The sequence below is a fragment of the Acidovorax sp. BL-A-41-H1 genome, from assembly GCF_051942715.1.
This window is the reverse complement of the sequence record NZ_JBPVJQ010000010.1, coordinates 54,752-112,422: the sequence shown is the minus strand read 5'-3', so window position 1 is coordinate 112,422 and position 57,671 is coordinate 54,752. Positions and strand designations below refer to the sequence as shown.

Genomic DNA, 57,671 nt, shown 5'->3' with positions numbered 1-57,671 from the left:
CGGTGCGCGGGTGGCGGTGGATGCGCTCTGGACCGATGTGGCTATGGACGTGATCCTGCGCACGCTGTTCAGCACCTCGGCGCAGGCCGATGCGCGCGAAGCCGCCTGGGCCACACAGACACTGGGGGCCACGGCCTACCAGGAGATGTTCATGCCCTTCACGCTGCCCGACTGGCTGCCCCTGCCGGGCAAGGCGGCCAAGCGGCGCGCCATCCGGTCGTTGAAGGGGCTGGTGTGGCGCCACATCCATGCCCGCCAGGCCGAGGTGGCCGCGCCCGGCGCCCCGGAGTGCTCAGACCTGCTGCACATGCTGCTGGCCCTGCGTGACGAGCAAACCGGCGAGGCCTTGTCGGCACAAGAAGTGTTTGACCAGTGCATCGTCAGCTTTCAGGCCGGGCACGAAACCAGCGCCACCACGCTGCTGTGGTGGACCCTGCTCATGGCCCAGCACCCCGAGGCCGCGCGGCGCGCCCAGGCCGAGGTCGATGCCGTGTTGCAGGGCGGCCCCCCCGGCCCCGAGCACCTGGCCCAGCTGCCCTGGCTGGGCGCCACGCTGAAAGAGGCGCTGCGCCTGTACCCCCCCATCGCCGCGCTGATGAGCCGCCGCACCACTGCGCCCGTCACACTGGGCGGCGTGCCGGTGCCCCGGGGCGCCATGCTGCGCATCACCCCTTGGGTGCTGCATCGCGATGCGCGCTGGTTTGCCGAGCCGGACCGTTTTGTGCCTGAGCGGTTTCTGGACGGCGCGCCGTCCATCCCCCGGGGCGCGTGGATTCCGTTCGGCCTGGGGCCGCGCGTGTGCATTGGCCAGCACTTTGCGATGCTGGAGATGACGCTGCTGGCGGCCATGCTGCTGCAGCGCTACACGGTGCGGCTGCCGGAGGGGGGCGCTGTGGGGGCACCCCGGTTGCAAGTGACGCTGCGGCCGGACGGAGCGTCTGCCCTATGGCTGCAGCGGCGTGAGGCGCCGCAGGGGCGATAAGGCGCGCTGGCTACTGGTGGGTGGAGTTCAGGGCAGCTCCGCGCCGCCCATGCGCCCCAGGATCGTGCGTGTCCGTCCCGCCAGATACGCTGACCCAGGCGTTTTCTCAAACCGCTTGGGCGCAGGCAGCATCACGGCCAGGCGTGCGGCTTCGGCGGTGCTCAGGCGGCTGGCGCTTTTGCGAAAGTAGTGCTGCGCGGCGGCCTCGGCGCCGAACACGCCTTCGCCCCATTCCACGTTGTTGAGGTAGATCTCCAGGATGCGCTGCTTGGAGAGCAGCTGCTCCAACGCCAGTGTCAGCACAAACTCCTGCCCCTTGCGCAGCAGCGTGCGTTCGCCCGACAGCAGCAGGTTCTTGGCCAACTGCTGGGTGATGGTGGAGCCACCGCGGATCTTGGGCGCACGCGTCGGGCGGTCGGGGGCGCGGGCCTGGGCCTTGCTGGCCTGGGCTTCAGCCTTGGCGTTGCGTTCCCAGGCTTTTTCAATGGCGTTCCAGTCCACGCCGTCGTGGTTTACAAAACCATCGTCTTCCGACGCGATCACGGCGCGCTTCAGGTGGTCGGAAATGTCAGCGTACGGCACCCATTGCTGGCGCCAGGGCACATGGCCTTTGGTGGCGAGCAGGGTCCAAGCTTCGGAGCGCTGGAAGGTGGTGGACTCGGGGTTGATGGCCACCATGGCGGCAATGCGCAGCACAAAGAACAGCTGCAGCGCCACGAAGGCGATCACCAGCAGGCCCAGCCAGCGCAACACGGCTTTCATCGAGGCGTCCTCGGGGTTCAGGCGGCGGCGGATTGCTGCATCTCGCGCAGCACCTGGGCCGAAGGCGGGCGCACGCCGCGCCACAGCAAGAAGGCCTCGGCGGCCTGTTCCACCAGCATGCCCAGGCCGTCGCGGGGCACTGCGCCGTGGCTGCGGGCCCAGTCCAGAAAACCTTGCGCTGCGGGGCCGTACATCATGTCGTAGGCCAGGGCCCCCGGGCGCAGCACGGTGGCGGGCACGGGCACTCCGGCACCGGCCAGGCTGCTGGCCGTGGCGTTGATGATCACATCAAAATTGGCCGTTACCGCGCTTGGTTCCAGCGCCTCTAGCTCTGCTTTTTGTAGCAAGGCGAGTGCGCTGTGCGACTGCACCAGTGCCAGGGCCTTGGCCAGCGTGCGGTTGGCCACGGTGATGTGGCGCGCCCCCGCCAGCAGCAGCGGGCCCAGCACGCCCGCAGCGGCGCCGCCTGCCCCCACCAGCAGCACATCGCGCCCGGCGAGTGGCACGCCCGCGTTGTGGGTGATGTCGGCCACCAGGCCCAGGCCGTCGGTGTTGTCGGCGTAGATGCTGCCGTCGGCACGGAAGGTGAGGGTGTTGGCCGCGCCTGCCAGTTGCACGCGCTCGCTGCACACGGTGGCCAGGCCCGGCGCCTCGGTCTTGAAGGGCACGGTGACGTTGCAGCCGCGCCCGCCTTCGGCAGCGAACGCGCGCACGCCCTGGGCAAAGCCGTCCAGGGGCACCAGGCGGCGCTCGTAGGCAATCGGCTCGCCCGTGAGTTCGGCAAAGCGCGCGTGGATGGCGGGCGAGCGGCTGTGCGCCACGGGGTTGCCCATCACGCAGTACAGGTCGGGGGCGAGAGGCGAAGAGGTCATGGGAACAACAAGGGCTGCATCAGGGGGCGGGGTTCGGCCAGGGCCGCCGCGGAACTGGCTTTGCCAGGCCGCTGGCGGCGTCCCCTTGGGGGGAAGGCGCCGCAGGCGACTCAGGGGGGGTTACCGAACACTGGTTTCGAGGGTCTGGTCGCGGGTGAACTTGAAGCGCGCCACCATGGCGATCTGGTCTGCCTTCTTGCGCATGTCGGCGCCGAAGGCACCAAAGGGCCCGGCGGCACGCGCAATGGCCTCGGCGCGGCGGTCCAGGGTGCTGTTGCCCGAGCCTTGCACCACCTCGGTGCCCAGCACGCGGCCGTCGTGGTTGACGGTGACGATCATGGTCAGCTCGCCATACAGCTTGCGCCCGGCCTGCTCGGGGAAGTTCTCGGTGCCCTTGTCCTCGACCTTGCGGCGCAGCGCGTCGTAATAGATGGCGTAGGCCTCTTCGCGCGTCGCGGGGCTGATGTAGCGCTTCTTGGGGCGCGAGTTTTCTTCGTTGATGCGCTTCTCGATCTCGGCCAGCAGCTTGACGAGCTGGCGGCGCTTTTCCTGTTCATTCGCCTGGTCGGCGCTCTGGCTGGGCTTGCGCGGGTCGGGCTCGGGCATGGTGGCGAGCTGCTTGCGCAGCTGGGCCAGCAGTTGCGCCTGCTGCTCCTGCATCGCATCCATCTTGCGCTGCGCTTCCTCGAAGTCGTCGCCCACGGTTGTCAGCGCGGTGTAGGGCAGGGGGCTGGTGGCGCGGCCTTTTTCGGCATCGCCGCCGCCCGCCAGGCTGGCCTGGGCAATCGCCTGGGCCTTGTCGGGGCGCTCGTTGGACTTGGCGTTGACCAGGATGACTTCGAGCGGCGTGTCCTGGAACACGCGGTTGAAGCCTTCGGGGTCGATGAAGCGCACGGAAATGAGCGCAGCGTGCACGGCCACCGAGAAACCCAGCGCGAGCTGCAGCGTGCTGACGGTGCGGAGGAAGGCAGGGAGTTTCATCGCCGGCAATTATCAGGGGCGTGGTCAGGGGGTGGGAGCGGCCGCTACGGCTTCAGCGGGTGCTTCGTTCACATCCACCGCGATGGCAATCGGGCCGGCCACGGTGTCGTCGTCTTCGTCCGCATCTTCCACCGGGCCGTCGTCGCTGCTGTCCGCCGGGTCGTCCAGGCGCTCAATCACGGTGCCGTGGATGTCGAGGGTGATCTCGTCCACTTCGCCCAGCTTCACCTTCAGGCGCGCGCCGCGCGGCAGGTTCTGCGCGCCCAGCACGGGGAAGACCAGCGGGATGTCGTCCGCCCGTACCAGGAAGCTGCCGCCCGGGCCTTCCTTGAAGACGGTGGCGTTCAGCTCAGTGATGCCGTTCTGCTCCACATATTTGAGCGTCCAGAAGCGCTCCATGCCGGCCTGGTAGCCGTTGTAGGCGCTGTAGGCGGCGTCAAAGCTGCTGATGATGGAGAACAGGTCGGCGTCCTTGGGCTTGAAGGGCGCGGCCAGCGCGGCGGTCTTGCCGTGGCGGGCGCAGGCAATGATCTGCCACTGGTTGACCAGGTCGGTGTAGCGGCGCAGGGGCGAGGTGGCCCACGAGTACGCCTTCACGCCGATGCCCGCATGCGGCAGCGCCTTGGTGCCCATGCGCACCTTCACGCCCGGCGCCATGCTGGCCTGGCTGCGGTAAATGCCGGGCACGCCCAGCTCCGCCATCCAGCTGCCCCAGGTGCTGTTGGCCACGATCATGGCCTCGGCCACGATCAGGTCGAGCGGCGCACCGCGCTGGCGCACGCTGATCTGCACTTGTTCATCGCCCGTGGGCTCGGCACCGTTGTTGCCGACCAGGCGGAAGTTGTAGTCCGGCCGGTTGAAGTTCTCGGGCTTGCCGCGAACGACTTCGCGGCGGGCCTTGAGGTCCTTGGCCAAACGGTGCAAAAACGATAGCTGTGGACGCAGGTCAGACAAGCGCTGGGGGTCGTTTTGGTGCTCAAACGCGGGGCTGGTGAGCCATTCTTCCGTCACCACGCTGTCGAGCTGGTCGTGGCGCAGGTTGGCGGCCACGTGCACGCGCTCGAGTTTGGTCTCGGAGCTCTTGAATTCCAGCGTGGCCTCGTCGATGGTGACGTACAGCGACACAGCCGGGTTGGCTCGGCCCTCGTCCAGCGTGTAGGTCTGCACCACATCGTCGGGCAGCATGGTGATCTTGTAGCCCGGCATGTAGACCGTGGACAGGCGCGCACGGCCGAGCTGGTCGATGGCGCTGCCGGGCTGGATGGCCAGGCCGGGTGCGGCGATGTGGATGCCCAGCACCACGGTGCCGGTGCCCAGGCCCTGGACCGAGAGCGCATCGTCGATTTCGGTGGTCTGCGAGTCGTCGATGGAGTAGGCCTGCGCGGGCGACAGCGGCAGCTCGTCGGCGATAGCGGGCGCCGTGACGGCCGGAAAGCCCGTGCCCTTGGGGAAGTTCTCGAACAGGAAGCGCTTCCAGTGGAACTGGTAGGCGGAGTCGATGGCACCCGCCTTTTGCAGCAGATCGAGCGGTGCGGTGTGCGTGGCACGGCTGGCCTCGACCACGGCCTTGTACTCGGGCGCATTCTTGTCGGGCTTGAACAGAATTTTGTAGAGCTGGTCGCGAATGGGCTGCGGGCATTCGCTCCGGCCCAGCTGGGCTGCCCATTCGTCGATCTGCGCCAGGATCGCCTTCTTCTTCTCGATGGCGGCCAGCGCCTGCTGCAGGATTTCGGCCGAGGCCTTCTTGAAACGGCCTTTGCCTGCGCGGCGGAAGTAGTGCGGCGCGTCGTACAGGCGGAACAGCGCACCGGCCTGCTGAGCCAGGGTGGCGTTCTCGGAGAAATAGTCGCGCGCCAGGTCGGCAAAGCCGAATTCGTCTTCCGGCGCGAATTCCCAGGCCAGGTCCAGCTCGATGGTCTCTGCCACAGCCTGGGCCTGGGCGATAAGCTCCGCCGGGGCGGGTTTTTCGAACTTCAGGAGGATGTGGGCGGCCTTGACCTTGACCCGTTTGCCCGAGTCCAGCTCCACTTGGGCGGAGGTATCGGCTTCGGACAGGATACGGCCGGCGAGAAATTTGCCGGCTTCTTCAAACAGTGCATGCATGGCAGGGATTGTCCCATGGGCGGCGCAGGGCGCCCGGATGCTGGGCGCGCAAGCCACCCCCTATGATGCGCACCACCTCGCCGGCATCGCACCAGCGCTGAACCCCTTCTGAGTGAGCCCCATGTTTTTTGACGCTGTTGCCGCACCGCTGTTTCTGGTGGCTTTGACGCTGCCATTTGTTTTTGGCTATACCCAGCCTCCCAGCTCCAACTTCTGGCCTGTGATGGCGTCCTGGTCCTGTGGCCTAGTCATGCTGTTGCTATGGTGGTGGCGAAGCAGGCGCGCCAGGGCGGGCGCTGAAGGTGGGGTGGAAGGGCGTGTATTCATTGCGACCCAACTCGCAGCAGGGCTGTTGCTGGCGGCGTTGCTGGGTAGCGTCATCGGGCTGGTGCAGTACTTTGCCGGGGACGTCGGGTTATCCCCCTGGGTGCAGGCCTCCACACCTGGTCAGGCGATTGGTAACTTGCGGCAGCGCAACCAGCAGGCGTCCTTGCTGAGCCTGGGGGTCTGGGCGCTGTTGTGGATATTGGCCCAGATCCAGGCGCGGTTGGACGCCGGTGGCAAGGCTGCTCAGGTGCAAGAGGTCTTGCTGGGCGGGGGAAGGCCTTGGCCTGCCTGGCTGGTGGGAATCCTCCTGGCTTGGGGGATGGCGTTGCTAGCCACGGGAAGTGCCGCGACAGCCTCGCGGACCGGTGCCTTGCAGTGGCTTGTTGTGCTAGGTTTGTTGATACTGTGGCGTGCCAGTTGTGGTCGCGTGGCCTTGGGGCTTTCGCTGGCCGGTGTCCTCCTGTATGTCGCTGCGGCCTGGTTGTTGCCCCGTCTGCTGCTGGAATGGACGGGCTTCACCATGGACGGCCTTTTCACACGAATTCTGGACGAAGAACAGGCTTGCACCAGCCGCCGAGCCCTGTGGGCAAATGTTCTGCATTTGATTGCCGAAAAACCATGGCTGGGCTGGGGATGGGGTGAACTAGACTACGCGCACTATGTCACCCTGTTCCCTGGCGTGCGGTTTTGTGTGTTGCTGGACAACGCCCACAACCTGCCTTTGCAACTGGCGGTAGAACTGGGGTTGCCGGTAGCTGTACTGGTGTGTGCCACGGTAGGCGTCTGGATGGTGCGTGCGAAGCCCTGGCGCGAGTCGGACCCGGTGCGCCAGCTCGCCTGGGGGGTTTTGGCCATCATTGGTGTGCACAGCTTGCTGGAGTTTCCCTTGTGGTACGGCCCCTTCCAGGTGGTCACCCTGCTGGCTGTGGCTTTGTTGTGGCAGGGCGCTCTGCCGCGCTGGTTAGTCGGGCCGGCCGCGCGGGTTGCTGTGGGCATGGCGGTGGCAGGTGCTGTGATGCTGGGCGGGATGGCGGCCAGGGACTACTATCGCGTCAGTCTGCTGTACCGGCCCGTGCCGCTGCGGCCCGCTGCCTATCAGGACGACACGGCGGCCAAGGTGTCCGACACCCTGTTTTTCTCGGATCAAGTGGATTTCGCGCTGCTGACCAATACCTCGCTCACCCGCGAGACAGCCCCGCAGATCAACCTGCTGGCGCGGGAGTTGTTGCATTTCTCGCCCGAACCCCGCGTCATCCAGGCGCTGATCGAGAGCGCCGTGCTGCTGGGCAAAGACGATGAGGCCGCGTTCCATATGAAGCGCTACCGCATTGCCTACCCGGCGGAGTACGAGCGCTGGAAAAGGCCGGGGGCGGCCAAGGCGTCGTCGGGGGTGTCAACAGCGCCCTGACGCGGTTCCACTGTGCCGCGGAGTTGGCTCAGGTCGGGGCTCAGGCCAGGTCCAGAAACTCCACCACCTGCGGCAGGTAGTCGGCAAAGTTGCCCAGCGCATGGTCCCCGCCCTCTTGCACAATCTGCCGCGCCTCGGGGTACCTCCCCGCCATCTCCCGCCAGTCGAGCACTTCGTCGCCTTTTGCAATGATGGCCAGCTCCGGACCCGCCGGGGGGCGGCCGCGCATGTCCAGGGCCTGTAGTTCGGCGATGTACTCGGGCAGAAAGTAGAAACGCTCTTCGGGGTTTTGCCAGGTGGTCTGTTCGCCGATGTAGCGGGCCAGGTCGCGGGCAGGGTCCACGGCGGGGTTCAGCATCACGCTGGGGCAGCCCGTGTGCTGGGCGACCCAGCTGGCATAGAACCCGCCCAGTGACGACCCCACCACCGCCATGGCCGCGTGCGGCCAGGTGGCAATGCCCTCTGCCACCAGCGCCATGGCCGCCTGTGGCGAGGGTGGCAACTGCGGGCACCAGAAGGTGACTGCCGGGTGGTGCTGGGCCACATACGAAGCCATCTGGCGGGCCTTGGCCGACAGGGGCGAGGAGCGGAAACCGTGCAGGTACAAAAGGTGCGTGGTGGCCATCAGGAGACAAAAAAAGCGAGAAAAACGCGGGGCAGGGGAATCACTGCTCCAGACCGGGCGGCGCAGGCATAAGATGGGGGTATCAAATCGTAACCACTGGGCGCCATGCAGCGCGGCGCCTTGATTCGCTCTCCGCACCATGCCCGATTTTGCCCCGCTCTCCACCACCCGACGTTGGGCGCTCGGATCAGGCGACAAGCCTCCCGCCACGCTGGGCCGGTTTGAGCTGAAAAAGCAGCTGGGCCGGGGTGCGCAGGCCACGGTGTGGCTGGCGGTGGACCCGCGCCTGCAGCGCGAGGTGGCCATCAAGCTCATGCGGCCCTTGCAGGACCAGGACCCTTCGGTGCTGGAGCAGTGGCTGCGTGAGGCGCGCCATGTGGGGCGCCTCGCCCATCCGAACATTGTGCCCGTGTTCGAGGCCGATGTGCAGGGCCTGCAGCCCTACATCGTGTTCGAATACGTGCCCGGCCGCACATTGGCGGAGCATCTGGCCCAGCAGGGGCGGTGCACGCCGCACGATGCGGTGGCGCTGATGGTGGATGTGCTCGACGGCCTGCAGGCCGCGCACCAGGCGGGCATCGTGCACCGCGACCTCAAGCCCTCCAACATCATGGTCGATGCCCAGCGCCATGCGCGGGTGATGGACTTTGGCATGGCGGCCCCCGTGCAGGCCGCGCCCGATGCGCAACTGGCCAGCGGCACACCGGCCTACATGGCCCCGGAGGCTGCCGCAGGCGCTGCCCCCACCCCGGCGATGGATGTGTACTCCGCCGCCCTGGTGCTGGTCGAGCTGCTCTCGGGCAAGCCGCTGATCCACCAGAAGGACACCTGGCAGGCGCTGTACCGCCTGGCGAACGAAGACCTGGCCCTGCCCGAAGACCTGGGGCCGGGCGTGGACGACGGCCTGCGCGCCATCCTGCAGCGTGGCATGGCGCGCGACCCGGGCCAGCGCTACGCCTCGGCGGCAGAGTTTCGTGACGCGCTGCGCGCCTGGGCCGCCCCGGCCAGTGCCCCCACAGCCGCGAGCAATGCCACGCTGGACTTCTTGCTGCGGCGCATGCGCCACAAAAGTGATTTCCCGGCGCTGTCGGATTCGGTGGCGCGCATCCAGCGCGTGGCCAACTCGGAAGACGACAGCATCAGCGACCTCACGCACGAGATCCTCAAGGACGTGGCGCTGACCAACAAGCTGCTGCGCCTGGTCAACAGCGTGCACTACGCCCATGCCAGCCGGGGCACCATCAGCACCGTGTCGCGTGCGGTGAGCCTGGTGGGTTTCAACGCGGTGCGCAACATGGCGCTGAGCCTGGTGCTGCTGGACCATATGCAGGACAAGCAGCATGCCAGCCAGATGCGCGAGGAGTTCCTGCGCGCGATGATGGCGGGCTCGGTGGCCGCCGAGCTGTGCGGGGCCAGCCAGGCGGCCGAGGAAGCCTTCATCGGCGCCATGTTCCAGAACCTGGGGCGCATGCTGTGCGAGTTCTACTTTCCGGAAGAGGCGCGCCAGGTGCGCAGCCTGGTGGCCTCGGGGCGCATGGAAGGGGGCGAGGAATCGGCCTCCCTGCAGGTGCTGGGGCTGGGGTTCGAGGACCTGGGCGTGGGGGTGGCGCGCGTCTGGGGTCTGCCAGAGAGCCTGCAGCGCTGCATGCGCAAGCCGCTGGGCTCACCCACACAGCGCGCGCCCGAACAGGGCGCGGAGCGCATGCGCTGGGCGGCCATGGCGGCCAACGAGGTGGCCAGCACGCTGCTGTTTGGCGATCCTGCCCAGATGGAGGCCCAACTGGGCCAGGTCGGTACCCGGTACGCCCGCCCCCTCGCCCTGTCGGCCGAGTCGATTGCCGAGGCCACTTTGCGTGCGCGCCACAAGCTGGTGGCACTGGCCGAGGCGCTGGATCTGCGGGTGGCGCCCGACACCCCTGCTGCCCGGCTGCTGCGGCTGCCGCAGCCTGCTGGTGCCCAGCCAGTGGTTGAGGATGCCCTGGGCTCCCACGAGTTGCGACCCAGCGAAACCCCGCCCCTGCCGGCCGTGCTCGAATCCCAGGCGGGCGGTGCGGTGTCGGTGGCGCAGGTCAACGAAGTGCTGGCGGCAGGCATCCAGGACATCACCAACGCCATGGTCGAGAGCTTCCAGCTCAACGATGTGCTGCGCATGATCCTGGAGACCATGTTCCGGGCGCTGGGGTTTCGGCGCATGGTGTTTTGCCTGCGCGACCCGAAGACGGAGGTGCTGACCGGCCGGTTTGGCCTGGGCGAGGGCAGCGAGGCCGCCGTGCGCGCCATGAAGGTGCCGCTGAAGGCACAGGGTGACCTGTTTGCTGCCGTGTGCCTGCGCGGCGCCGACACGCTGATCAACGACGCCACCGAGCCGCGCATGCAGGCGCGTTTGCCGCAGTGGTACCGCACGGGGCTCAATGCCCCCTCATTCCTGCTGCTGCCGCTGCAGATCAAAGGCCAGACCTTTGCCCTGATCTATGCCGACCAGACGGTGGCGGGCGGTATTGTGGTGGACGACAAGGCCCTGGGCCTGCTGCGCACCCTGCGCAACCAGGCGGTGATGGCCTTCCGGCAGGCGGGGTGACGGCGCAGGGGGCAGGTGCCACGTTGTCCTGGCCATCCGATAATCGGGGGATGGCCGTCGTATTTGAAAAGCCCACGCTGTCCCAGCGCCTTGTTCCCCTTTTCCGTGGGTTCGACCTTCCCCTCATTCTGGTGGTGGCCCTGCTGACCTGCGCGGGCCTGACAGCCATGTACTCCTCGGGCTTCGACCACGGCACCCGTTTTGCCGACCACGGGCGCAACATGCTGATTGCGGGCGCTATTCTTTTTGTAGTGTCTCAGGTACCGCCGCAAAAGATCATGGCCTGCGCCGTGCCGCTGTACGCAGCGGGCGTGGCGCTGCTGGTGGCGGTGGCGCTGTTCGGCATCACCAAGAAGGGGGCTACACGTTGGATCAACGTGGGCATCGTCATCCAGCCCAGTGAAATCCTCAAGATTGCGATGCCGCTGATGCTGGCCTGGTGGTTCCAGAAGCGCGAGGGCACCTTGCGCCCGCTGGATTTTGTGGCGGCGGGGCTGCTGCTGGTGGTGCCGGTGGGTCTGATCATGAAGCAGCCCGACCTGGGCACCTCGCTGCTGGTGCTGGCGGCGGGCCTGTCGGTGATCTTCTTTGCCGGCCTGTCCTGGAAGCTGGTGCTGCCGCCGGTACTCATTGGCGGCCTGGGCATTGCTGTCCTTGTGATCATGGGCGATGCGTGGTGCGCGGACGGGGTGCGCTGGCCCGTGCTGCACGATTATCAGCAGCAGCGCATCTGCACGCTGCTGGACCCCACCCGCGACCCGCTGGGCAAGGGCTTCCACATCATCCAGGGCATGATCGCCATCGGCTCGGGGGGCGTGTGGGGCAAGGGCTTCATGGCTGGCACGCAGACCCACCTGGAGTTCATCCCCGAGCGCACCACCGACTTCATCTTCGCCGCCTATTCCGAGGAGTTTGGCCTCGCAGGCAACCTGTTCCTGATCGTCTGTTTCCTGCTGCTCGTCTGGCGCGGCCTGGCGATTGCCGTGGGAGCCACCAGCCTGTTCGGGCGCCTGATGGCAGGGGCCGTGTCGATGATCTTCTTCACCTATGCCTTCGTGAACATGGGCATGGTCAGTGGCATTCTGCCCGTGGTGGGGGTGCCGCTGCCCTTCATCAGCTATGGCGGCACGGCCATGGTCACGCTGGGGCTGGCGCTGGGCATCCTGATGTCGGTGGCACGGGCGCAGAAGCAGGACACCAAGGACCCTCGGGCGGCGCTTTAGGGGCTGATTGCTATCCCCTGCGAGACTGCGGGCTTGCTCATGGCCGGGTCTGGCACAGGGGTTTGTGTGGCGTTGCGTGCGCCGGGCCTTCCGGTTACAAAGCGGCTGCCAACTGTGTTTTGGCAACCTCTGGAGGTACTCCCATGGCGTCGAAGTTCGAGCTGAAGAAGTCCAAGAACGACAAGTTTGTGTTCAACCTCCTGGCGGGCAACGGGCAGGTCATCCTGACCAGCGAGATGTACGACTCCAAGGCCAGCGCGCTCAACGGCATCGAGTCCGTCAAGAAGAATGCGCCCAACGACGGTCGCTATGGACGGCTCTGTGCCAAGGACGGCTCCCCCTACTTCACGCTCAAGGCGGCCAACGGCCAGGTGATCGGCCAAAGCCAGATGTACTCCGGCGAAAAGGCGCGCGACGCGGGCATCGAGTCCGTCCAGCAGAACGCCCCTGGCGCGCCAACCAGCGACCTGACAGCGGCAGGCTGAGGGGCTGAAGCCTGGGTGCGGGCGCTGCCGCCCGTGCCCTTGCGCCCGTGCGGGCATGGCCGGGCGCCTAAAATGCCCCGATGACTTTCCGCACCCCCACTGCCGCCCCCCAGCGCGCGGCAACCAGCCAGCGCATCGATGTTGCCCGTGAACTGCTGCTGACCCCCTTCGGCCTCGACGAAAGCCACCTGGCCCGAGCTCTGGCCGAGATCCGTGCCCACCAGGTGGACGATGCCGACCTGTACTTCCAGTACACGCGCAGCGAAGGCTGGAGCCTGGAGGAAGGCATCGTCAAGACGGGCTCCTTCAGCATCGACCAGGGCGTGGGTGTGCGTGCCGTGAGCGGCGAGAAGACGGCCTTTGCGTATTCCGACGACATCTCCGAGGCATCGCTGCTGGACGCGGCCCGCACTGTGCGATCTATTTCGGCCTCTGCGCGCGCAGGTAAAGCAAAGGTTGCTACTAAAAAAGTAGCGTTGAGCCGCAGCCTGTACCCGGGTGTGGACCCGATCGCTTCGCTGGACAGCACGGCCAAGGTCGCGCTGCTGGAGCGGCTGGAGCAACGCGCCCGCGCCAAGGACCCGCGCGTGGCCCAGGTCATGGCGGGCCTGGCCAGCGAGTACGACGTGGTGCTGGTGGCCCGTGCCGATGGCACCCTGGCAGCCGATGTGCGTCCGCTGGTGCGCCTGTCGGTCACGGTGATCGCCGAGCAGAACGGCCGCCGCGAGATGGGCTCGGCCGGCGGCGGCGGGCGTTTTGGCCTGGCCTATTTCGACGACGAGCAGATGGGCAAGTACGTGGATGAAGCCGTGAATGCCGCCCTGGTCAACCTCGAATCGCGCCCCGCGCCAGCGGGCGAGATGACGGTGGTGCTGGGTTCGGGCTGGCCCGGCATCCTGCTGCACGAGGCCGTGGGCCACGGGCTGGAGGGCGACTTCAACCGCAAGGGCTCCAGCGCCTTCAGCGGCCGCATCGGCCAGCGGGTGGCGGCCAAGGGTGTCACGGTGCTGGACGATGGCACCATCGCCGACCGCCGGGGCTCGCTCAATGTGGACGACGAGGGCCACGCCAGCCAGCGCAATGTGCTGATCGAGGACGGCATCCTCAAAGGTTACATTCAGGACAGCCTCAACGCGCGCCTGATGGGCGTGGCGCCCACCGGCAACGGCCGCCGCGAGAGCTATGCCCACATCCCCATGCCCCGCATGACCAACACCTACATGCTGGGTGGCGACAAGGACCCACAGGAAATCATCGCCAGCATCAAGAAGGGCCTGTACGCCAGCAACTTTGGTGGCGGCCAGGTGGACATCACCTCGGGCAAGTTTGTGTTCTCGGCCAGTGAGGCCTACTGGGTCGAGAACGGCAAGATCCAGTACCCCGTGAAGGGCGCCACCATCGTGGGCAGCGGCCCCGAGTCGCTCAAGAAGGTCACCATGATCGGCAACGACATGCGCCTGGACAGCGGCGTGGGCACCTGTGGCAAGGAAGGCCAGAGCGTGCCCGTGGGCGTGGGCCAACCCACGCTGCGCATCGAGGGGTTGACGGTGGGCGGGACGGCCTGAGATCTGGCGCGGGTGCGCCCATGTGTTGCGCGCTCCCACCACCTGCGTTTCGCAGAAGGTGCAAAGCGCTGCGCAGCTCTGCAGGCAGCGCAAAATGGGGATCACCATGCCTGCCACGCGTCCCAGCCAACTGCTGACACTCCAGTCGTTTGGGGACATCAGCCGTTTTTTGCGGGAAGGTGTAGCCGACGAAGACTCGCGCCAATTGCGCGACAGCCTGGGTGCGCTGTCCATGCAGATCGACGAAGCAGTTCGCGCCCGCCGCACCAGTACGGACACGACCGAGATCACGCGGCGCGTTGTGGCGCTGTCGCACTGCGCAAGAGAGCACCAGCTGTTCTTGACGGGCCTGGGCTCCGCCTGGCATGCGCTGTACGAGTTTGGTGCCTACCAGCGCGCGTTGCGCGACTTGCGCAATGCCATTGCCGACTGGCAGCAGATGCTGGAGCGCCGCAGCACCCGCGAAAGCGCGAGTTTTGACCACTTCGAGCTGCTGGCATGGCGCACGCTGGGCGAGGCGCTGTTGCTGGTGGATATGTACGAGCACCAGAGCGATCCTCTCAGCGACCTTCAGGAGGCGCCGCCGCGCAAGGTGTCAGCGCTGCAGCGCATGCAGGCTTGGTTGCGCCGCTTGCGAAGCTGAGGCACAAGCCTGGGCATTCGGTTTTAAATGGTGCAGGTTGTCGTGCAATCGCAACAGTCTGGGGTTGCTGCACTGCCGCACTCCTGTGCTACATTGGCTGCCATGCAAGTTCGCAGCGCGTTTTATTTTTGGTTTTTTATCTCGGTCCCCGGCGGATGAGAGGAAAACGCGCAAGCAAACACAACCTCCCCATACCAACCGCCGACGCTGCAAAGCCCGGCGGTTTTTGTTTTTCAGCCCTCCCGTTTTTCCATCCACTCCAACCGACTCCACGAGGAAGCAACCATGACGGTCTCCAACACCCCCACCAGCGATGCCTGGTACCGCAGCGTCGAGAAAACCAGCCAGACCGACGACGAACGTATCAAGGACATCACCGTGTTGCCTCCTCCCGAGCATCTGATCCGCTTCTTCCCCATCGGCGGTACGCCGGTGGAGACGCTGATCACCCAGACCCGCAAGAACATCCACAACATCATGGCTGGCAAGGACGACCGCCTGCTGGTCATCATCGGCCCCTGTTCCATTCATGATCCCGCTGCTGCGGTGGACTACGCACGCCGCCTGATGGCCGTGCGCACGCAGTACGCCGACACCCTTGAAATTGTGATGCGTGTGTATTTCGAGAAGCCACGCACCACCGTCGGCTGGAAGGGCCTCATCAACGACCCCTACCTGGACGAGAGCTACCGCATCGACGAGGGCCTGCGCATTGCGCGCCAGTTGCTGATCGAGATCAACCGCCTGGGCATGCCTGCAGGCAGCGAGTTCCTCGACGTGATCTCGCCCCAGTACATCGGCGACCTCATCAGCTGGGGCGCGATTGGTGCGCGCACCACCGAAAGCCAGGTGCACCGCGAGCTGGCCTCGGGCATCTCCGCGCCCATCGGCTTCAAGAATGGCACGGACGGCAACATCCGCATCGCCACCGACGCCATCCAGTCGGCCAGCCGGGGCCACCATTTCCTGTCGGTGCACAAGAACGGCCAGGTTGCCATCGTCAACACCAAGGGCAACAAGGACTGCCACGTGATCTTGCGCGGCGGCAAGACGCCCAACTACGACGCCGCCAGCGTGGCCGCTGCCTGCAAGGACCTCGAAGCCGCCAAGCTGCCCGCCACGCTGATGGTGGATTGCAGCCACGCCAACAGCAGCAAGCAGCACGAAAAGCAGCTTGAAGTGGCGCGTGACGTTGCGGCGCAATTGGCGGGTGGCTCGCGCAGCGTGTTTGGTCTCATGATCGAAAGCCACCTCACCGCCGGGGCCCAGAAGTTCACCCCAGGCAAGGACGATGCGAGCAAGCTGGAATACGGCAAAAGCATCACTGACGCCTGCCTGGGCTGGGATGATTCGCTGCAGGCGTTGGCAGAACTGTCTGACGCTGTGAAAGCGCGCCGCGCGCGTTGAGTGCCTGCGCAGCGACTGGCTCTAAACTGAGACCCCAGAAGACTGCATATCCCGTGCAGTTCCGGGCTTCCATGGGCCTCTTGGATGGGCCCTTGGAGCAAGTCCGCAGTTCAGAAGAAAGGTGAGTCACCATGCATAGCGAAGTGTCGGTCAAGCTGACCGGAGATCAAGAGTTCCGTTTTGACCTGGAGGGCGCAGAGCCCATGGGCCACGAGGCAGGGCGGCGCTGGCTCGATGAGCAATTCATCTCGCTGGACTGCGAACCACTGCGCGCCAGCGGCAAGGTGCTGCTGGCCGACAAGGTGCTTACCGTGGCCCGCGCCGCAGGGGCGCCGCTGATGCAAGACGCCGCCTGGTCGCGCGACTTTGCGCGCGCTGCCAGCGCTGCGCTGGCCAAGCCCATCGTGCGGGTGGATGTGCCAGGCATGGCAGTGACTTTCTGATTTTTTTGCCTGATGGGCAGTCTGCGGATGCATCGATGGCGTTCTCCCTGACGGTGCAGAAACTTGCATAGCCATTTGCTAACGAATTTTTTGGGCCATCGGATTTTTTACTGCAGGTACGGGTTTTCCCGTGCGCTGCACATTTACCGTTCGACGATTTCGTTTCCATGTGTTTCACTTTCAAAACAGTGAAATTCCAAGGGAATGAGCTATGTACTCGGAGGCGGTTCAGTCGAGCCATCGGGCCTCGCAGCAGGCGGCCTGTAGAGACTATCTGCTCGACTGTTTACTCATTACAGCTCGCTGCCACGGCGAAACGCTGACCCGTGATGCAATCATGGCGGGGTTGCCTGCCAACAAGGCACGGCTTACCCCTGGGCTGTTCGCCCGTGCGGCCCGCAGGGCGCGGTTCAGTTCCCAACTGGTGCGAAGCCCGCTTGTGCGGCTCAACCCGGCGTTGTTGCCAGCAATTTTGTTGCTGCGCGATGGAAGCGCGTGTGTACTGACTGGGTGGGATGCCCAGCAAACTGTAGCGCACGTGATCTATGCCGATTTGCCCGACAGCCAAGTCGTGGTGGACCGCGTCGCCCTGGAGGCGCTCTACAGTGGTTCGTCCATCTACTTGCGGCCGACCATGCGTTTTGACGCTCGGGCTCCGCAAGTTCATGCAGGCCGCCAAGGGCACTGGTTCTGGAGTGTCATAGCGGAGAACAGAGGGCTGTATCGGGACGTGCTGCTGGCGGCGTTCATTGCCAACTTGCTTGCCCTGGGGTTGCCTATTTTTGTTCGAGTGGTGTATGACCGGGTGGTTCCCAACAACGCACTGGACACACTGTGGGTGCTGGCGGTGGGACTAATGGTTGTGCTGGTGGGAGATTTGGTGCTGCGCATCCTGCGCAGTCGTTTTGTGGATCTGGCCAGCAGTCGTGCTGACATTCGTTTGTCCGCGTTGATCATGGAGCGTGTGCTGGGCATGAGGATGGAGCTGCGCACCACGTCGGCTGGCTCCTTTGCCGCAAACCTGCGCGCTTTTGAGGCCGTTCGGGACTTCATCGGATCGGCCACGGTGATCGCCTTTATTGACCTGCCTTTCGCGCTGATTTTCATGGCGGTCATCGCATGGATAGCTCCGCCCATGTTGATCCCCCTGGTTGTTGGATGCGCCTTCATGCTGCTCTTCTCCCTTGGTGTTCAAAGGCAGATGCGTCGCCTTTCCGAAACTGCCCATAGAGCGGGTGCGCAGCGCAACGCCACGTTGATAGAAGGGCTCGTGGGTATGGAGACGCTTAAGACCTTGGGGGCAGAGGCTGTCGTGCAACGCAAATGGGAGCAGAGCGTCGCCTTGCTATCACGGGTGGGGGTCCAGTTGCGATTCCTGTCCACATCGGTCATGCAAAGCTCCTCCTTCGTACAGCAGTTAATCAGTTTGGTAATCGTGATCATTGGCGTTTACATGATCGCGGACAAGCAACTCACCATCGGTGGCCTGATCGCGTGCACCATGCTCGCGTCCCGGGCTATGGTTCCAGTGGGGCAAGTGGCCGGCTTGCTGGTTCAGTACCATGCGGCGTCTACTGCGCTCAGCTCCCTTGACGAGGTGATGCAGCGCGAGGTGGAGCGTCCGGAAGGGGCGGGTTTCATCAGCCGTGGCGCTCTGCTCGGTGCCATAGAGTTCCGTGATGTCAGCTTCACCTATCCGGGGCAGCAAGTGCCCGCTTTGCGCAAGCTGTCTTTTTCCATCCAGCCCGGGGAGCGGGTTGCGATTCTTGGACGCATTGGCTCCGGGAAGACCACCTTGGAAAAGCTGATTCTGGGGTTGTACCGCCCGTCAGAAGGGGCTGTTCTCATCGATGGCATTGACCACCGTCAACTGGACCCGGCAGAACTGCGTCGGCAGATTGGTTGTGTGCAGCAGGATGTCATGCTGTTTTATGGCACTTTGCGCGAGAACATCACCATGGGAGCCCCGCTGGCCGATGACGCAGAGGTGATCAAAGCGGCAGAAGTGGCGGGTATCCTGGACTTGGTCAATGGGCATCCGCAAGGTTTTGACATGGTGGTGGGAGAGCGTGGCGAGTCCCTCTCCGGTGGTCAGCGCCAGGGGGTTGCCATTGCGCGTGCCGTCATCAATGACCCTGCGATCCTGCTGCTCGACGAACCAACGTCTGCCATGGATCACTCCAGCGAAGAGGGGATCAAAAAGCGCTTGAGCGCTTTTAGCCAGGGCAAGACCTTGATTCTTGTCAGTCACCGGGTGTCGTTGCTTGACATGGTGGATCGCATCATAGTGATGGACGCCGGGCGCATAGTGGCGGACGGACCCAAGGACCAGGTTGTCACTGCCCTGCGGCAGGGCCGCATTGGAAAGGCGGCATGACCATGACCGCCAGTGCAGAACACGGTGCTTATGAAGCACGGCACCATGCAAGCCAAAGCGCCACAGTTGCAGGCGAAGGGTTGTTTGGGCGATTTCTGCAACGCGTGGCAAGGTCAAGCCATGGGCCGATTGATGCGGAGGGCGATGCTGATTGGGCCCGGCTGCAGCAAGAGCCACTTCGGGCCCGCCTTCTCTTGAGGTTTGCTGCACTGATCGTTTTGGTGCTGCTGGGTTGGGCGGCGGTATCCCCGATTGACGAGGTAACTCGTGGAGATGCGAAAGTGGTCCCATCCAGTCAAGTACAGATAGTGCAGAGCGTGGACGGCGGGGTGGTGGAGTCGTTGCTGGTGCGTGAAGGTCAAGTGGTAGAGGCGGGTCAGCTTTTGATGAGTGTGGATCCCACACGGTTTGTGTCCAACATGCTGGAGAGTCGCGCCAGCCAGTTGGCGTTGCAGGCAAAAGCCTTGCGGCTGCAAGCTTTGACGCGGGGCTTGGCTTTTAACCCTTCACCTGAGTTGCAGCGTGATGCGCCAGAGATTGTGGCGCAGGAGCGGCGACTTTATGAGTCTCGTCGCGAGGAGATCAGTGCGCAGATATCGATCTCGCAAAATCAATTGATGCAGCGCCGCCAGGAATTGAATGAGGTACGGGCGCGTTTGGCACAGGCCAATCAGGGTATGGCATACCTGCAGCAGGAGTTGAGCGCCACCCGCCCCATGGTCAAAACCGGGGCGGTGTCAGAGGTCGAAGTTTTGCGGTTGGAGCGGGATGTATCCCGACTCAAAGGCGACCAGGAGCAGGCCACCGCCCAGATGTCCCGCGTGCAAGCCGCAATCCAGGAGGCAGAACGCCGCATTGAAGAGGTTCAACTGACTGCGCGCAATCAGATGAGTGCTGAGTTGTCAGAAACCATGAGCAAGCTTTCAAGCCTGTCAGAGGGCGGGCGGGCGCTTGCCGACAAAGTCAAACACGCTGAAATCAGGTCCCCCGTACGAGGTACCGTGAAGCGTGTGCTGGTGAACACCGTGGGCGGGGTGGTGCAGCCTGGCAAAGAGGTTCTGGAAATTGTGCCGCTGGATGACACCCTGATCCTTGAGGCCAAAATTTCGCCCAAGGACATTGCCTTCCTTGGCCCGGGGCAGAAGGCACTGGTGAAGTTCACGGCCTACGACTTTTCTATTTACGGTGGGCTCGATGCCGACGTGATCGGCATTGGCGCTGATTCACTCGTGGATGACAAAGGCAACGCTTTTTATCTGGTGCGGGTGCGTACCCACAAACCCAGCCTGGGGGACAGCCAGCCCATCATCCCTGGAATGGTGGCGCAGGTTGACATTCTCACTGGCAAGAAGACGATCCTGTCTTATCTGCTGAAGCCCGTCCTTCGAGCCAAGGCCAATGCACTGTCCGAACGATGAAAACCAGACATTGTTTTCTCACCGGGGCTCTGGTGAATGTGCCAGCCCGTTGGTACCAGGCGTTCCCTGAGGGCATTGCTTTGCCTGGCCCGCCGTTGCCTCCGCACGAACCGCCGAGCCCGGACAGCCCAGCCTCGGCAGGCGTAACTGTGGTGTGGGTGCCCGTCGCCCACACGAACTGGATGGAATGGCTGTTGCAGCTGTCAAGAGAAGCGCCCGCATGCCACCCTGTGGTTCTATCGGCGATGCCTGAGGATCAGGAGGCACTGCTTGCGTTGCAAGCGGGTGCAAAAGGATATGTCCATTTGCACTCCGCGCCCTCCTTGTTTAGGGAGGTGGCTGTTGTTGTAGAGCACGGCGGTCTATGGCCAGGGGCGGGTTTGGTGGCCCGGTTTCTTGCAGCCACGACCAACTTGCTGCAACGCAGCGAAACCGCGGGACGTGGTGACATTTCGATGCTATCGGCCCGCGAAAGCCAAGTGGCCAAGGCCGTAGCTGCGGGGCTCTCCAACAAAGAAGTGGCATCACGCTTGAACATTTCAGAGCGGACCGTCAAAGCACATCTGGGCGCTGTGTTTGAGAAGCTGGAGGTGCGTGACAGGCTTCAACTGGCGCTCTTCCTGTCTGCTGGTGCTCGCACACCTCGCAAGGCTGGCGCGGAGGGCGGTGATGCCTGATAAGCACCCCAATCCCAACCCCCTCAGTGAGACCGATGCCAGCCTTGCCCGGGTGACGGAAGATTTGATCAATCTCCTTGTTGAGCGAGGGGTGATCCGATTTACAGATTTGCCGCAGGCCGCCCAGGACAAACTGCTAGCCAGGCAACAAACCCGGTCTCATCTGGCCAATAGTTTGCGTCTGCTGAGTGATGAGGGTGAGGACGGCCTCTTGTGAGCAACGGGGTTTCTGCCAGCGTGTTCTGTCTCTGCTCGATCAGTCTGGTTGTTGCCGGTGCGCTGTCCTTTTTATCGCTCGCGCATGCGGGGTAAGCCGAAGTTGTACTTCAGTCCAATAGCCAGCCTTGCGTTACAGGGCTAACCTGCGTCCCATCTGCTGGAACGGATGCATTGAGCATTCCAAGCCATGCGGTTGTGGAGACGATCATGACTCAAATCGCTACCGTTGTTGCTGTCGTCGGGACCGCTTTTGCTACTGACACAGCGGGGATTCGCCACCAAGTGCAAGTTGGCGAGTCTCTGCAACTTGGGGATGTCATTGTTACCCTGGGAGACTCTCGCATTGAGTTGCAAATGAGCGACGGCGATGTTTTTCAGATGGCTGCGAATGAGAACGTGAAGCTCGATGACAGCATGGTGGAAGCGCCTGGAGGTACCCCTGCCGCAGAGAACAGCGTAGCCGATGGCAGCATTCAGGCTGTGATTGAGGCCCTGCAGCGTGGGGGTGACCTGGATGAATTGGAAGCCACCGCGGCGGGTGGCGGTGGCGGTGGCGGTGGCGGTGGCCATGGCTTTGTGCAGTTGCTGCGCAATGGGGAAGAGACCGATGGGGTGGAGTACCAGTTCGGTTTTGAACCCCAAGCAGCGGCGGCTTTGGTTGGCTCGGGTGATGCATTCATTGAGTCCGATGCCGATGCAGATGCCGATGCAGATGCCGATGCAGATGCCGATGCAGATGCCGATGCAGATGCCGATGCAGATGCCGATGCAGATGCCGATGCAGATGCCGATGCAGATGCCGATGCAGATGCCGATGCAGATGCCGATGCAGATGCCGATGCAGATGCCGATGCAGATGCCGATGCAGATGCAGATGCCGATGCCGATGCCGATGCCGATGCCGATGCCGATGCCGATGCCGATGCCGATGCCGATGCCGATGCCGATGCAGATGCAGATGCAGATGCAGATGCAGATGCAGATGCAGATGCAGATGCAGATGCAGATGCAGATGCAGATGCAGATGCAGATGCAGATGCAGATGCAGATGCAGATGCAGACAGTGATAGCGATTCGGATTCCGACAGTGACGATGACGCCGATTCGGATAACGACGCCGACAGCGACAATGACGCCGACAGCGACAATGACGCCGACAGCGACAACGACGCTGATTCGGACAACGACGCCGACAGCGACGATGACGCTGACTCGGACAACGATGCTGACTCGGACAACGACGCTGACTCGGACAACGACGCTGACTCGGACAACGACGCTGACAGCGACAACGATGCCGACTCGGACAACGATGCCGACAGCGACGATGACGCTGACTCGGATAACGACGCTGACTCGGATAACGACGCCGACAGCGACGATGACGCTGACTCGGACAACGATGCTGACAGCGACGATGACGCTGACTCGGATAACGACGCTGACAGCGACAACGACGCTGATTCGGACAACGACGCCGACAGTGACGATGACGCTGACTCGGACAACGACGCCGACAGCGACGATGACGCTGACTCGGACAACGACGCTGACTCGGATAACGACGCTGACAGCGACAACGATGCCGACTCGGACGACGACGCCGACAGTGACGATGACGCTGACTCGGACAACGACGCCGACAGCGACAACGACGCTGATTCGGACGACGACGCCGACAGTGACGATGACGCTGACTCGGACAACGACGCCGACAGCGACAACGACGCCGATTCGGACAACGATGCCGACAGCGACGATGACGCTGACTCGGACAACGATGCTGACTCGGATAACGACGCCGATTCGGACAACGATGCCGACAGCGACGATGACGCTGACTCGGATAACGATGCTGACAGCGACAACGATGCCGACTCGGACAACGATGCCGACTCGGACGACGACGCCGACAGTGACGATGACGCTGACTCGGACAACGACGCCGACAGCGACAACGACGCTGATTCGGACGACGACGCCGACAGTGACGATGACGCTGACTCGGACAACGACGCCGACAGCGACAACGACGCCGATTCGGACAACGATGCCGACAGCGACGATGACGCTGACTCGGACAACGACGCCGACAGTGACGATGACGCTGACTCGGACAACGATGCCGACAGCGACAATGACGCCGACTCGGACAACGATGCCGACTCGGATAACGACGCTGACAGCGACAATGACGCCGACAGCGACAACGACGCTGATTCGGACAACGATGCCGACAGCGACGATGACGCTGACTCGGATAACGATGCTGACAGCGACGATGACGCTGACTCGGATAACGATGCTGACTCGGATAACGACGCTGACAGCGACAACGATGCCGACTCGGACAACGATGCCGACAGCGACAATGACGCTGACTCGGACAACGACGCTGACAGCGACAATGACGCCGACAGCGACGAAGAGCCTCCTCAAGCCATGTCTTTTGCGGCTCGCACGGGTGGTGCAGGTGACGATGAGGAAGATGTGCCATCCGACAAGGGTGACTCTCCCCCCGGATCAGATGTCACCCCAGAGTCTCTTGACCTCCTGGGTGAAGAGGAGGACGGGCTTGGTGTGCCACCAGTTGCGTCGAATGAGGCGTCACCGCCCACAGAAGATTCGTCGAGCAGCGAGCCCATTGCATCTGAAGACCTTCTGCCAGACGAGGAGGAAGTTGCCGGTGTGCCGGGTAGCTCGGGAGGCTCAGGTGGTGGAGCAGCTCCGTCCGACGGAGGCGGGGGGCAACCCATGGATGTAGGAAGCGATCCAGGCGCCGATTTGGTAAATCAGGTTGCTCAAGAGATGACCCAAGGTGAAAAGCCCATGTGAACTGAACCGCGCATGGGTTCTTGAGCACCGCCGTGAAAGGCGGTGCTTTTTTTGTGCACACCAATGGCTATGCTGTGTGCTTGCGTCGGGCGGTCATTTGGGCAATCTGGCTACGTGCTCTCTGGACGCGCATGTTTGCTGTAACTTGGTGGCTGGTCTGAGGTACCAAAAACGGAGGTCTTTGCCCATGGCGTTGATGGCAACTGCGCTGAATGCTTTGCATGATTCCGTGCGTCAGGAGTGTCTGGAGTCCCGCCCTGGCGATACACCGTTGATCCTTTTCTTTTCTGTGTGCGATTCGACGAAGCGCGCCAAGATTCTGAGCGCAACAGGCGAGGCGTTCGATGAAGCCTGGGAAAACGGGAGGGCTCAATGCATGGCGTTGCCCATAGCGGATAGTGGTGAAGTATGCGAGGGCCCGTTGTGGTTGCGCATAGATGTGCCGTGGCATGTGTGGTGTTTGACGTGGGGCGAACTCAAACAGCGGCTTGCATCCACTAAGCGCAACTATTTTCGGTACGGAATCTCCCTGGATGAGCGTTTCGAAAACGCGTTTCTGGAGATGGAGGTCAATGCACATGCAATGTTCTACCCGCGGGGTGAAACTCCTCATGCAGTACTCAACGAGGGTAACTTCCTTCTGCATGCAAAAACCCGTTATGGACTGGAAGGGGTCTGCTTTGACGACGGGCAACCGGTGTGGATCTTTGAAACCCGTGGCTGGTTTGCAGACGGCCAATCAAGTTATCCGCTGATTGGTGGTGTTGGGGTAGATGCGGGGCGGCGAGAATTCACTGCCTGGAATGGGGCTGCCCTACTCGATGTGGTGGCTGGTGGGGCGGACCATCTAGCCCATCAGGTTGGAGATGATGGCCGGTTCGTTTACGGATTCTTCCCGTGCTTCGGTCGGCGAATTGAGAGCTACAACGCGTTGCGTCACGCCAGCACCCTGTTCTCCATGGTGGACGCTTGGGCTTCGTTGCGGTCCGATACCTTGTTACGGGCGATCGAACGCGCGTTGAGCTACATGCGAAGTGCACTTGTTCGGGTCTATGCGCAACCAGATGGCGACTCTATAGCGTACCTGGTAGACGAAGGTGGGGAGATCAAGTTGGGCGGCAGTGCGGTCGCGCTGCTGGCCTTGGTGCGCTTTGCCGAGGTGACGGGAAGCAATGAAGACGCCCCATTGATGGAGCAACTGGGGGCCGGCATGCTGGCGATGCAGAACCAGCGAACTGGGCAGTTTGTCCATGTTTTGAGTGCGGAAGATCTTTCTGTCAAACAAGCGTTTCGCATTGTTTACTACGATGGCGAGGCCGCATTTGCATTGATGCGCCTGTATGCGCATACCCATGAGCTGCGCTGGCTCAATGCCGTGGAAAAAGCCTTTGAGCACTTTGTAGCCGCTGAGCACTGGCGCAACCACGATCATTGGCTGGCCTACTGCACAGAGGAGTTGACGCGGTACTCGCCGCGAGAGAGCTACTTCATCTTTGGCCTGCGTAATGTGTTGGACCATCTCGATTTCGTGCTGGAGCGTGAAACCACATTTCCTACGCTGCTAGAACTCATGATGGCAACCCGAGCGATGATTGAACGGTTGCGCGCTCTTCCAGAGCTTCGATACTTGCTGGCGATGATTGATGAGTCCAAGTTTGAGCGAGCCTTGCATTTCCGCGCCAAATACTTGCTCAATGGTTTCTTCTGGCCCGAGTGGGCCATGTTCTTTCGGGAGCCGCACAAGATTTGTCGGAGTTTTTTTATCCGGCACCATGGCTTCAGGGTTCGGATTGACGATGTGGAGCACTACCTCTCGGGGCTAGTGGCCTACTACCGTGTTTTTTTTGGATCCTCGCAAAAGCGCGGACCGATGCGATGGACTGCGCAAAATATTGCAGCGGTGACTGGTGGCACATGGTGGCGCCCGCCCGGCGCGGAGTTTTCTGGAGCGGGAGGCGCCTGTACCTGGCCTCCCGCCATGCGGGAATGCGATGTGGTTTTTGTCAGGAGGCCGGGTTGCAAGGGCGGCATGCCCGAGTCGCTGCTGGCAGCGCTGCCGCTGACCCCTGCTGCGATCGTTTGCGTGGACCCGGGCCACATTGCGGCGCTGCAATCGGGTGCGTTGGTGGATGTTCCCGTGCTTGCGGTAGAGGATGAGTCTGCAGCGTTGCTGGCTATGGGCAAGGCGGCACGTGCGCAGATGAAGGCATGTTTTGTGGGGGTTACAGGTAGTGCTGGGAAAACCACCACGGTGGCCATGCTGGCTCATGCGCTGGCCGACTTTGGAAAAGTCGGCATGGCACGGGAGAGTGCCAATCTTCCTCACGGTATCGCGTGGAATTTGGCTTCTCTGCCTGTCGATGCGGACTATGTCGTGATGGAGATGGCTGTAGGCGATATGGCTCTTAACACCCGCCTGGTCAGGCCGGACGTTGCCGTATTTACGAATGTGGGGCCGGCGCATCTCAAGTATCACCACTCGGTGGCAGAGATCGCGCGCAAGAAATCACTGATGTTTGGCGGCATGTTGCCGGGGAGTGTTGCCGTTCTCAACCGCGATATGAACGAGTGGCAGATTGTGCATAAGGCTGCGTTGAGGCGGAATCTGAGAGTGGTCACTTATGGGAAGCACCCTGAGTGCGATGTGAGGCTAGACGCCTTTGAGCTGGGGCTTGCGCAAGTTTTCGCTTTTGGTGAGCGAGTTGAAGTACGTCTTTCGGCACAAGGGGAGCACATGGTCCTGAATGCCATGGCCGTGCTGGCGGTTGCTGGGGTTGTGGGTCGGGATGTGAAGCGTGTAGCCACGTCGCTGAGCCGATTCCTGCCTTTGCCTGGACGCGGTGAGCGCCACACTCTGGCTTGGGATGGCGGATGCAAATTGGAATTGGTGGATGAGTCCTACAACGCGAATCCCTTGTCCATGCACGCTGCGCTGGCGGCCGTTGCGAGGACTGGTTCAGGCCGATTGGTACTTGTTTTGGGTGACATGTTGGAACTGGGTGAAAACGAAGCGTCGATGCACCTGGCGCTGAAAGAGCCTATTCTCGCGACCGATGCCACGTTGATCATTCTTGTTGGAGCGCTCATGCAGGACTTGGCGCTGGAGGCGTGGCCTCCTGATCGCAAGGTTTTTCATTTCGATACTGTGGAGCAGGTGGGCGAGTGGGTGTTCCGTCAATTGCGGGGCAATGATCTGGTGTTGGTGAAGAGCTCAGCGGGGACGCGGCTGTCCGACTGGGTGAAGCGTTTGAAGGCGCATTCCGCTGCTGCAGCGCGAGTGCCGACGCCAAGCGCGGATTGGATATGACGATGGGCTGGCGCTCCCGATTTGGCTGGACAGCCGGGCTTGCCGCCCTGTGCTGCTCAAATGCATTCTCAGACTGGCGAGCACCGAGGGAGGCACTGGATCAGAGAGTCACAGAAGGTTCTGTGAATGTGTATTTCACGCGGTATGGGAGAGATGCTTTTGATGCATACAAAGTGTCTCTGCTGCAAGCCCAGCTGGCGGCGGCAGCTCTCTTTTTTGAGCAAGAGCTTGGCCTGCAGTCTCCGTTGAAAATGCCGAGATACCAAGGCCAGGTTCGACGCATTGATGTACACGTCCTTCAGTTGGCTCGTGGAAATGGTAGTGCTGGCGATGCGGCCATTCAGTATCGATACCGCAAGTTTGGCGAGCAAGAGGGGCGAGCGCTTACGTTGACCATAGGCGCTCATTGGGAGCCTCCCAACCTGACTCCGGCGCACGAACTCTTCCATGCGTACCAGTATGGGTACACTTTTTTCAAGAATTCTTGGTTCCTAGAGGGGTTGGCGCGTTCCTTGGAAAACGCCATGGAGGGAGTCTCCGGAGCCGAAACTGCGTTGCCAAGAAATGTGAGCGAGTGGCATCTGCTTGTCCGAGAGTCCTATGGTGCGCACCTTATGTGGAGCCGACTTATGCGGCTTTGCGAGCCTGCTTGCAAACCTGTACTTAAACCCTTTGCGAAGCCTTGCGGCGCCCCTTTGGTAAAGGCAACCTTGGAGGCACTTGGCGAGGTGCAAGCAACAGTCACCAAGGTGCGCGGGCTGAACCCGGCTGATTGGCCAGAAGACGAGCAGCGCAATGTGGCTAACGTTCCATACATGGCCCAGGGCTTGCGGAGCGCTATCGCAAGAGCTTGCGCTGCACCTCGTTCCGAAGAACTTCAAGAGTTTGAGCGACTTCTTGTCCAGGCTACTGAAGCGCCCGCATTGGAAAAGCCACGCTGAGGGAGTTGTGCACAGCAGTTGGTGATGGGCCATAGACATCAATGGATGTCTGGTGTTTTTTTACATTGATCCTGTTTTTGCAGTGCCTTGATCGCGGCTGGGTGACCACTCTCTGCTGCCAGCTCCAAGGCCAGTCTGCAGGACAAAGGAGGGAGGTGGCGCGCCAGGAGTACGAGTGCACCCGCTTGGCCCGTGGATGCTGCAAATTCCAATTGCTTTCGTGCAGGTGATTCCGGCGAGCAGGAAGCACCCTGTCGCAACATGGCTTTGGCGAGTTGGTAATGAGCTGCGGGGCTGCCAGTTTCTGCTGCGGATTGCAGTAGCTGCTGTTTTCGGCAGGCATGTTCTGCATCGTCGGGGAGTGCCTTGGCCAGCAAGCGTTGCGCTCTGGGGTATCCCTGTTTTGCCGCAGCTTCAAGCCAAGCCAAAGCGGCCTCTGGTTGCCCGGTGTCGAGCAAACGATTAGCCAACTCACATTGAAAAGTTGTGGCTCCGTGCTCGGCGCCCAGTAGCAAATAGTCTTGGCCGACGATGGCCTCGAATTCGATGGTTTCTCTTTCCGCGTTGACCGCGATAGAGGAGCATGTTTTCTTCAACTGGGTTAGATCGTATGCAATATTGCGCAGCGAAGGGCTGCGGGCGAGCCATTGCAGTGCCACAGCGCTGACTTCCCGTGGCAAGTCGCGGGGCCACCGTGGTTGCTCCAGAAGGTGGGCGACGGCCCAGTAGTGCTTGTCTTTGACTTCGCTGCAGTGGAATGGCTCGCGTCCGGTGGCTAGATACACGGCCAGCCAGCCCAGCGAGTAAAAGTCGCTGCCAGGTCCATGTTGGCCAAAATAGCATTCGGGGGCCATGTAGCTGGATTTTGCGCGCAGTGTTTCGCTGGGAAGCTCATGGGTGAACTCGCTGGCCCCCCAGTCAATCAACGATACACGATGGCCCTCCAAAAGAATGTTGGAGTGCTTGATGTCCTTGTGTAGAAGTCCTTTGGAGTGGGCGTGTTGAAGGATGTCCAGCAGCTGCTGGACGATGCCCAGCGTATCTGCACTTGAGAGCGGGCCGGTGCGGCGCACATGGTGGTCCAGCCGGACTCCTGGCATGAGGGTCGTGACCATGCACAATTGCCCACGTTGGTCGCGCCCATGGTCTATCAAGGCTGGAACCCCTGCAAACCCGTCGAGTGCAATCAAGGCCCGCACTTCTCTCAATAGGGTGTTGACGTGCGTGGGATTCTTCAGGATCTTGATGGCAAATTTTCCCGGGAGGTCTGGGTGTATGCAGCGATAGGCTTGCGCAAGGCCACCTCCGCCCAGGCGGTCCTCAATCCGGTATTGCCAGGGGCCCAATGATTGAAGCATAGGGGTAACGTTGTGGTGCCAGGTGGGCGCTTCGATTCTGTACCGTATTTGTCAGGTTTCTGGACCAGGCCAATGGCCTAGTAGACGCGCATAGAACGATGCGACATGCTGAATGGTGTCGATGCGAAACCATTGCCTTGTGTACTTGAAACGGATCCCTCCAAGGCTGCGCGCCGGGTTGCGCGCCGAGTAGACGGCGGCTGGGGTGTTGACAAGATGCAAGGTGGCCCAAGCGCCTAAGCACAGTGCGGGCCATATTTCCTGTGCTATGTCCATTTGTCCAGCTTTCAGGGCCAACTGGTATGCGCCCATCAAGCCCTCCATTCGGGCGCCATCGGAGTACGGATAGTCGCCGAATCGATAGTAAAACCCACCGGCGTAATCTGGGTAGGGGGCTGTATCTACCTTGTACATCTGAGCCACCATCTGGCGCGCATCTGATACAACAAAGTTGAAGTAGTCTGCCTTGCGCATTGCGGGAAAGTCCCACAACTCTTTGATGCCCATCATCAGCCACGCATCTGATGGAACATTCGTGTATTGGTCCGCCCTCTCGGTGGGGCGGATGTTGATCAGGTAGTGCAGGGCCCGATGCAGATGGTTGAAGTAGGGCGTCCGCTCAGTCTCACCGATCAGGTGCAAGTAGCGAGCAAGGCCGCAAATGGCCTCGCCGGGGTAGTAGAACGAAAAGTAGTTTGCGTTTCGCCTTTCGTCGATGTTTTCGTCGAGATAGATGTTGTAGTAAATGAACTCGCCGCTTGCGGTGATCTGTTGGATCAGATGCCGGGCCAGCCTTTGTGCCCAAGGGTGGTAGCGTGTGTCTCCGGTAGTGATTTCGTACTCTGCCAACAGGTAGAGACCTAAGCCGGTGCCACCCAGCTTGGCCTTGCGCTCGCTGTAGATGTAGGCGGCTTCTCCGGTATCAGTGGCGTATGTCCTGGCCTGTGCAATCAGGAACTCGATAGCGCGACGAGCACTGTCGTAGCTGCGGCGTTCTCCTCGCAGTTGGTCGCTGTAGAGGCAGTTGAGCGCTCCTCCGCTATGTCGCAGGATGTTGTAGTACGGGTTGGTTTCCGGGTCGCGCGTGGGGTGCTCATGGTCGCGTCGGCTGTCGGTCGCCGCGTCGTAGTAGTAAAGGTAGGTTCCGTCGGGGTTCTGTTCACGCAGTACATGGTCCACAGCGAGCATGAGAGCCTCGGACAGTTTCTCCCGCGTGAGTGGACCTATCAGGGGCATCCCCCGGTAGAGGCGGTGAAAGTGGCCGTCGATCCATAAGTAGCTCTCCGAGTGGAAGCGGGCACAGTGTGCCTGCGCAACGGTCTCAGACCCAAAACTTGAACGCAGATGCGCACGCAACTGCTGCAGTGACATGATCGAGTAGACGAACGCATCCCCCGGCAGGAAGAGGTGGCGTTTGCCGGCGTTTGTGCGCAACTCAATGCCTTCTAGACCCACTTCAAAGTGCCGGTCCCCTCGAAGCGTCATGCCCACTTTGCCCAGATCCATGGGGGTGGGGGGATCAGCAACAAAATCGAGTTGCAAGCGCACTTTTTCGTGGCCTGCCAAGGCTGAATACCTTGGGTGCTTGACGAGCCGCTGAAGCGCACGCTCCAGGCCTTTTTTCCCTCCTCCTTCGCGGCTGACCAGCAATCGTGGTTGTCCTGGGGCATACAAGACAACAGCAACGCGGACGCCCTCTTGAGGAAAACAGGTGCTGGTGAAGGTCTCTAGCGCCCTGGAGAATTTTCCTTCAGGCCTTTGAAGGTCTTCCAGCAGAAGCTCTCCAAATAGATGCTCCGCCGGCCCTGGCTCAAAGCTGGGCATGCGGGCGTGAGGCGCCTCGAAGACTTCGGGTGAGTAAGTCATGTTGGTGCCCATGTGTGCAGCAGGTCTGCCATCGTCGGCGCGAAGCGCAGCTTCTGGGGCTCGGGGTGGCTGTTATTTACGAGGTCCTTGCACGCATCGTGTTGCGAGGGATTCAAGCCCACGATGGTGATACTCGCGGAGCGCAGCAGATGAAGCACGGCAGCAAGCCGGTCTAGCGTACGAAAGTCGTCTGCCAGCACAACACAATGATTGGGTTGAGCCAGGGTGATCTCATCGATTCGCCACATGGTAGGCAGCAGGATGCCGCCAGGCGCACCACTACCTATGGTCGAAAGTCTGGCAAGCGCTAGCGCCGTGCGATGCGCGTATTCTGTGTTGCTGGGTGTTTGAAAGACGCAATCCAGGTCCATCTGCGATTGGTTCACCAGCGCTGCGATAGGCGGGAAAGGTCTGCTCCCTCCGCCGAGCAGGACGGTCACCGATCGGTTGCTGCGTGCGCGTGCGGATTTCGCAAGCTGGTACAAGCTATGCGTTGGATCCTCGCTCAGGAGAAAAGGCATCCATCGTGGCAGCTCGGGTGGCATGACGGCGCTCATGACAGCCTGAGCGCCTTGTAAGAATGCTTCTCGGGTGCGGTGCTCGATGTGCTGGATGGCTGCAAGGCTGTTGGCTACACCTTCAACGATCACCAATTGCCCTTCGGGGGATTCACCCTCAATGGCAATGCGAGAGGGATCCCAATGCCGGGGATATCCTTTTCCAATCCAGGTCGCGCCAGCGACGACCGCCAGTGTTTCGGCCGTCCAGGCATCATCAGCCACGTATGCTTTTTCGGCAGAAGTCTTGCAGAGCCCCAGCAGCAATGGGCTATCCAGATGGTCTGTGATGCGCAGTTGCAGTGATTTCGTACTTGATGGAGCGTTGTCGGGTGGAGTGGACGCCATCTGCACAAGGGCTGGATCCCAGCCTTGTGCGACCAGCTGATCCCGTGTGCTGATGCTGTCACTCAAGGCTTCTTCGGAAGGCTGGATGCACCATGTGTGGCGATAAGGCGCGAGCAGGGCAGACCACTGGGCCAACATCTTGCGCATGGGCTCGGAGTCTTGGCAAAACACCTGCAGGCAGGTGGTCGGTGCGGGGGCAAGCAGGCGCAGCAGATGGATCCCTGCCTCGGTGGCCGAGGTGGGGACCTTCAGAGTCCAGGGCGTGATCTTTGGCAAAGCGGTAGGGTCCACCCGCGGAGCGCACAGCAGCGCGAGTGATTGCAGGGTCGGCAAGTCGCATCCCAGCAGTCTCATGGCTGCCAGGGCGTACGCGATCGTCTGCGTCTTGCCGACTGGGGGTGTTGACTGCTGAGCTGATGGGGGGATGGTCAGCAGCAGTTGCCAATCACCGGTCGCGGGCGCTAGGTAGAAGGACGCAGCGCCCGCCGCATCTGTGACCGTGAGGACGGCCTCGCCACCGTGGAGGCGATGGTGTCTCAGCCAGCCGGATTCGACGTAGAGCGCTGTTGCTGGCAGGCACGCGACGGTGGTATGGGGCGGCATATGCGCCGTTGCGGCCCGCAGTGCCAAGGACGTGGCGTCAAACACTACGCCATTGTTGGCTGTGTCGCACACCATGCGGTAGAGCTTGGCCTGGATGCCGGGTAGCATCAGCTCCTTTTCCAGAGCGCGAAAGTCCCCTTCTTCGTCCACAAGAATCGCCACAGAGTGCTGCTGCACAGACATGCCTTCCCGCGCCAATGCACTCCAGGGCAACGGCAGCACCAGTGCATCGATCTCTGTGCGGCTCAGCCACCCACCGACCCAGGCGCGTACAGCCCCATGGTGCGATGGCAGAGGGGCAGGAAATGGGTCGCGCAGGTTGTCTGCTACGCGGGCTTCAACGCCAGTCATGCGCAGCATGTTGGACAACATGTCCGCGCAGAGTTGCTTGCCGTAGCGACCTACCACGCACACCACGGGAATGTTGCTGGACTGTCCGGCGGAAACGGCCGAACGCAGTATGTGGCGCGCGACGGGACGGGGGGTGCCAAGATCGGGAAAACGGTTGATATCGAGCCCAGGACCGGCGTTGATTTCAACTATGGCGGTTTCTACTTCTGTCCATGGGCGTGTTATGTCCGCCGAAACGAGATCGACGCCAGCGAAATCGAGCTGTACTGCCACAGCGGCTTGTTCTGCCAGGTGCTTTACAGAAGGATGGATATCTCCAGAGACATCCCGTGCGAGAGAAGACGGGCACGCAGCGCGGCGCAGCACTACCACTGTTCCGGCTGGAGGTGTGCTGTCTGGCCCCAAGTTTTGGTCTGACAGGGTTTGCAGGACCTCGGTGTCAAATGCAATGGGGGCAATGAAGATGCCATCCCTTCCATGCGACTGGTTGGACGCTTCCACCAACTCGGCCACCGTGCATATGCCGTCTCCGGTCACGCAGGGGTGCAGGCGTTGGGCTGCTGCGACGCAGCGCCCTCCGATCACAAGCAGTCGGTAGTCTTCGCCAATGACCTGTTTCTCCACAATGATCTCGGCATACATACCTGCAAGTCTTTGGTACACCTCTTCCACGATAGTGACCGTGCGCAGCATTGTGAAGACGCCTTGACTGGCGCGTGAGCCCGAAGGCTTGAGTACGACAGGGAACCCCAGTTTGATCGCCGCCTGGGCGGCCTCGGCCGAAGAGGTGACCCGTTGTTGCGCAGGAACCGGGAGGCCTGCCCTGACCAAGGCAGTACGTGCGCGGATCTTGTCACCGGCGAGGTCCTTGCCCAGATGGCTGGTAATAGCGCTATACGCGTTGGCCATCAGTTGGGAGCTTGGGCCTTGGCCCACGCGGTAGTGGGCGCGGTGAAGCCCTCCGCCGACTTCGCAGTGCAAACCCATTTGCCTTGCGGTCAGCAACCTGTCTTGGGTATGGTAGTGGCTGGTGCGTGGGCGCAGGTCACACAACGTCATCCACAAGGGATCTCCCCATGGGGCAGCTCCGTCCGCATTGAAGGCAACGCGGGTCAAAGCCAGCGCCATTTGCGCCAGGGCTTTGGCGGACTCTGGGGTCATGATTTCGAGAGTGACCTCAGTGGCGGACTCTGAAAGTGGTGTGATGCGGTGTCGGCTGGCAACATGGCGCGCAGCCCTGAGCAAAGCCATGGCGAATGTTGCAAAAACATGGCCGGGGTCTGTCGATCCGAATTCAATGATCAGGGGGCGTGGCGTTAGATGGTTGTGGGGGTAGCCTTTCAGGCGCTCCCAAAGTATCTCGGGTGTCGTTTTGGGGGGGGCGTGCTCATGGGTCAGAACGACGCGCAGGCAGTCATGCCACGCCGCGAGGCTAGGCCCAGGAAGCACCTGGACGACCTGGAGCTGGAATTCGGGAGACGTGGCCATTGCGGTTGTGTCAGGCACTGAGCCCTGGGCCCGTGGCTCCGTCAAATCCCAGTTGTGTCAGAAGCGGTAGGTCGGTGCGGGATTCCACGCCGGTGGCGATGACCGTGATGCCCAGCGTATGTGCCATGTTGCACAGTCCCTGCAGGAACTCCTGGTTGCCCGGGGTGTTTGCAATACCTCGAACGTAGCTGGGATGGATCTTTATGTAGTCAAGCCCAAGGTCGGCGAGTTTGTTGCCCTCTGCAAAACGCTGCCCGAAGTACTCGATCCCGACCCTGCATCCCAGCTGCTTGAGGGTATGGGCCAGGTCCCGGAAGGCCTCAAAATGGCGAAAGACGCCGTACTCGGGCACTTCGAACAACAAGCGTTGGCAGACGTCGGGATAGGTCATGAGCATTTGCGTCAGATCGTTGCGAAACTGGAAGTCTGCAATCGTGTCTGCCGACAAGTTCACTGCGATATCGCCAGAGCCCGTACGCAGGTGCTCGATGGCCAACCGTACGACCTTGAGGTCAATGGGCACGGTGAGATTCAGATGTGCAGCCATGGGCATGAAATCCCCCGCTTGCCAAGGAGGACCTGCATCATCGGTCTGAAGGCGGATGACTCCTTCATCATGCAAGGCAACCACCCCGTCACCACCTACGACGGGATAAAACACCAACGACAGTCGGCCGCCACTGACGGCCTCGGTCAATAAAGTTCGCCATTGATCTGTAGGCAGCACCGCGTGCTCGTGGCCCTCTTCGTTGGCGTACCAATTGTTGGGGCCTTGGGCTTGCGCGCGGGCCATGGCTTCATCTGCCCGGCGCAAAAGGTCGCTCATATCCTGCCCTCGTTGATAGCGTACGCCGGCCACATGGAAAAGGTCAGGGGCGTCGCCTATCCAATAGGGCAACCACCCGGTGGTCAGGCGTTGGTGAATGTCGGTGGCCGCGTCGCTGGCAGAGGCCTGGGTGGGGCAAACCACGGCAAACTCGCCACCCTTGATGCGCCCGGCGCGCTGACCGGGTCTGTCGTTCCCGCTGTCGTACAAAACGGAGCCCAGGCCCTTGAGCAGATCATCGGTGCGGGCGTGGCCCAGCTGCACGTTGAGCGTATTGAGGTCCGCGATGCGTACCAGCACGAAGCTGCCCGTTTTCGCGAAATGTTCACCTGTCAGTATCTCGTTCAGGTGCGACAAAAAGTACTCGCGACTGGACAACCCGGTAACGGCATCCCGGTTGACTTTCCTGCGCAGAGTTTCCAGTCGGGCGGCCTCCTCAGTCAGCATGGCTTTGATCCTTGCGACCATGTCATTCATGGCCCGGACAACGCTGCGCAGTTCGGGGGTGCTTGGCTCTTCAATTGTGAGAAAGTGCCTTTGTGCGATGGCTTCGGCTTGGCTCACTACGTCTTCTAGAGGCCGCGTGATGTAACGGATGACTTGTGTGCCGGCCAATCCAGTGACTACGCTGCCAAAGACAAACCACATCAGCAACTCCAGGGTGCCCTCCCACAGGCTTTTGTAGACGTACTGGTCATGACTGGCCAAGCTCAGCGTGCCGTACTGGCTCCAGCCATCGTTGATCTGCGCGCGTCCGGGTTCTGCGCGAATCGGAATCAGATTGACGAACCATGAGGGCGCGGCTGTTTGCTCTCCTTTGAAAGTCTTTTCCACCAGCGTTGCTCCAGTGGGCGACACAATGCGAATGAAGCGGTAATGGCCCGCATCAAACTGCGCGGCTACTTGCAATTCCACGGTGACGGGGTCCTTGTCGAGTTGTGACAAAGACAGTGCCAGAGAGTTGGCGTTGTCAATGTTTTTGACCTGCAGTTGCTGCTGGAGGTAGTGCCGCGCGGACAACACACTGACCACCATGCTGCAGCCAAACGCCAGCGTCATCACAAGTGCGATGGCAATCCAGAGTTGTTTAGTGAGTGACATGGTGAAGCCTCTCGTAAGTAGTCTGGAGCATCACAGCCCGTCCTGGCGCATGCGTTCCAGTACATCGCGCCAGCGGGACAGCCGCGCTGTCGGATCGGCTGCAGGGGCGGTCGTTCCTGCTACCCACAGGCCACTGTTGTTGAAGCTGAAAACGGGCGCGAGGTCTGTTCTGGACGTGGCCGGACGGATGTTGCCTATCAGGTTGTCGAGAATCATGGGCTCTTCTGTCGGCACGGCGTAGTAGCCAAGCACCATGTGGGCCTCGCTGCGGGTGCTTCCGGCTCCACCGATACGGGCTCGCACATAGATCATGCGTAGCTTGTCATTGGGCACGCCCATCAGCAACAGGCTGGTGTACTTGGCAATCGCAAAATCTTCGCAGTCGCCTGCACCGCGTCCCATGGTTTCCAACGGGGTGGCCCAGTAGTCGTTCTGCTGCCAGACGACGATGTCGTTCTCAAACAGTACCCGGCGATTGAAAAAGGTGTTCACAAGAGCCAGTTTTTCAGACTCTTCGAGTTTTCGCCCTTCGTCCAGCATCTTGCGCCAGGCGCTCACCGTATCTGCAGCCTTTGCCCCATAGCGCTGCGAGGCAAGGTTCTGCATCTTGTCCATGTCTGGTTCCGCGATCGCCCATTGCAGAGCGAGCAGGCAAAAGAAAACAATTCTTCCCCGGCGTAACCACGCGAGAAAAAAACGATAGTTTTCTTTGATAGACATGGCCTTGAGTTGCAGTTTGTTGCTATCAAAACACCCCCGCCTCAGTTCATTTTGCAAGGAAATGATGATTTCGCACACAAATTGTTTGCGTGCGAAAACACCGCTGCCTATAGTGATTTTTCTCACTAACAGATACATCTGGAGGCCCCATGCGATACGTCCTAACGCTGGTCGGTTCAGCAGTCCTCGTTGCCACAGGAGCTTCGGCGCAAGTGCTGCCGCTGCCCTTGGTGGAGGCAGCGCGCAAGACGGTGGTGACCAATCCCGAGGTGCAGGCGCGATGGCGCGGTTTCAGAATCGCGGATGCGGAACGTGGTGAGGCGCGTGCGGGGTACTTGCCCCAACTGGATGCGTTGGCTGGTGCGGGCCGGCAGAACAACCGGCGCCCCTCCGGGGAGACCGGATGGTATTCCTATGGCAGTGCAGCACTGACCCTGAACCAGATGTTGTTTGATGGGTTCTTCACGCGCAACGAGGTGCAACGTTTGGGCCACGCCAAGCTGGTGCGGTACTACGAATTGGTTGAAGCGTCGGAAACAGCCACCCTGGAGGCTTTGCGTGCCTATGTTGATGTGATTCGGTACCGAGAGCTAGTGGAGCAGGCAAAGCTCAACTACGCCGAACACAAGGTGACGACGAGTCAGATTGACGAGCGGGCGGGCGCGGGGGTCGGCCGACGCGTGGATCTGGAGCAGGCCGTGGGCAGGTTGGCTTTGGCGGAGTCCAATTTGCTGACGGAGCTTGCCAACCTGTATGACGTGACAGCCCGCTACCAGCGAGTGGTGGGGGAGATGCCTGCTGCAAACCTTCCCACGTTGGCCGAGGGCATAAAGCTCAAAGGGTTGCCACCCTCCTTGCCGGAAGCCATGAGCCTGGGGTTGAGCAACAGTCCGGCGTTAAGTGCAGCCATTGAGAACGTGCGGGCCAGCGAGGCCGGTATTGCTGCACGGAAGGCCGCCTATGTCCCGCGGGTGGATTTTCGCGCCAGTCAAACTTGGGACCACAACCTGCTAGGTGAGAGGGGGCGTTCGCGCGACACTTCGATAGGCGTGGTGTTGAGCTACAACCTGTATCGGGGCGGTGCGGACGAAGCCCGCGAACTCAAGGCGGTGGAGACTAACAGCCAAGCGTTGGATCTGCAGGAAAAGGCTTGCCGTGATTTGCGGCAGAACCTTGCAAGTTCTTACTCCGAATCTCAGCGATTGACTGAGCAACTGGCATTCCTTGATCAGCACCGGTTGTCGTCTGAAAAATCCCGTGAGGCGTATCGCCAGCAATTCGACATTGGCCAACGGACCCTGCTCGATATTCTGGACACCCAGAACGAGTACTTCCAGGCCAGCCGGGCTTTCATCAATGCCCGTTACAACCAAGTCATCGCGCAGGCGCGTGCGCTGGCGTCCATGGGCAAATTGATGACAGCGCTGGAGGTGTCGCGCCCCGATATGCCTTCGCTGGCCGAGGCAGGTCGCGGCACGGACGGCTCCAATCAGGCCGCCGAGTTGTGTGCAGGGGATTTGCCTCCCATGGTGACGGTGGAGCAAGCCAAAGTCGGCGTGGATGTTACCCCCAGGCAGCGTGCCCGGCCGTTGCCTGCAGGTGATCAGCCAGGGGCTGTGCCCGCTCCACGCAAATAGCGCCTGCGCAGGAATGCGGTGCCAGAGGCGGCTTTAAGCGCGCGGGTAGTTGCTGCTGTCGTTGTAGCCCGTGCTGCAGTGACGGGTGTCAGCGCACTGTCGCCAAAGCCTGCAGCAACTTGGCGTGGATGCCCCCAAACCCGCCATTGCTCATGCACACCACATGATCCCCCGGCCGGGCGGACTGCGCCACCTGGGCCACCAGGGTGTCGATGTCGGCTGCGGTTTGCGCGCGCTGGCCTGGGCCTACACCGAGGGGAGCGAGCGCCTTGGCGGCATCCCAGTCCAGCCCTGCCGTGTGGCAGAACGCGAGATCGGCGGGCTCCAGGGCCCAGGGCAGCTGGCTCTTCATGGCGCCCAGTTTCATGGTGTTGCTGCGGGGCTCGAACACGGCCAGGATCCGCGCGCTGCTGCCCAGGCTGCGGCGCAGGCCGTCCAGGGTGGTGCGCAGCGCCGTCGGGTGGTGTGCAAAGTCGTCGTACACGGCCACGCCACCCACGGTGCCACGCAGTTCCATGCGCCGTTTGACGTTCTGGAAGGTGGCGAGGGCGCTGGCTGCTTGCTCGGGGGGAACTCCTACATGGTGGGCAGCCGTGATGGCAGCCAGCGCGTTGAGCTGGTTGTGCACCCCGGTGAGCGACCATTCCACGCGGGCCACGCGGCGGCCCTGGTGCATGACGTCAAATGCCTGGGGATCGCCTACGGCGTAAAAGTCGCTCACCGCCGCGCCAAAGCTGGTCACTTCGCTCCAGCATCCGGTGTGCAGCACCCGTGCCAGGCTTTCCTCCAACCCGTTGGTCACGACGCGGCCTGACGGGGGGACCGTGCGTACGAGGTGGTGGAACTGGCGCTCAATGGCGGCCAGGTCGTCAAAGATGTCGGCGTGGTCGAATTCGAGGTTGTTGAGCACGGCGGTGCGGGGCCGGTAGTGCACGAACTTGCTGCGCTTGTCGAAGAAGGCGGTGTCGTACTCGTCCGCCTCGATCACAAACAGCGGCGTCGCACCCAGTGGGGTGGACGCTGGTACGGGGCGCTGTGCCGCGCCCAGCCGGGCAGACAGGCCGAAGTTCAGTGGCACACCCCCAATCAGGAAGCCGGGCTGCTGGCCCGCGTTTTCCAGGATCCAGGCCAGCATCGAGGTCGTGGTGGTCTTGCCGTGCGTGCCGGCCACGGCCAGCACATGGCGCCCCTGCAGCACATGTTCGGCCAGCCACTGGGGGCCGCTGGTGTAGGGCAGGCCAGCGTCCAGGATGGCTTCCATCAGAGGGAACTTGGGGGTGCCGTCGGGCAGCCGGGCACGGCTGACCATGTTGCCGATCACAAACATATCGGGCTGGAGCGCTATCTGGTCCGCACCAAAACCCTCGATCAGGTCGATGCCCAATGCCCGGAGCTGGTCGCTCATCGGGGGGTAGACGCCGGCGTCGCAACCGGTCACCTTGTGGCCTGCCTCGCGGGCCAGCGCTGCAAGGCCTCCCATGAATGTGCCGCAGATCCCTAGTATGTGTATGTGCATGGGCGCTGATTCTAAAGCCGCTGCGATGCGGGAAAATCTTGGCAAAAAAGCCCTTCTGCGCGCACTGTGTATGCCCTGTGAGCTACAAAATGCATAGCATCTTGGGTGGTTTCGTTTCTGGGGTGTCTGCGGGCCTTGTGCGGGGCGCAGGCGGCCCGTCATGGATCGCGCGCACAATGCGGACTCCTCCGCTGTCTTCCACTTTCATGCACACACCTTTGAGCGAAGAAATCGCCCACACCACGGCACGCCTGGTGGTTGAGGAAGGGCTGGAATGGGGGCCCGCCAAGCGCCGGGCCCTGCGCCAGATGGGGCTGCCTGCCCGGACCCCGCTGCCCGACAACGATCTGGTGGAAGCGGCGGTGCGGGAGTACATCGAGATCTTCTGCGCCGACACGCAGCCGCGCGAGTTGCGGGCGCTGCGCCAGCTGGCACTGGTCTGGATGGAGCGTATGGCGGCGTTTCGTCCACACCTGGCGGGGGCGGTCTGGCACGGTACTGCCACGCGCCTGTCGGATATTTACTTGCAGTTGTTTTGCGATGACCCCAAATCTGCGGAGATCGCGCTGATCGACCACCATGTGGACTATGAGCCCCGTACGGTGACGGGTTTTCATGGCGAATCGGTCGAGGCCTTGAGCCTGGGCAGCAAGTCGCCGGAGCTCAATGAGATGATCGGAGTGCATTTGCTGATTTACGACCTTGATGACCTGCGGGGTGCCTTGAAGCCCGATGCCAAAGGCCGCGTCCCGCGCGGTGACATGACGGCCGTGCGCCGCCTGCTCCAGGAAACCAGTGCCCCATGACGAAGACGACCCCCTCCGATTTGCCTGAATCCGCGCTTGCATCACCGAATGTGCTGCCTCAGGTTTCCTCGCCCACTCGCCGCCGCCTGCTGTATGCCGGTGTGGCCGGGGCTGCTGCCGTGGGAGGGGCCGGCTTGGCATGGTGGAAGTTTCAGCCGCACGCCATGGAGGCAGGGGCGGAGCAGGCGCTGTGGGGCATGGAATTTGAAAAGCCGGAGGGCGGCGTGGTCGCGTTGAAGTCTTTCTCTGGCAAGCCGCTGCTGCTCAACTTCTGGGCCACCTGGTGTCCGCCCTGTGTGGAAGAGTTGCCCATGCTGAACGCTTTCTATCGCGAACATGCTGCCAAAGGCTGGCAAGTGCTGGGTTTGGCGATTGACCAGCCCTCGGCGGTGCGCAAATTCCTGGCGCGGCTTCCTCTGGAGTTTCCCGTGGGGCTGGCGGGTTTGGGAGGGACGGATCTGGGGCGTTCGCTGGGTAACTTGACGGGTGGGCTGCCCTTTACCGTGGTGCTGGGCGGGGCGGGGCGGGTGCTGCACCGTAAAATGGGGCAGGTGACCCCACAGGATCTGCAGCTGTGGGCCCCTTTGCGGTGATGCATGTGACGGCAGATTTCGGGTCGCCGCAGTGATTCTGGAGGGCTCCGGCCGTCTATTTCCATGACGAAGTTCATGGAAAATGCATGTGGAAGACTGCGATAGGGTGAAATTGGAGTAAATTCGCGCCCTATTCAGTTTTATAGCCGTTGGAGCTTCCATGGATCTGCGAAAACTCAAAACCCTCATCGATCTCGTGTCAGAGTCGAATGTGTCCGAACTCGAAATCACGGAGGCCGAGGGCAAAGTCCGCATCGTCAAGAGCGGTGGCGCCGTGGTTCAGCAGTATGTCCCGGCCCCCATGCCGGCCCCGGCGGCACCTGCGCCTGCAGCTGCGGCCCCTGTGGCAGAACTGCCCGCTCCGCCAGCGGTGCCCGCAGGCCATGTCGTCAAGTCGCCCATGGTTGGCACCTTCTACCGTTCGTCCAGCCCCGGCGCCAAGGCATTTGTCGAAGTCGGCAGCCAAGTGAAGGAAGGCGAGACGATTTGCATCATCGAAGCCATGAAGATCCTCAATGAGATCGAGGCGGACAAGTCGGGTACCGTGACCCGCATCCTGGGTGAGAACGGCCAGGCCGTGGAGTACGGTCAGCCGCTGTTCATCATCGAATAAGGCGCCCATGTTCAAGAAAATCCTGGTCGCAAACCGAGGGGAGATTGCCCTTCGTATCCAGCGCGCCTGCAGCGAACTTGGGATCAAGGCCGTGATGGTCTATTCCGAGGCCGACCGCGACGCCAAGTACGTCAAGCTGGCCGAAGAGGCGGTGTGCATCGGCCCCGCACCCTCGCCGCTGTCCTACCTCAACATGCCGGCCATCATCTCGGCGGCCGAAGTGACCGACGCCGAGGCCATCCACCCCGGCTACGGCTTCCTGTCCGAAAACGCCGACTTTGCCGAGCGCGTGGAAAAGAGCGGCTTCCAGTTCATCGGCCCCACACCCGAGTCAATCCGCATCATGGGCGACAAGGTGTCTGCCAAGCAGGCCATGATCCGCGCGGGCGTGCCCTGCGTGCCGGGCTCTGAGGGCGAGTTGCCCGATGACCCGGTGCAGATCCGCCGCATCGCCAAGGCCATCGGTTACCCCGTGATCATTAAGGCAGCAGGCGGCGGCGGTGGCCGTGGCATGCGCGTGGTGCATACCGAGGCCGCACTGGTTAATGCCGTGCAGATGACCAAGGCCGAAGCAGGCGCTGCGTTCGGAAATCCTGCGGTGTACATGGAGAAGTTCCTCCAGAACCCCCGTCACATCGAAATCCAGATCCTGGCCGACAAGCACCGCAACGCGGTCTACCTGGGCGAGCGCGACTGCTCCATGCAGCGCCGCCACCAGAAGGTGATCGAAGAGGCACCAGCCCCTGGCATCCCACGCAAGCTGATCGAGAAGATTGGCGAGCGCTGCGTGGCTGCCTGCAAGAAGATTGGCTACCGGGGTGCGGGCACCTTTGAGTTCCTGTACGAAAACGGCGAGTTCTACTTCATCGAGATGAATACCCGCGTGCAGGTGGAGCATCCGGTGACTGAATGGATCACCGGTGTGGACATCGTGAAGACGCAGATCATGGTGGCGGCTGGCGAGAAGCTGCCCTTTACGCAGCGCCAGATCGAGATTCGTGGTCATGCCATCGAATGCCGGGTGAATGCGGAAGACCCGTACAAGTTTGTCCCCTCGCCCGGGCGCATCACGACCTGGCACCCACCGGGCGGCCCGGGTGTGCGTGTCGATTCGCATGCCTACACCAACTACTTTGTGCCGCCGAATTACGACTCGATGATCGGCAAGATCATCGTGCACGGCGACACGCGCGAACAGGCGCTGGCCCGCATGCGCACGGCGCTGTCCGAGACCGTGATCGAAGGCATCAACACCAATGTGCCGCTGCACCGCGAGCTGATGGTGGATGCTAAGTTCATGGCCGGAGGCACCAACATCCACTACCTGGAAGAGTGGCTGTCGCAGCATAAGCGCTAGGCTGGGTACTGCCCCCTGAGTCGTTTCGCACCTTCCTCTTCCTGTTGAATGGCTGCGCCGTTTGGGAAGGGGAATACCGCCAGTGCTGGCGAGGGCCGTGTGCGTTTCGTGGGTTGCAGGTTTGTGTCAGGCACCCTGCTGGTGCGGTAACAGTGAGTTCACATGCTGGCTCTTGGCAACGAGGGTCAGCATTTCATTTTTCTGAGAGGCGTCTATGTTTGAGTTGAGTCTGATGTGCCCCGAGGAATGTATCGAGCCAGTCAGCGATGCGCTGGATGCGCTCGATGCGCTCTCCGTGTCGGTGGAGGATGCCGATGCCCAGACCGACGCCGAGCAGGCGCTGTTCGGTGAGCCCGGCATGCCACCGCCCAAGGATGGCTGGCAGCGCAGCCGTGTGGTGGCGTTGTTCCCGTCTGAAGTGGCGGCGCGCGAGGCGCAGCAATTGCTGGTAGTGCAGGACTTCTTTGTGGGCTGCCAGGTGTTGGGCGTGGCGCAGGTGGCTGAGCAGGACTGGGTGCGGCTCACGCAGTCGCAGTTTGCGCCGGTGGACATCACGCCGGATTTCTGGATCGTTCCCACCTGGCACGAACTGCCTGCCCAGGCGGTGCGCAGCATCCGTCTGGACCCGGGCCTGGCCTTTGGCACGGGCACGCACCCTACCACGCGCATGTGCCTGCGCTGGATTGCGCGCAACGGGGCGGTGCAGCCGGGGGCTGGCAACAACCCGCTGGGCCGGGTGCTGGACTACGGCTGCGGCTCGGGCATCCTGGCCATTGGTGCGGCCAAGTTTGGCGCCACGGACATTGACGCGGTGGACATCGATCCTGCCGCTGTGGAATCCACGGCACAGAACGCGCAAGCCAACGGCGTGCAGCTGAGTGCCGGACTGCCCGACAAGGCGCGGGGCGAGTACCAGACGGTGCTGGCCAACATCCTCGCGACACCCTTGCGGGTGCTGGCGCCTTTGCTGTGTGCCCATGTGGCGCCGGGAGGGCATTTGGTGCTTGCGGGCATCTTGGAGCGCCAGGCTGAAGAGCTGAAGGAAGCTTATGCACCATGGGTGCGCCTGGAAGTGGCGGATGCCGAAGACGGCTGGATACTGATGACTGCCCAGCGCTGAGCCTGCGCGTGTTCCGCCTGGGCCGAGGTGGCGCGGCCCCTACAATCCAACGCTGATGAGCCAGATCACTCGCTGCCCGTCTTGCGCCACCTCCTTCAAGGTGGTGGCAGACCAATTGCGCATCTCGGAAGGATGGGTGCGGTGTGGCCAATGCAAGGAGGTGTTTGATGCCTCTGCGCATTTGCTGCCAGTGGCCCCGGCGGCCCTTTTGCCCGATGTGTCCCTGACAGATGTGCGGCCGCCGCCGGCGCCCACCGCTCGAAAGAGCGATGCGGAGCGTGCTTGGGGGGGCGGGGCCGCGCCGCCTTCGTCCCCGGCGTTGGGGAGGGGCGCTCAGGCGGCTCCGATGGCAGCCCACGCTGCGCATTCCACTGCGCATCACCCTTTGCATGCGGATGCTGGAGTCCATCGCGCAGGCGCTTCACTGCCCATGGCTGCAGCGCCCCTGGCACCGGCAACGCCTGTGCTGGATATTCCTGCGCCCACTGTGCCTGCCTTCCTGGCCGTAGGCGCGGCGGCTTCCGATGCAAATACCTTGAACCTCGCGCCGACTGCGCCGTTCTCCTGGCGGCCCGTCCCCACGCCGTGGGCGGCAGCGGAGGCTGATTCAAGCCCATCACTGTCGGGGTTGGCAGTTGATGGACCGGCCACGGAAGAGGTCGTGGCAAAGCCGGTGTTGGATGCTACTGCGGAGGCGCCTGGTGAGGCGGCGGCTCTGCCCATAGCCGTGGCGGATGCCGAAGTGGGCGGGGCTGCGGAGGTTGTGCGGGGTGGGTATGAGCTTCCCACTGCCGATTCGCATGACCCCATCGGGCTTGACGGCCCGGTGACCTCGGGGAAGGGTGGAGGGGGAAGCTCCTTCGCTGGGGTGGGCAGCGAGGCCGTGGTCGATGCGACCGGGAGCACATTGGCAGCGGAGCCTGTGCTGGAGCACCACGGGGAGGCACTTTCCTCTGACCTGCCGAGCACGGGCCACCATGACGCCCCCCCGACCGTGCCTGAGCTCCTGCCGTCGGTGGATTTTGTGCAGCGGCCCGTGGTGGATGAGATACCGGCAGCGTTGGAGCTGGTCGCAGATGACTCTCCGGCTGCGGTGTTGCAGCCCCGCACTCGCAAGCCCGTGGCCAGCCAGGTGGATGAAGATGAGCAGGGCGAAGAGGGTGCGCATGAGGCCGGGCCTGAGGTCAGTTTTGTGATTGCTGCGCGGCGCAAGGCTTTCTGGCGCAAGCCTGTGGTGCGGGCCGTGCTGGTGCTTGTATTGCTGGTCTTGGTGGTGGGCATGTTGCTGCAGGTCGCCGTCCAGGAGCGTGACCGCATTGCAGCCACGGACCCGCGTGCAAGGCCGTGGCTGCTCAAGTTGTGCGAGCCTTTGCAGTGCGAGGTGGCTCCCCAGCGCCAGATTGCCGATGTGGTCATCGACAGCTCTTCGTTCAACAAAGCCCGTGGCGACAGTTACCAGTTGGCGCTGACCATGAAGAGCAAAGCGGACATTCCATTGGCCATGCCTGCGGTGGAGTTGACCTTGACCGATGCCCAGGACCAGCCTGTGCTGCGCCGGGTGCTGCTGCCGAACGACATGGCCGCACCGGCGGAGCTGCCGGCGCGTGGCGAATGGAGCACTTCGGTATCGGTGATCGTGACCACAGGCGGTGCGCGCGTGGCTGGGTACCGGCTGCTGGCGTTCTATCCCTGAATTTTTACCAACCTACGGACCGATTCATTTCTATGGCTGCCCTCATTTGTGGTTCCCTGGCATTCGACACCATCATGACCTTCGAGGGGCGCTTTGCAGAGCAGATCCTGCCTGATCAGTTGCACATCCTCAATGTGTCATTCCTGGTGCCTTCTCTGCGCCGCGATTTTGGCGGGTGTGCGGGCAACATTGCCTACAGCCTCAAGCTGCTGGGGGGGGAGCCTTTGCCCATGGCGATGCTAGGCAGCGATGGGGCGGACTACCTCCAGCGACTGCAGTCGCTGGGCATCGATTGCCGCCACGTGGGCCAGGTGCAGGACACCTACACCGCACAGGCCATGATCATGACGGACCGCGATAACAACCAGATCACGGCCTTCCACCCGGGGGCCATGATGCAGGCGCATGCCAACCGCATTGATGTGGGCTCCAAGGCGAGTGTGGGGATCATTGCACCCGATGGGCGCGATGCCATGCTGGAGCATGCAGCCCAGTTCGTGGCGGCGGGTATTCCGTTTGTGTTCGATCCTGGCCAGGGGCTGCCCATGTTCAGTGGGGACGAGTTGGCGAAGTTCATTGACCAGGCATCCTGGGTCACAGTCAACGACTACGAAGGAAAGATGCTGAGCGACCGCACCGGCTGGACCCTGGCTGAAATCTCGCACAAGGTGGAGGGGCTGGTGGTTACCTTGGGGGCTGAGGGCTGCGAGGTGTGGGTTGCAGGTGAGAAGACCCATGTGCCTGCCGTGGTGCCGACGCAGGTGGTGGACCCCACGGGATGTGGGGATGCCTGGCGCGGTGCGCTGCTGTTCGGCCTGGAACGGGGCTGGGCGCTGCCACGTTGCGCGGCGCTGGGCAACCGCGTGGGGGCTCTCAAAATCGCGCAGCGCGGGCCGCAGAACTACACGCTGGATTTTTCGGTGGAGTGAGCTGTGATCGGCGTTGGGTAAAGGGGGCTGAACAGATGTTTGAGCCCGGTCCAACGCCTACTTGATCTGATGCCACCGCGAGGTGTGGCCCGTGCTGCCCCGCTGTTTGTGGGCTGGCGTGCCGCAGGCGAAAAAAAACCCGGTGCACACAGGCACCGGGTTGAGCGTGCAATACGCCTGAATTAAGGCTTGTTGCCCGTAGGGAAGGGCCAGGCAGCCTGAGGATTCAGGGTGGTCTGCGCTGCTGGTGCGCCTGCAGGGGCAGGCGCCTTGGGGGCCTTTTTGGCAGGGGCAGCTTTCTTGGCGGGAGCCTTGGCAGCGGCCTTCTTGGCGGGTGCTGCTGCCTTTTTGGCAGGAGCGGCCTTCTTGGCGGGGGATGCGGGCTTCTTTGCTGCTACGGCCTTCTTGGCTGGGGCGGCTTTCTTGGCCGGTGCTGCTGCCTTCTTGGCGGGTGCAGCCTTCTTTGCTGCTACTGCTTTTTTGGCTGGAGCGGCTTTCTTGGCCGGTGCTGCTGCCTTCTTGGCGGGTGCAGCCTTCTTTGCTGCTACTGCCTTCTTGGCTGGAGCGGCTTTCTTGGCCGGTGCTGCTGCCTTCTTGGCAGGTGCAGCCTTCTTTGCTGCTACCGCCTTCTTGGCTGGAGCGGCTTTCTTGGCCGGTGCTGCTGCCTTCTTGGCAGGTGTAGCCTTCTTCGCTGCTACGGGCTTTGCAGTTGCAGCTTTTTTCGCGGGTGCAGCCTTCTTGGCGGCGGGTTTTTTCGCAGTTGCCATCATGTTCTCCTTGGGTCAATTTGCAAAGAGCACTTGCTGTCTACAGTGGACAGCAAGCGATCCATGGAGATGGAATAGAACTCCATCTCCATGAACACGGGAACGCTCCACACGGCGGCGCTCTGTGGCGCTGTCTGTCTGGGGCGTGGTGTAAAAATCCATGGTGGTGTGATGCGAAAAGGCGCTAGTCCCAGGACAGCGCACCACCGGACTGGTATTCAATAACCCGGGTTTCGAAGAAGTTGCGTTCCTTCTTCAGGTCGATCATCTCGCTCATCCACGGGAACGGGTTCTCTTCGTTGGGGAACAACGTCTCCAGCCCGATCTGCGTAGCGCGGCGGTTGGCGATGTAGCGCAGGTAGCCCTTGAACATCGAGGCATTCATGCCCAGCACGCCGCGTGGCATGGTGTCTTCGGCGTAGCGATACTCCAGCTCAACCGCCTTGAGGAACAGCGCCTTGATTTCGGCCTTGAACTCGGCAGTCCACAGGTGCGGGTTTTCCAGTTTGAGCTGGTTGATCAGGTCGATGCCGAAGTTGCAATGCATGGACTCGTCACGCAGGATGTACTGGTACTGCTCTGCCGCACCGGTCATCTTGTTCTGGCGGCCCAGTGCCAGGATTTGTGTGAAGCCCACGTAGAAGAACAGCCCTTCCATCAGGCAGGCGAACACGATCAGCGACTTGAGCAGCGTCTGGTCAGTCTCGAAGGTGCCGGTGTGGAAGTTGGGGTCCATGATCGCCTCGATGAAGGGGATCAGGAACTCATCTTTGTCGCGGATCGAGGCAACTTCCAGGTAGGCGCTGAAAATTTCGCCTTCGTCCAGGCCCAGCGATTCCACGATGTACTGGTAAGCGTGCGTGTGGATCGCTTCTTCAAACGCCTGGCGCAGCAGGAACTGGCGGCACTCGGGTGCTGTGATGTGGCGGTAGGTACCCAGCACGATGTTGTTGGCTGCCAGCGAGTCGGCAGTCACAAAGAAGCCGAGGTTGCGCTTGATGATGCGGCGCTCGTCTTCGGTCAGGCCGTTGGGGTCCTTCCACAACGCGATGTCGCGCGTCATGTTCACTTCCTGCGGCATCCAGTGATTGGCGCAAGTGGCGAGGTATTTTTCCCATGCCCACTTGTACTTGAAGGGCACCAGCTGGTTGACGTCGGTCTGGCCGTTGATGATGCGCTTGTCGGCTGCGTTGACGCGCCGATGTGCGGTTGCTGCTGCAGCGGTCGGAGCAACGGCAGAGGCTGTCATCGTTGCATGCACGGCTTGCAGGGAGGGGGTCTGGAAAGGCAGGGGCGGCTGTTCCGCCGGGTGGCTCTTGTTCAGTCCACCGTCCAATTGATTTTGCGATGAGGGCTTGACTTCTTCGTCCCAGGACAACATAGATTTTCCAGTGTTCGGATTATGAAAGCAGTGCTGCAAAAAGGAAAGCACTGCAGCGTTGTGCAGCAACGTTTTGTTGCTTCACAGCACCGGCACAACACCCCGGATCAGTCCGAAGTGTTGTGCGCGAAGTCCTTATTGGCAGGCTTCGCAGCCAGGATCGTCGATGGCGCAGAACTTCACATCCGTGGCGGGCACCGCTGCGGACTGTGCAGCAGCGGTGGCAGCCGCCGCTTCGAGTGCGCTGGGCTGTGCCTGCACGGGGGCGGATGCTGCGGACGCGCCGCCGTCGTTGCCCGAGGACACTGCGTTGAGCTGGCGTGTGTTCACCGTGCTCATCTCGACGTGCGTGGCGCTCTGCGTGCGCAGGTAGTACGTGGTCTTGAGGCCACGGATCCAGGCCAGCTTGTAGGTGTCGTCGAGCTTCTTGCCGGATGCACCTGCCATGTAGATGTTCAGGCTCTGGGCCTGGTCAATCCACTTCTGGCGGCGCGATGCGGCTTCCACCAGCCACTGCGGCTCGACTTCAAACGCTGTGGAGTACAGCGCCTTGATGTCCTGTGGCACGCGGTCGATGGGGTGCAGCGAGCCCTTGAAGTGCTTGAGGTCCATGATCATCACGTCATCCCACAGGCCCAGACGCTTGAGGTCGCGCACCAGGCCGCCGTTGATGACGGTGAACTCACCTGAAAGGTTGGACTTCACGGACAGGTTGCCGAACGATGGTTCGATCGATGCATCCACGCCGATGATGTTGGAGATAGTGGCCGTCGGGGCGATGGCCACGCAGTTCGAATTGCGCATGCCGTCCTGCGCGATTTTCTTGCGCAGGGCGTCCCAGTCCAGCGTGGACGAGCGGTCCACTTCCACATAACCGCCCCGGGCCTGGGAGAGCATGTCGAGCGTGTCGAAGGGCAGGATGCCACGGTCCCATAGCGAGCCCTTGTAGCTGGAATACTTGCCGCGCTCCTTGGCCAGTTCGGTGGATGCCCAGTAGGCGTAGTAGCAGATGGCCTCCATCGACTTGTCGGCAAACTCCACCGCTTGCTGCGAGGCATAAGGAATGCGCAGTTCGTACAGGCTGTCCTGGAAGGCCATCACACCCAGGCCCACCGGGCGGTGGCGCAGGTTGGAGTCGCGCGCCTTGGTCACGGCGTAGTAGTTGATGTCGATCACGTTGTCCAGCATGCGCATGGCCACCGTGATGGTCTTCTTGAGCTTGTCGTGATCGATCTGCCCATTCTTCAGGTGCTGCAGCAGGTTGACCGAGCCGAGGTTGCAGACAGCGGTTTCGGTGTCGCTGGTGTTCAGCGTGATCTCGGTGCACAGGTTGGACGAGTGCACCACACCGGCGTGCTGCTGGGGCGAGCGCACGTTGCAGGCATCCTTGTAGGTGATCCAGGGATGGCCGGTCTCGAACAGCATGGTCAGCATCTTGCGCCACAGGTCGGTGGCCTGCACCGTCTTGGCGGGCTTGATCTCGCCGCGCGCTGCCTTTTCTTCGTAGGCCACGTAGGCCTTCTCGAAGTCGGCACCGAACAGGTCGTGCAGGTCGGGCACGTTGGAGGGCGAGAACAGCGTCCAGGTGCCTTTTTCCATCACGCGGCGCATGAACAGGTCGGGGATCCAGTTGGCCGTGTTCATGTCGTGCGTGCGGCGGCGGTCGTCGCCGGTGTTCTTGCGCAGTTCCAGGAACTCTTCGATGTCCAGGTGCCAGGTTTCCAGGTAGGTGCAGACCGCGCCTTTGCGCTTGCCGCCCTGGTTCACGGCCACGGCCGTGTCGTTCACGACCTTGAGGAAGGGCACCACGCCCTGCGATTCGCCGTTTGTGCCCTTGATGTGCGAGCCCAGGGCGCGCACGCGGGTCCAGTCATTGCCCAGGCCGCCGGCAAATTTGGATAGCAGGGCGTTTTCCTTGATGGATTCGTAGATGCCGTCCAGGTCGTCGGGCACGGTGGTCAGGTAGCACGAGGACAGCTGCGAGCGCAGCGTGCCGCTGTTGAACAGCGTGGGCGTGCTCGACATGAAGTCGAATGACGACAGCACTTCGTAGAACTCGATGGCGCGGGCTTCGCGGTCGGTTTCGTTCAGTGCCAGGCCCATGGCCACGCGCATGAAGAAGGCCTGGGGCAGCTCGATGCGGGTCTTCTTGACGTGCAGGAAGTAGCGGTCATACAGCGTCTGCAGGCCGAGGTAGTCGAACTTCAGGTCGCGGTCGGCCTTGAGGGCGGCACCCAGGCGCTGAAGGTTGTACTGCAGCAGGCGTTCGTCCAAAAGCTCGTTGTCCACGCCCTTTTTGATGAACTGAGGGAAATATTCGAGATAGGCTTGGCCCATCTCGGCCTGGGTCACTTCCTTGCCCAGCACTTCGCGCACGATGGTGTGCAGCAGCAGGCGGGCCGTGGCGTAGGTGTAGTCGGGGTCCTTTTCGATCAACGTGCGCGCGGCCAGGATGGACGCCTTGTAGACCTCATCCATGGGCACGCCGTCATAGAGGTTGCGCATGGTCTCGGCCACGATGGGGTCGGCCTTGACGTCCGCACCCAGGTTCACGCAGGCCGATTCGATCAGTGCCTGCAGGCGGCCCAGGTCCAGGGCAATGCGTGCGTCGCCGTCCAGCACGTGCAGCAGCGGGGCGGATGCCACGGGGGCTTGCTGCTCGCTCTGGCGCGCGCGCTCCTGGGTGCGGCGTTCGCGGTACAGCACGTAGGCGCGGGCCACTTCGTGGTGGCCACCGCGCATCAGGCCCAGCTCCACATGGTCCTGCACGTCTTCAATATGGAAGGTGCCGCCACCGGGGCGCGAGCGCACCAGTGCCCGGGTCACGTTGTGGGTCAGGGTGTCTACCACTTCGCGGACGCTGGCGGATGCTGCCCCCTGCGTTCCGTGCACTGCCAGAAAGGCCTTCATCATTGCCACTGCAATCTTTTGCGGTTCGAACGGCACCACAGCGCCATTGCGACGAATGATCTGGTGGTGTGCGAACTCATTGCCGGCTGTTGCCGCCGGGTTGGCCTGGGATTCATTGGAGTCTGCCGGGCCGGGCTGGGCGGTGGAAGGCGTGTTCAAAGCAGCTTGCATGGGTGTCCTCTTCTTTGGGCTGTCTGGAGTGGGAGAGCGGCGCAAGTGGGCGCCGCGATGGGGAAGTGGTGCGCCGGACTTCAGTCTGTCGCACACTATATATGGTGTGTCATGTGTGTTCAAGACACTACCGGTAGTGTACCGCCTGAACCGGACTGAAAAAGGGAAACAAGCTGTGTTAGGCCCCCGGTGCGCAAGCGGAGCACCCGGCGTGAGGCCCTTGCGGGTGTTGCGATGGGTGCCGTAAACCCAGCAGTGGCGGGTGCTGGCGGCGCATTTTCCCTTCAGAGCCGCGTGGCGACTGGAAGAAAAAAAATGTGCAAATGCACAAAGAAAAAACCGGGCTGACGCTTCGATGCGACAGCGTTATTCATTGCTGCTAAGGCACGGGGGGCTGTGTGGCGCTGGGGAACTGGTGGCGTGGCCAATCCAGCGCTTTTTGCAGGATGGCCCAGTCGAATCCGGGGCCGGGGTCCTGCTTGCGCCCGGGGGCAATGTGTTCATGCCCTGCCACATGGGCGATGGGATAGCGCAGTGCGATGTCCTGGCACAGCCGGGCCAGGGTCTGGTATTGGGGGGGCTCAAAGTCCAGGCCCTCCAGGCCCTCCAGCTCGATGCCGATGGAGTCGTCGTTGCATTGGGCGCGCCCCCGGTAGAACGACTGCCCCGCATGCCAGGCGCGCAGATCGCAGTCCACAAACTGCCATGGCACCCCCAGGCGGTCGATGAAAAAGTGGGTAGAGACCTGCAAGCCACGGATGCCCTGGTAATAGGGGTGGGCGTTCCAGTCCAGGGTATTGGTGAACAGCTGCTGCACAGCGCCCGTGCCAAATTCTCCCGGCGGCAGGCTGATGGAGTGCACCACGATCAGATCCACCGCCTGGGCCGTTGCCGGGCGTGCACCGTGGTTGGGCGATTCCAGGCGGCGTGCGCCTCGGTGCCAGCCGCCGTCCCAGACGGAGACGCGCTGTGCGTCATCCCATGTCGTCATGCGGGTCCTGGTCGTTCGGGACGGCGATGTTCAGGCGCGCGATGCGGTAGCGGATCTGGCGCAGGCTGATGCCCAGCCGCGCGGCGGTGGCGGTCCGGTTGAACCCGGCCTCCTTGAGCGCGCGGATCAGTATCTCGCGCTCTTGCTGGTCCAGCCAGGCTTGTAGGTCACTGGGCAGGGGCGCGGCGCAGGTGGTGGTTTGCGGGGGCGAAGCGGTGGCATCGGCGGTCTGCGTCTGGGGGCTGCTCTCAGGTGATGCCGCCGGACGCACTGCCTGTGGGTCGGTGGCGCCGGTCGGCCAGTCCACATGCAACTCCTCGCCATCGCTGAGCGCCACGGCGCGGTGCAGAAGGTTCTCCAGCTCCCGCACATTGCCTGTGAGCGGGTGGGCGGCGATGGCGGCGAGCGCGCGGTCGGTGAGGGCTGGCACGGGCATGCCGGATTCCTGGGCGATGCGGGATAGCAGCGCCGTACAGAGCGCGGGCAGGTCTTCGCGCCGCTCCCGCAGCGGCGGGATCACGATCTCGATCACATTGAGCCGGTAGTACAGGTCCTGCCGGAAGCGGCCGGACTGTACATCGGCCGCCAGATCCCGGTGGGTGGCGCTCACGATGCGCACATCCACGGTCTCTTCCTGGGTGGAACCCAGGGGACGGACACTGCGTTCCTGGATGGAGCGCAGCAGCTTGGACTGCATGGCCAGAGGCAGATCGCCGATCTCGTCCAGGAACAGGGTGCCCCCGCGTGCGGCCTGAAAGTACCCGTCCCGGTCCTGGGTGGCGCCGGTGTACGAGCCCTTGCGGGCGCCAAAAAATTCGGCCTCGAGCAGGTTCTCCGGGATCGCGCCACAGTTCACAGCCACCAGGGGGCCGTCGGCCCGCTGGCTGCTGGCATGCAGCGCCTGGGCCACCAGCTCCTTGCCGGTGCCTGACTCGCCATGGATGAGAACCGGCGCCATGCCGCGCGACACCTTGGCCACCCGCTGCTTGACGTTGCGGATGGCTTCCGACGCACCCACCAGCTTGTCCAGCGCCGCGTTGCCCGATGCGTGCTCGGCCGCCGTGGCCGATTGGCGTTGTTGTCCGGGGCTGCGGGCGGCCCGGGGGGCGGGCACCCCACCGGTGCCTTGCACTGCCGATGCCACCACCGAGCGGAACTGCTTCAGGTCCACCGGTTTGGTCAGATAGTCGAAGGCGCCTGAGCGCAGCGCCTCGACCGCGTTTTCTGCCGAGCCGTAGGCGGTCATGACCACGCAGCGCTCCCGGCGCTGCTGGTCACGCAGGTCCTGCAGCAGCTCCATGCCAAAGCCATCAGGCAGCCGCATGTCGGTGATCACGGCATCGAAGCGGTGGGCCCTGAGCTGGTCGCGCGCCTCCTGCACGCTGGACGCCGTCTCCACGCGATAGCCTTCGCGCAGCAGGGTCAGTTCGTACAAGGTGCGCAGATCGGGTTCGTCATCAACGACGAGGATAGAGGCGGCAGGGGCGTTCATGGCAATCCGGTTCAGACCACGATGGTGTCAAACAGCGTCGCGGCGTCGGCAGGGCGGGTGGTGCGGCGGAAGCCCACGGTGAACGCGTTGCCTCCGGTCTCGCCCCGCAGCGTGGTGCGGTTCAGCCGCTGGTAACTGATGGACGCTCCATGGCGTTGGCACAGTTCGCGGCAAATATAAAGGCCCAGGCCGCTGGAGCGGCTCTCGGACGAGAAAAACGGTTCGAACAGGTGGCGCTCCACGGATTTGTCCATGGGGGCTCCGTCACTCCACACCTGCAGGCTGACCTGGCCTGCAGGGGAGGTGCGCGTCGTAACGCAAAGGGAGTCGGGCTCCGACCCCATATAGCGCAGGGCATTGTCCAGCAGGTTCACCAGCACGCGGCGCAGGTGCTCACCATCAAACTCCACCTGTGTGGCCTGGGTGTCCAGCATGACCACGGCACGGCGCTGCACCGGGTCCTGGGCCTGCCAGTCGTGCCAGATCTGGGCAATGGTCTCGTCCAGCTGCAGAGTGGAGGCGGGCGCATGGCTGATCTGGTGCTGGACACGGGCGATATCGAGCACTTCTTCTGCAATGCGTGCCAGCCGGTCGGCGTTTTGCTGGACCATGTGGGCCAGGCGCTTCTGTGCCGGGTCGTGCAGGTCTTCCTCCAGCAGTGCGTTGGCCTGCACGATGGCCGCCAGGGGGTTGCGGATTTCATGGGCCACGGCCGCAGACATGCGGCCCATGGCTGCGAGTTTTTCGGTGCGCAGGCGGGCTTCCATTTCGCGCAAATCGTGCAAAAACATCACACACAGCCGCTCGGTGTGGGCCTCGCGGGCGGCTTCCCGGGTCGATGTGAGCCAGGTGCGCACATGCAGGCCGGTCGGGCTTTGGCCGGGGTGCAGCAGGTCCACATCCGCTGTCTGGGGTTGTTCGTGGCGAAAAGTGCGCCGGGCCAGGATCAGCAATGGCTTCCAGGGGGAGGCGGACTGCAGGGTCAACGGCAGGTCGGGCAGGGCACCACTGGCCAGCAACTGCAGACCGGCCGGGTTGGCAACACGCACCACATCATTTTCGTCCACCACCAGCACACCGTCGGTCAGGTTCTGGATGACCAGGGCACTGACCTGGGTCTGCACGCGGGCCGCAATCTGGCTCTGCTGCGCCACTTCCTGTTCGCGCGCCAGCCGTGTCGCCAGTTGGTGCACCAGATAACTCACGATGAAGTAGCCCGTGCCGGTGAGTGCGCTTTGCAGGTAGCGCTGTGCATCGTCATCGCCCGTGCGTGCACCCATCCACCAGGCCCAGCCCAGCAGCAGCAGGGTCACGCCCGCCGTGGTGCCCAGCGCCAGCGTGAGTGTGCCCAGCACGGCCGCCATCAGGATGGGCAGGCCGAACAGGGGCGTGAAGTTCATGGTGCCTGCGTGCAGCAGCTGCAGGGCCGTGATGGCTGCAAGGTCAATGCCGATGGATGGGAGCCACTGGGGGCCCGCGCCGGGCGAAGGAGGGCCCTGCCGAGCCAGCACGCGCAGGGCCACGGTGGCTACCAGATACGCCACGCAGAGCGCCAGCACCGTGGGGTCCGCCACCTGGTTGATGATTTGTCCCGCTCCTTGCAGGACCAGCAGGGCGAGCGCCACCATGAGGCGGCCGGTGAGGAACCCACGCCACATGCGCACAAAAGGCGCATCCACCGTGGCCAGGTAGTTGCCAGCAGGCAGGGTTTGCATGGCTCAGGCCGGGCCCAGCTGCCGGTGTTCAGTGCTGCAGTAGGCCTGGTTGCCGAGCATCACGGCCTCTGCCTGAGGGATGTGCACGCCGCAATGCGCGCAGGCCAGCATGTCCTGCGGCAACGCGCGTGGCGAGGGAGACGATGGCTTGGGCACGGCATCGTCCGGCGCGCGGCGGCTGCGCCAGATACCGATGGCCACGGCCAGGACCAAGAACAAGACCAGGTACTTCATGCACTGCGCCCCAGAACCACTTCCAGCACAAACCGCGAGCCCACATAGGCCAGCAGCAGCAGGGCCGATCCGGCATACAGCACCCGCACCGCGTTGCGTCCGCGCCAGCCAAACCGTGCGCGCCCCAGCAGCAAGGTGGCAAACGTCAGCCACGACAGCAGGGAGAAGATGGCCTTGTGGTCCCAGCGCCAGCTGCGGCCATAGAGGGCCTCGCCAAACAGCCATCCCGCCAGCAGGGTGGCGGTGAGCAGCACAAAACCAGCGGTCACGAAGCGGAAGGTCAGCCGCTCCAGGGTGAGCAAGGGGATGCCGCTGTGTGGGTCTTCTGCCTGGCGGATGTGGCGCTCTGC

At 62.5% G+C, this 57,671-nt stretch carries 43 protein-coding genes and 1 pseudogene (2 of these 44 running past the window's edge); 25 read left to right on the top strand and 19 right to left on the bottom strand.

Going from position 1 to position 57,671, the window contains the following annotated elements:
• Positions 1-982, top strand: partial view of a cytochrome P450 gene (locus ACTPOI_RS23920; RefSeq protein WP_440113655.1) — the 3' portion only. 473 nt of this gene lie to the left of the window's left edge; only the last 982 of its 1,455 coding nucleotides appear in the window; its start codon lies beyond the left edge, outside the window; its stop codon occupies positions 980-982.
• Positions 983-1,009: 27 nt separating this feature from the next.
• Here ACTPOI_RS23920 and mtgA read toward each other — a convergent pair whose 3' ends face one another.
• From mtgA to ACTPOI_RS23900, 4 genes are all read right to left on the bottom strand, one after another.
• Positions 1,010-1,744 (bottom strand): monofunctional biosynthetic peptidoglycan transglycosylase, encoded by a 735-nt coding sequence (gene mtgA / locus ACTPOI_RS23915; protein WP_440113652.1) that lies wholly within the window; start codon positions 1,742-1,744, stop codon positions 1,010-1,012.
• Between the two features lie 17 nt (positions 1,745-1,761).
• A complete protein-coding gene (gene aroE, locus ACTPOI_RS23910) occupies positions 1,762-2,616 on the bottom strand; it encodes a shikimate dehydrogenase (RefSeq protein ID WP_440113649.1) in 855 nt (284 codons plus the stop codon).
• A gap of 120 nt (positions 2,617-2,736) precedes the next feature.
• Complete coding sequence (locus tag ACTPOI_RS23905; RefSeq protein WP_440113646.1) at positions 2,737-3,597, bottom strand: energy transducer TonB; 861 nt, start codon at positions 3,595-3,597, stop codon at positions 2,737-2,739.
• A 24-nt stretch (positions 3,598-3,621) separates the two neighbouring features.
• Positions 3,622-5,700 (bottom strand): ribonuclease catalytic domain-containing protein, encoded by a 2,079-nt coding sequence (locus tag ACTPOI_RS23900; RefSeq protein WP_440113643.1) that lies wholly within the window; start codon positions 5,698-5,700, stop codon positions 3,622-3,624.
• Positions 5,701-5,821: 121 nt separating this feature from the next.
• Here ACTPOI_RS23900 and ACTPOI_RS23895 point away from each other — a divergent pair, with 121 nt between their 5' ends.
• Positions 5,822-7,435, top strand: a complete 1,614-nt coding sequence (locus tag ACTPOI_RS23895; RefSeq protein WP_094291517.1) for a Wzy polymerase domain-containing protein — start codon at positions 5,822-5,824, stop codon at positions 7,433-7,435.
• 40 nt (positions 7,436-7,475) lie between these two features.
• Here ACTPOI_RS23895 and ACTPOI_RS23890 read toward each other — a convergent pair whose 3' ends face one another.
• Positions 7,476-8,060: a YqiA/YcfP family alpha/beta fold hydrolase gene (locus tag ACTPOI_RS23890; protein ID WP_440113639.1), complete on the bottom strand. Its 585-nt coding sequence runs from the start codon at positions 8,058-8,060 to the stop codon at positions 7,476-7,478.
• Positions 8,061-8,199: 139 nt separating this feature from the next.
• Here ACTPOI_RS23890 and ACTPOI_RS23885 point away from each other — a divergent pair, with 139 nt between their 5' ends.
• The 14 genes from ACTPOI_RS23885 (at position 8,200) to ACTPOI_RS23820 (ending at position 28,178) form a co-directional block, all read left to right on the top strand.
• Complete coding sequence (locus ACTPOI_RS23885) at positions 8,200-10,638, top strand: protein kinase domain-containing protein (RefSeq protein WP_440113636.1); 2,439 nt, start codon at positions 8,200-8,202, stop codon at positions 10,636-10,638.
• A 50-nt stretch (positions 10,639-10,688) separates the two neighbouring features.
• Positions 10,689-11,861: a rod shape-determining protein RodA gene (gene rodA / locus ACTPOI_RS23880; protein WP_440113633.1), complete on the top strand. Its 1,173-nt coding sequence runs from the start codon at positions 10,689-10,691 to the stop codon at positions 11,859-11,861.
• Positions 11,862-12,004: 143 nt separating this feature from the next.
• Positions 12,005-12,346 carry a YegP family protein gene (locus ACTPOI_RS23875; protein ID WP_094291513.1) on the top strand — a complete coding sequence of 114 codons (342 nt, stop codon included), beginning with the start codon at positions 12,005-12,007 and terminating at the stop codon, positions 12,344-12,346.
• A gap of 80 nt (positions 12,347-12,426) precedes the next feature.
• On the top strand, positions 12,427-13,911 hold the full coding sequence (tldD, locus tag ACTPOI_RS23870; protein ID WP_094291512.1) for a metalloprotease TldD: 1,485 nt from the start codon (positions 12,427-12,429) through the stop codon (positions 13,909-13,911).
• 106 nt (positions 13,912-14,017) lie between these two features.
• Positions 14,018-14,554 (top strand): hypothetical protein, encoded by a 537-nt coding sequence (locus ACTPOI_RS23865; protein WP_440113628.1) that lies wholly within the window; start codon positions 14,018-14,020, stop codon positions 14,552-14,554.
• Between the two features lie 285 nt (positions 14,555-14,839).
• Positions 14,840-15,961 (top strand): 3-deoxy-7-phosphoheptulonate synthase, encoded by a 1,122-nt coding sequence (locus tag ACTPOI_RS23860; RefSeq protein ID WP_252659940.1) that lies wholly within the window; start codon positions 14,840-14,842, stop codon positions 15,959-15,961.
• 131 nt (positions 15,962-16,092) lie between these two features.
• The gene (locus ACTPOI_RS23855) at positions 16,093-16,404 is read left to right on the top strand and encodes a hypothetical protein (RefSeq protein WP_094291510.1); all 312 of its coding nucleotides are present in this window, start codon (positions 16,093-16,095) and stop codon (positions 16,402-16,404) included.
• 211 nt (positions 16,405-16,615) lie between these two features.
• Entirely contained in the window at positions 16,616-18,781 is a 2,166-nt protein-coding gene (locus ACTPOI_RS23850) for a type I secretion system permease/ATPase (RefSeq protein WP_440113624.1), read from the top strand.
• Entirely contained in the window at positions 18,778-20,199 is a 1,422-nt protein-coding gene (locus ACTPOI_RS23845) for an HlyD family type I secretion periplasmic adaptor subunit (protein WP_165773956.1), read from the top strand. The genes ACTPOI_RS23850 and ACTPOI_RS23845 overlap by 4 nt, the downstream gene beginning before the upstream one ends.
• Positions 20,200-20,381: 182 nt before the next feature.
• Positions 20,382-20,876 carry a helix-turn-helix transcriptional regulator gene (locus ACTPOI_RS23840; protein WP_205734187.1) on the top strand — a complete coding sequence of 165 codons (495 nt, stop codon included), beginning with the start codon at positions 20,382-20,384 and terminating at the stop codon, positions 20,874-20,876.
• Complete coding sequence (locus tag ACTPOI_RS23835) at positions 20,869-21,093, top strand: hypothetical protein (RefSeq protein ID WP_094291506.1); 225 nt, start codon at positions 20,869-20,871, stop codon at positions 21,091-21,093. Before ACTPOI_RS23840 ends, ACTPOI_RS23835 begins: the two co-directional genes overlap by 8 nt.
• A gap of 209 nt (positions 21,094-21,302) precedes the next feature.
• Positions 21,303-23,930: a retention module-containing protein gene (locus ACTPOI_RS23830; protein ID WP_440113619.1), complete on the top strand. Its 2,628-nt coding sequence runs from the start codon at positions 21,303-21,305 to the stop codon at positions 23,928-23,930.
• A 187-nt stretch (positions 23,931-24,117) separates the two neighbouring features.
• Entirely contained in the window at positions 24,118-27,237 is a 3,120-nt protein-coding gene (locus tag ACTPOI_RS23825; protein ID WP_440113616.1) for a UDP-N-acetylmuramoyl-tripeptide--D-alanyl-D-alanine ligase, read from the top strand.
• A 122-nt stretch (positions 27,238-27,359) separates the two neighbouring features.
• Positions 27,360-28,178 (top strand): hypothetical protein, encoded by an 819-nt coding sequence (locus ACTPOI_RS23820; protein ID WP_440113613.1) that lies wholly within the window; start codon positions 27,360-27,362, stop codon positions 28,176-28,178.
• Positions 28,179-28,216: 38 nt separating this feature from the next.
• Here the strand turns inward: ACTPOI_RS23820 and ACTPOI_RS23815 are convergent, their stop codons facing one another.
• The 5 genes from ACTPOI_RS23815 to ACTPOI_RS23795 are packed head-to-tail and all read right to left on the bottom strand — an operon-like array spanning position 28,217 to position 37,534.
• Positions 28,217-29,536 carry a serine/threonine protein kinase gene (locus tag ACTPOI_RS23815; protein ID WP_440113610.1) on the bottom strand — a complete coding sequence of 440 codons (1,320 nt, stop codon included), beginning with the start codon at positions 29,534-29,536 and terminating at the stop codon, positions 28,217-28,219.
• Positions 29,537-29,587: 51 nt separating this feature from the next.
• Positions 29,588-31,402: a hypothetical protein gene (locus ACTPOI_RS23810; RefSeq protein ID WP_440113607.1), complete on the bottom strand. Its 1,815-nt coding sequence runs from the start codon at positions 31,400-31,402 to the stop codon at positions 29,588-29,590.
• Positions 31,399-34,749 (bottom strand): hypothetical protein, encoded by a 3,351-nt coding sequence (locus tag ACTPOI_RS23805; protein WP_440113604.1) that lies wholly within the window; start codon positions 34,747-34,749, stop codon positions 31,399-31,401. Before ACTPOI_RS23805 ends, ACTPOI_RS23810 begins: the two co-directional genes overlap by 4 nt.
• 10 nt (positions 34,750-34,759) lie before the next feature.
• Positions 34,760-36,676, bottom strand: a complete 1,917-nt coding sequence (locus tag ACTPOI_RS23800) for an EAL domain-containing protein (protein ID WP_440113601.1) — start codon at positions 36,674-36,676, stop codon at positions 34,760-34,762.
• Between the two features lie 30 nt (positions 36,677-36,706).
• The gene (locus ACTPOI_RS23795; RefSeq protein WP_240515802.1) at positions 36,707-37,534 is read right to left on the bottom strand and encodes a transglutaminase-like cysteine peptidase; all 828 of its coding nucleotides are present in this window, start codon (positions 37,532-37,534) and stop codon (positions 36,707-36,709) included.
• 11 nt (positions 37,535-37,545) lie between these two features.
• Between ACTPOI_RS23795 and ACTPOI_RS23790 the strand changes: the two genes are divergently transcribed.
• Complete coding sequence (locus ACTPOI_RS23790) at positions 37,546-39,033, top strand: TolC family outer membrane protein (protein ID WP_094291471.1); 1,488 nt, start codon at positions 37,546-37,548, stop codon at positions 39,031-39,033.
• 88 nt (positions 39,034-39,121) lie between these two features.
• On the opposite strand, the gene mpl is transcribed toward ACTPOI_RS23790, so the two are convergent.
• Positions 39,122-40,549, bottom strand: coding sequence for a UDP-N-acetylmuramate:L-alanyl-gamma-D-glutamyl-meso-diaminopimelate ligase (mpl, locus tag ACTPOI_RS23785; protein ID WP_440113597.1), 1,428 nt, complete (start codon positions 40,547-40,549; stop codon positions 39,122-39,124).
• 206 nt (positions 40,550-40,755) lie between these two features.
• Here mpl and ACTPOI_RS23780 point away from each other — a divergent pair, with 206 nt between their 5' ends.
• From ACTPOI_RS23780 to ACTPOI_RS23745, 8 genes and pseudogenes are all read left to right on the top strand, one after another.
• A complete protein-coding gene (locus tag ACTPOI_RS23780; protein ID WP_094291469.1) occupies positions 40,756-41,355 on the top strand; it encodes a hypothetical protein in 600 nt (199 codons plus the stop codon).
• Entirely contained in the window at positions 41,352-41,948 is a 597-nt protein-coding gene (locus tag ACTPOI_RS23775; RefSeq protein ID WP_440113594.1) for a TlpA family protein disulfide reductase, read from the top strand. The genes ACTPOI_RS23780 and ACTPOI_RS23775 overlap by 4 nt, the downstream gene beginning before the upstream one ends.
• 160 nt (positions 41,949-42,108) lie before the next feature.
• Positions 42,109-42,561 carry an acetyl-CoA carboxylase biotin carboxyl carrier protein gene (gene accB, locus ACTPOI_RS23770; RefSeq protein ID WP_094291467.1) on the top strand — a complete coding sequence of 151 codons (453 nt, stop codon included), beginning with the start codon at positions 42,109-42,111 and terminating at the stop codon, positions 42,559-42,561.
• 7 nt (positions 42,562-42,568) lie between these two features.
• Complete coding sequence (gene accC / locus ACTPOI_RS23765; protein ID WP_094291466.1) at positions 42,569-43,918, top strand: acetyl-CoA carboxylase biotin carboxylase subunit; 1,350 nt, start codon at positions 42,569-42,571, stop codon at positions 43,916-43,918.
• A gap of 214 nt (positions 43,919-44,132) precedes the next feature.
• Positions 44,133-45,038, top strand: a complete 906-nt coding sequence (gene prmA, locus ACTPOI_RS23760; protein WP_440113590.1) for a 50S ribosomal protein L11 methyltransferase — start codon at positions 44,133-44,135, stop codon at positions 45,036-45,038.
• Positions 45,039-45,093: 55 nt separating this feature from the next.
• Positions 45,094-45,159 (top strand): annotated as a pseudogene (locus ACTPOI_RS23755) (MJ0042-type zinc finger domain-containing protein); the annotation flags it as partial.
• An 873-nt stretch (positions 45,160-46,032) separates the two neighbouring features.
• Positions 46,033-46,731, top strand: a complete 699-nt coding sequence (locus ACTPOI_RS23750; RefSeq protein ID WP_440113686.1) for a DUF3426 domain-containing protein — start codon at positions 46,033-46,035, stop codon at positions 46,729-46,731.
• 32 nt (positions 46,732-46,763) lie between these two features.
• A complete protein-coding gene (locus tag ACTPOI_RS23745) occupies positions 46,764-47,660 on the top strand; it encodes a carbohydrate kinase family protein (protein ID WP_252659032.1) in 897 nt (298 codons plus the stop codon).
• Positions 47,661-47,842: 182 nt separating this feature from the next.
• Here the strand turns inward: ACTPOI_RS23745 and ACTPOI_RS23740 are convergent, their stop codons facing one another.
• The 8 genes from ACTPOI_RS23740 to ACTPOI_RS23705 all read right to left on the bottom strand — a co-directional run.
• Positions 47,843-48,427, bottom strand: a complete 585-nt coding sequence (locus ACTPOI_RS23740; RefSeq protein ID WP_440113587.1) for a histone — start codon at positions 48,425-48,427, stop codon at positions 47,843-47,845.
• Positions 48,428-48,611: 184 nt separating this feature from the next.
• Positions 48,612-49,808 carry a ribonucleotide-diphosphate reductase subunit beta gene (locus ACTPOI_RS23735; protein ID WP_252659034.1) on the bottom strand — a complete coding sequence of 399 codons (1,197 nt, stop codon included), beginning with the start codon at positions 49,806-49,808 and terminating at the stop codon, positions 48,612-48,614.
• 135 nt (positions 49,809-49,943) lie between these two features.
• Entirely contained in the window at positions 49,944-52,889 is a 2,946-nt protein-coding gene (locus tag ACTPOI_RS23730; RefSeq protein ID WP_440113584.1) for a ribonucleoside-diphosphate reductase subunit alpha, read from the bottom strand.
• A gap of 379 nt (positions 52,890-53,268) precedes the next feature.
• The gene (gene ampD / locus ACTPOI_RS23725) at positions 53,269-53,880 is read right to left on the bottom strand and encodes a 1,6-anhydro-N-acetylmuramyl-L-alanine amidase AmpD (RefSeq protein WP_440113582.1); all 612 of its coding nucleotides are present in this window, start codon (positions 53,878-53,880) and stop codon (positions 53,269-53,271) included.
• Complete coding sequence (locus ACTPOI_RS23720) at positions 53,864-55,372, bottom strand: sigma 54-interacting transcriptional regulator (RefSeq protein WP_440113579.1); 1,509 nt, start codon at positions 55,370-55,372, stop codon at positions 53,864-53,866. Before ACTPOI_RS23720 ends, ampD begins: the two co-directional genes overlap by 17 nt.
• An 11-nt stretch (positions 55,373-55,383) precedes the next feature.
• On the bottom strand, positions 55,384-57,087 hold the full coding sequence (locus ACTPOI_RS23715; RefSeq protein WP_440113576.1) for an ATP-binding protein: 1,704 nt from the start codon (positions 57,085-57,087) through the stop codon (positions 55,384-55,386).
• A 3-nt stretch (positions 57,088-57,090) separates the two neighbouring features.
• On the bottom strand, positions 57,091-57,321 hold the full coding sequence (locus tag ACTPOI_RS23710) for a PP0621 family protein (protein WP_094291457.1): 231 nt from the start codon (positions 57,319-57,321) through the stop codon (positions 57,091-57,093).
• On the bottom strand, positions 57,318-57,671 hold the 3' portion of the coding sequence (locus ACTPOI_RS23705; RefSeq protein WP_440113573.1) for a cytochrome C assembly family protein. 444 nt of this gene lie beyond the right edge of the window; only the last 354 of its 798 coding nucleotides appear in the window; its start codon lies off the right edge, out of view; it ends in the stop codon at positions 57,318-57,320. The genes ACTPOI_RS23710 and ACTPOI_RS23705 overlap by 4 nt, the downstream gene beginning before the upstream one ends.

What these genes read in the sequence shown, in the direction of transcription:
- mtgA (WP_440113652.1), bottom strand. Translation starts at nt 1,744, where the DNA reads ATGAAAGCCGTGTTGCGCTGGCTGGGCCTGCTGGTGATCGCCTTCGTG.
- aroE (WP_440113649.1), bottom strand. Translation starts at nt 2,616, where the DNA reads ATGACCTCTTCGCCTCTCGCCCCCGACCTGTACTGCGTGATGGGCAAC.
- ACTPOI_RS23905 (WP_440113646.1), bottom strand. Translation starts at nt 3,597, where the DNA reads ATGAAACTCCCTGCCTTCCTCCGCACCGTCAGCACGCTGCAGCTCGCG.
- ACTPOI_RS23900 (WP_440113643.1), bottom strand. Translation starts at nt 5,700, where the DNA reads ATGCATGCACTGTTTGAAGAAGCCGGCAAATTTCTCGCCGGCCGTATC.
- ACTPOI_RS23895 (WP_094291517.1), top strand. Translation starts at nt 5,822, where the DNA reads ATGTTTTTTGACGCTGTTGCCGCACCGCTGTTTCTGGTGGCTTTGACG.
- ACTPOI_RS23890 (WP_440113639.1), bottom strand. Translation starts at nt 8,060, where the DNA reads ATGGCCACCACGCACCTTTTGTACCTGCACGGTTTCCGCTCCTCGCCC.
- ACTPOI_RS23885 (WP_440113636.1), top strand. Translation starts at nt 8,200, where the DNA reads ATGCCCGATTTTGCCCCGCTCTCCACCACCCGACGTTGGGCGCTCGGA.
- rodA (WP_440113633.1), top strand. Translation starts at nt 10,689, where the DNA reads ATGGCCGTCGTATTTGAAAAGCCCACGCTGTCCCAGCGCCTTGTTCCC.
- ACTPOI_RS23875 (WP_094291513.1), top strand. Translation starts at nt 12,005, where the DNA reads ATGGCGTCGAAGTTCGAGCTGAAGAAGTCCAAGAACGACAAGTTTGTG.
- tldD (WP_094291512.1), top strand. Translation starts at nt 12,427, where the DNA reads ATGACTTTCCGCACCCCCACTGCCGCCCCCCAGCGCGCGGCAACCAGC.
- ACTPOI_RS23865 (WP_440113628.1), top strand. Translation starts at nt 14,018, where the DNA reads ATGCCTGCCACGCGTCCCAGCCAACTGCTGACACTCCAGTCGTTTGGG.
- ACTPOI_RS23860 (WP_252659940.1), top strand. Translation starts at nt 14,840, where the DNA reads ATGACGGTCTCCAACACCCCCACCAGCGATGCCTGGTACCGCAGCGTC.
- ACTPOI_RS23855 (WP_094291510.1), top strand. Translation starts at nt 16,093, where the DNA reads ATGCATAGCGAAGTGTCGGTCAAGCTGACCGGAGATCAAGAGTTCCGT.
- ACTPOI_RS23850 (WP_440113624.1), top strand. Translation starts at nt 16,616, where the DNA reads ATGTACTCGGAGGCGGTTCAGTCGAGCCATCGGGCCTCGCAGCAGGCG.
- ACTPOI_RS23845 (WP_165773956.1), top strand. Translation starts at nt 18,778, where the DNA reads ATGACCATGACCGCCAGTGCAGAACACGGTGCTTATGAAGCACGGCAC.
- ACTPOI_RS23840 (WP_205734187.1), top strand. Translation starts at nt 20,382, where the DNA reads ATGGAATGGCTGTTGCAGCTGTCAAGAGAAGCGCCCGCATGCCACCCT.
- ACTPOI_RS23835 (WP_094291506.1), top strand. Translation starts at nt 20,869, where the DNA reads ATGCCTGATAAGCACCCCAATCCCAACCCCCTCAGTGAGACCGATGCC.
- ACTPOI_RS23830 (WP_440113619.1), top strand. Translation starts at nt 21,303, where the DNA reads ATGACTCAAATCGCTACCGTTGTTGCTGTCGTCGGGACCGCTTTTGCT.
- ACTPOI_RS23825 (WP_440113616.1), top strand. Translation starts at nt 24,118, where the DNA reads ATGGCGTTGATGGCAACTGCGCTGAATGCTTTGCATGATTCCGTGCGT.
- ACTPOI_RS23815 (WP_440113610.1), bottom strand. Translation starts at nt 29,536, where the DNA reads ATGCTTCAATCATTGGGCCCCTGGCAATACCGGATTGAGGACCGCCTG.
- ACTPOI_RS23810 (WP_440113607.1), bottom strand. Translation starts at nt 31,402, where the DNA reads ATGACTTACTCACCCGAAGTCTTCGAGGCGCCTCACGCCCGCATGCCC.
- ACTPOI_RS23805 (WP_440113604.1), bottom strand. Translation starts at nt 34,749, where the DNA reads ATGGCCACGTCTCCCGAATTCCAGCTCCAGGTCGTCCAGGTGCTTCCT.
- ACTPOI_RS23800 (WP_440113601.1), bottom strand. Translation starts at nt 36,676, where the DNA reads ATGTCACTCACTAAACAACTCTGGATTGCCATCGCACTTGTGATGACG.
- ACTPOI_RS23795 (WP_240515802.1), bottom strand. Translation starts at nt 37,534, where the DNA reads ATGTATCTGTTAGTGAGAAAAATCACTATAGGCAGCGGTGTTTTCGCA.
- ACTPOI_RS23790 (WP_094291471.1), top strand. Translation starts at nt 37,546, where the DNA reads ATGCGATACGTCCTAACGCTGGTCGGTTCAGCAGTCCTCGTTGCCACA.
- mpl (WP_440113597.1), bottom strand. Translation starts at nt 40,549, where the DNA reads ATGCACATACACATACTAGGGATCTGCGGCACATTCATGGGAGGCCTT.
- ACTPOI_RS23780 (WP_094291469.1), top strand. Translation starts at nt 40,756, where the DNA reads ATGCACACACCTTTGAGCGAAGAAATCGCCCACACCACGGCACGCCTG.
- ACTPOI_RS23775 (WP_440113594.1), top strand. Translation starts at nt 41,352, where the DNA reads ATGACGAAGACGACCCCCTCCGATTTGCCTGAATCCGCGCTTGCATCA.
- accB (WP_094291467.1), top strand. Translation starts at nt 42,109, where the DNA reads ATGGATCTGCGAAAACTCAAAACCCTCATCGATCTCGTGTCAGAGTCG.
- accC (WP_094291466.1), top strand. Translation starts at nt 42,569, where the DNA reads ATGTTCAAGAAAATCCTGGTCGCAAACCGAGGGGAGATTGCCCTTCGT.
- prmA (WP_440113590.1), top strand. Translation starts at nt 44,133, where the DNA reads ATGTTTGAGTTGAGTCTGATGTGCCCCGAGGAATGTATCGAGCCAGTC.
- ACTPOI_RS23745 (WP_252659032.1), top strand. Translation starts at nt 46,764, where the DNA reads ATGGCTGCCCTCATTTGTGGTTCCCTGGCATTCGACACCATCATGACC.
- ACTPOI_RS23740 (WP_440113587.1), bottom strand. Translation starts at nt 48,427, where the DNA reads ATGGCAACTGCGAAAAAACCCGCCGCCAAGAAGGCTGCACCCGCGAAA.
- ACTPOI_RS23735 (WP_252659034.1), bottom strand. Translation starts at nt 49,808, where the DNA reads ATGTTGTCCTGGGACGAAGAAGTCAAGCCCTCATCGCAAAATCAATTG.
- ACTPOI_RS23730 (WP_440113584.1), bottom strand. Translation starts at nt 52,889, where the DNA reads ATGCAAGCTGCTTTGAACACGCCTTCCACCGCCCAGCCCGGCCCGGCA.
- ampD (WP_440113582.1), bottom strand. Translation starts at nt 53,880, where the DNA reads ATGACGACATGGGATGACGCACAGCGCGTCTCCGTCTGGGACGGCGGC.
- ACTPOI_RS23720 (WP_440113579.1), bottom strand. Translation starts at nt 55,372, where the DNA reads ATGAACGCCCCTGCCGCCTCTATCCTCGTCGTTGATGACGAACCCGAT.
- ACTPOI_RS23715 (WP_440113576.1), bottom strand. Translation starts at nt 57,087, where the DNA reads ATGCAAACCCTGCCTGCTGGCAACTACCTGGCCACGGTGGATGCGCCT.
- ACTPOI_RS23710 (WP_094291457.1), bottom strand. Translation starts at nt 57,321, where the DNA reads ATGAAGTACCTGGTCTTGTTCTTGGTCCTGGCCGTGGCCATCGGTATC.